The sequence below is a fragment of the uncultured Sphingomonas sp. genome, from assembly GCF_964243315.1.
In the GTDB taxonomy this organism is placed as follows: Bacteria; Pseudomonadota; Alphaproteobacteria; order Sphingomonadales; family Sphingomonadaceae; genus Sphingomonas.
In genome coordinates this window covers 57,672-113,554 of record NZ_CAXTEM010000005.1, presented here as the reverse complement: position 1 = coordinate 113,554, position 55,883 = coordinate 57,672, and the positions used below count along the sequence as shown (strand labels likewise).

The following is a 55,883-nucleotide window of genomic DNA, read 5'->3' as shown; positions in this document are numbered from 1 at the left end:
ACCACGAGAAATACGGCCGCGTGTTCAAGCCGACCGAGATCAAGATGATGCTGACTGCGTTCAGCAACATGGAGACGGTGCACATTGCCGCCTACAGCCATCTGCTCGACACCATCGGCATGCCCGAGAGCGAATATGGCGCCTTCCTCGAATATGCCGAGATGAAGGAGAAGCATGACTACATGCAGAACTTCGGCGTCGACAATGACGAGGATATCGCGCGCACGCTCGCGATGTTCGGCGGCTTCACCGAAGGCGTCCAGCTGTTCGCCAGCTTTGCGATGCTGATGAACTTCCCGCGCTTCAACAAGATGAAGGGCATGGGCCAGATCGTCACCTGGTCGATCCGCGACGAAAGCCTGCATTGCGAGGGCATCATCAAGATGTTCCACACCTTCTGCGCGGAACGCCAGTGCCTGACCAAGGCGGTGAAGGACGACATCGCCGATGTCTGCCAGACGACGATCCGGCTCGAGGACAATTTCATCGACCTCGCGTTCGAGATGGGCCCGGTCAACGGCATGACGCCGAAGGAGATCAAGAAGTACATCCGCTTCATCGCGGACTGGCGGCTCAACCAGCTCGGGCTGAAGCCGATCTACATGATCGACGAACACCCCCTGCCCTGGCTAGCGCCGATGCTGAACGGCGTCGAGCACGCCAACTTCTTCGAACAGCGCGCCACCGAATATTCGAAGGCCGCGACCAAGGGCCAGTGGAACGACGTCTGGGATTCGTTCGACAAGCGCCAGAAGGCCAAGGTCGGCCGCCCCGCGGCGAACGAGGATGCGGGCCAGGAGAGCGGGGACATGTTCTCGGCTGCGGGTGTGGCGGCGGAGTGATGTGATGACCAGTATTGAATTGCCACTAAATCAGGTATTCACACCAACGGGATTCCTGTCCACACCTACGTTGACAGAGACGACGCAGGTGTCGAACGCTCTATTCAAAATGCCTTTGAAACGCCCGGCACGGTAATATCAATATCTGGTCCCTCAAAATCAGGCAAAACTGTTTTAGTAAAAAAGATTGTTGGTGACGAGAACCTAATACAGATCTCAGGTGGCGCGATTGAGTCGTCAGATCAACTATGGGATGCAATCCTTTCTCGCTTGCTTGTTCCAAGCGAATTGACAACTACCCACTCGCTAGCAAATAATAACGATAAGAAGGGTGGAGTCACAATTGGCATGAAAGGTGTGGCGTCGATCGATCTTTCACTCGGACAGGGTCGAGGCGCCACGAAGAGTGTTTCGCAGAAGTTTTTGACCAGCAAGTTTGACGCAGTTGTCAGTGCCTTGTCTGAGAGTGACAAAGTCATATTCATTGATGACTTTCATTATATGAACAGGACACTCCAAAATCGAATAGCTAGGCAGATCAAATCTGCTGCTGAGAGCAGCGTGCATTTCTGCATCGCTTCGGTACCCCATCGCTCAGACGATGTTGTGAGAAGTAATCCTGAACTGCGAGGTCGTACAGTAAACATTGATACGGAATTCTGGGACGCCGATGAGCTTAAGCGAATTGGAGGGATAGGTTTTCCTAAAGCAGGTATTGTTGTCGGGGAGGAACAAATTGGAAGACTGTCGGCTGAATCCTGCAAAAGCCCGCAACTTATGCAAGCGATCTGTCTTGAGTTTGGCAGGTCGATAAATGGAGGCGACGTTGTCGACGACGCATTGTATCAAAAGGTCCTAGGTGAAACAGCAAAGCGGACTGATTACACATCGCTGGTAAAGGCGATGCACCAGGGTCCTCGCTTGCGACGTGAGCGAAATCAATTTGACTTTATAGACGGCACGTCGGGTGACGTATATCGAGCTGTGCTGCTAGCGATAAGCAAGGGAGAGCCCAATTTAACTTGGAGCTATGTTGATCTTCGACAAGCCATATTGAATGTTTGCGTATCTCAGCGGCCAACGGGAAGTAGCTTTGTGGATGCATGCAAAGCCGTCTCCAGCATCGCGAGAGAGAATGCGCCACAGCAGCGGATTATAGAGTGGGACTCCACTAATAACGGAACTCTTTCCATAGTTGATCCCTATTTTCTGTTTTTCCTACGGCAAAGTAGCCTAATCGGTAAAATCGGACGCAAGACGTTCGCCGGCGCCAAATAGTTAACCAGTGCCCTACCTGCGTTCTGCGCTGAACAAGGGCAAACGATCGCATGACAAACCCACCTGCTGTCCTACACGAACCAACGTGGTTACCTACTCCCGCTCCAACCAACCAAGGAGCCGGACCATGCCCAACCCCGCCACCGATCCCGCTGCGACGACCGATCCGCTCGCAGACTATGTCCCCGCCCAGCTTGCGCATCGGCGCAATGGCTGGACCGCGGATCGGCAGCGGCGGTTCCTCGCCATCCTTGCGGAGACCGGGTCGGTCTCGCTCGCCGCTAACGACACCGGGATCGCACCCCGATCGGCGTACCGGCTGCGCGCGCATCCCGCGGGCAAGACCTTTTCGGAAGCCTGGGATGCCGCCCTGCTCTCCTCCACCGATCGGCTGCTGACGCTCGCCTTCGAACGCGCGACGCAGGGCATTCCGCGCGACGTGTGGCGTGACGACAAGTTGATCTCGTCGACGCGACAGCCTTCCGACAAGCTGATGATGTTCCTGCTGACGCATCTGCTGCCGTCGCGGTTCGGGCCGGTGGCGCCCGACTTGCGCGGGCTCCGCAACCCGGTCGGCACCGCGACCTACAATCTGCCGATCCATCTTCGCAATCTGGCCGATATCGATGCGCCCTGCGAGCTGCTGGGCGCGAGCGACCACTATCCCGAACGGCCAATGCTGGACCCGGCCTGACTCGCGCGCGTGCGTGTAGGGTGTGACTCTTGTGACTTTTCGCGGCCCCGATCGCCGTTCCGTACGCGTCCCGTGTTCCTGCGCACGCAGGAACCCAGGGCCGCGAAGGGCAGCGCCTGCAACCCTGGGCTCCTGCCTGCGCAGGAGCACGGCGCGCACCGACGCCGCCAACGAAAAAGGGGCGAGACCCTGCGGTCCCGCCCCCTTGTCGCTCCAAATCCGAACGGACTTAGAAGTGCGTGATCACACCCAGCATCGGGCGGAAGCTGTGCGCGTCGCCGAAGGTGTTGACCTCGGCGCGCAGGCGGAAGCCCGCATTGCCGGTGATCCCGCCGAGACCGATGTCCTTCGGGCCGACTTCGGCGCCGATGCCGTAGGTCATCGCGTGATAGTCACGACCGGTGTCGCCGCCGTTGGTCGAGCGTGCCGAGAAATGGTCGAAATTGACCCACTGGTAGCCGACCTTGCCGTAGAACAGGCCGCTGTCGCCGGCGCGGAAGCCGAAGCGGCCCGCGGCGCCATATTCCCAATCGATGTTGCCATCGATGCCCTTGGCGACGTTGCCCTCGGCGCCGACGAACACCGGTCCGAGGGGGACGTTGATGCCGAGCACGCCCTGGACCAGCGAACCCTCGGGCTTGTAGCCGCGACGGACGCTGCCGTCGGCGTTCAGCGCCTGCGGGATGCCGGCGTTGCGCTCGTTGTCGAACTTTTCCCAGCCGCCCATGATGCCGAAATAGGGCTCGATGCCGAACGCCGGGCTGCCGTCGGGCGCGGTCGCGCCGGATTCCGCAGGTGCGCTGGTGGTCTGCATCGACGCGTCGCTGGGGGCGGTGGTGTCCTGCGCGAAGGCGGGGGTGGCGAGAGCGACGGCTGCAACCGCCGCAAACAGATTAAGCTTACGCATTGTTTTTGATCCTTTTTAACAACCGGGAAGCAGCGATGTACGCGCGCTCACTTGTCCGAGGCCGGTTGAACAGAAGGCGCGGCGCTTTGTTGCACCGCGGTGACAAAAGATCGCAAGGCCCGCAAAACCGTGGCTTTGGAGCAACGGTTTCTTGCGCTCAGATGAACCAATCGTGGTTAGTTGGACTTGATGGCCGGCGTCGCCCTAACCGGCCCGCCGCTGGCGGGCGACGGGTTCGGCTCCGTGACAATCGCGGCGCGAGGCGTCGGCTGCGGGCGGCGCCCGCCGCGGCGCTCGGCCGCATAATTGGCGATATCACGCTCGGCGCGGCTTGCCGCCGCGGACACGTCGACGCTGTTGGTGGTGTCCCCATCGGCGGAACAGGCCGGCAGCAACAGCAGTACGCAAAGGCCCGTCGCGCGCATTCGATCGATCCGTTCACCATCATCCGGACCGACCCAACGATCGCCCGACGGGCGATGTTCCTTGATGTGGATCAAGTTGTCTATAAGGCGGCAACCATCTTCTCGTTGCCGACGAAACCCAGCCGCGTGATCCCGGCGGTCTTGATCGTCGCCAGCGTGCGCGCGAACACGTCGTACCGCGACGTCGCGTCGGCCGCGATCTCCAGCGCCGAAACGGGATCCTTCGCTACGGTCGCCAGCCGCGCGGGCAATTGCTCGGCGCCGATCGGCACGCCATCCCAACTCAGCGCGCCCGACGGGGCGATCGCAATACGGTGGACCGAAACGGGCGGGACTCCGCTCGGACCCGGCGCGGGCAGGTCGATCGGGATCTTGTGGGTCATGATCGGGATCGTCAGGATCAACATGACGATCAACACGAGCAGCACGTCGATCAGCGGCGTGACGTTCAACGCCGGCGCGGGATCTTCGAAGACGGCGGCGCTAGAGCGGATGCTTCTCGACATGACGACCTCCTGACGATGTTACAACGTAACATGATGCTAGGAGGGTGGTTGAGGATGTGCAAGGGGCTACCTATTCCTCCCCCGCCAGGGGGGAGGAACTCAGCAGCTCCGAAGAATTACGGCTTCAGCGCCTCGTCATCGGCGTCGTCGATCTCGTCGTCATCGGTGGTGCCAGCGTCGAAATCGTCCTGAGCATCGTCCTCGTCGATATCGTCCTCGGTCATCCCGACCGACGCGTTCGTCTCGCCGATCTCTTCCGAATCCATCGTCAGCGCGTCTTCGTCGTCATCCTCGTCGTCGCCCAGATCGGGCTCGAGGTCGGTCAGGACGAGGCCGTCGCTCGGGCCCGATCGCGTCGCTTCGAGGATCTCGGCGCGCTGGCTCTCGTCATAGCCTTCCTCGTCATATCCGTCGTCGCCCGATCCCTGTCCTGGCACCTGATGTCCGCCCATACACGCCTCCTGAATGTTACGGCCGGGAAACGGGCGGACGGCGGCGTCGGTTCCGCCCCTGCCCCGCACCCGGGCACCGCTTGCGACGAAGCACCGGCGACGCGCGAGGTGACGCCCGCATCGTCACGACCTATATCATGCGCTCAACAACCGGACTTGCCGCTCATGCTCGATACTCCCGCCACCGCCGCCCAGGTTCCGACGCTCAGCCTGGCGGACCAGGCGACCGACGCCGACGCGTTCGCCGCAGCCTTCGGCACATCGTTCGAACGCTACGGCTTCGCGATCGTCGCCGATCACGGCGTGCCGCATGAGCTGATCGAGCGCGCCTGGGCGCAGACCGCGGCACTGTTCGCGCTGCCCGAGGACGAGAAGCGCGCCTACCACGTCGCAGGCGGTGGCGGCGCACGCGGCTACACCCCGTTCAAGACCGAGATCGCCAAGGGCGCCAGCGCGGTCGACCTGAAGGAGTTCTGGCACGTCGGCCGCGAACTCGCCGCCGGGCACCGCTATGCCGAACAGATGGCGCCGAACATCTGGCCCGATCGGCCGGAGGGGTTCCGCGACACCTTCATCGAACTCTTCGCCGCCTTCGACCGCGCCGGCGACAAGCTGCTCTCCGCGATCGCGCGCCATCTGGGGCTCGCGCCCGACTGGTTCGATCCCGCGGTGAAGGACGGCAATTCGGTCCTCCGCCTGCTCCATTACCCGCCGATCCCCGCCGATGCGGAGGGCGTCCGCGCCGGCGCGCACGAGGACATCAACCTCATCACCCTGCTGCTCGGCGCCGAGGAGGCCGGGCTCGAACTGCTCGACCGCGACACCGGGCGGTGGCTCTCGATCAAGCCGCCGGAGGGCGCGATGGTCGTCAACGTCGGCGACATGCTCCAGCGGCTGACCAACCACGTCATGCCCTCGACCACCCACCGCGTCGTCAATCCGCCGCCCGAACGTCGCGGCCATTCGCGCTATTCGATGCCCTTCTTCCTCCACCCCGCGCCCGATTTCCTGATCGAGACCCTCCCGGCGACGATCACGTCCGACAACCCCAACCGCTACCCGACCCCGATCACCGCGCATGATTACCTGCACGAACGGCTGGTCGAGATCGGCTTGGTGAAGAAGTGAGGGCGCGGACCGATGTTGCCCCCTAACCGTTCGTCCCGCCCCTCCCCCGTTCGTCCTGAGTAGGGATTGAGTAGCCGCGAAGCGGCGTATCGAGAGCCCGTATCGAAGGACAGGTTGGTGCGCGGAGCCTAACCCGGCGTCAACTCGATCAACTTGCCCCCGCCGCCATCCTGCAGCACCCAGATCGACCCGTCCGGCGCCTCCTCCACTTCCCGGATCCGCGCGCCGAGCCCGATCCGCCCCGCCTCGGCAGCGGCGCTGCCGGTGACACGGACGCGAACGATGCCCTGCTGCACCAACCCGGCAAGGATGAAGTCGCCGGTCCACCCGACGAAGCGGCTGCCGCGATACTGGATCATCCCACCCGGCGCGATCACCGGCGTCCAGCTCACCAGCGGCGCCACGAAGCTCGGGTTGGTCGCGTGCCGCGGGATCCTGCTGCCGTCGTAATTGTCGCCCTCGGACACTGCGGGCCAGCCATAGTTGCTCCCCGCGGTGATCAGGTTGAACTCATCGCCGCCCGCCGGCCCCATCTCCGTCTCGAACAGCCGCCCGTCGCTCGCGAACACCAGGCCATACGGATTGCGGTTCCCGAGCGTCCATATCTCCGGCCGCGTGGTCGCCGAACCGATGAACGGATTGTCCGGCGCCGCGCTCCCGTCGAGCGAGATCCGCACGATCTTGCCGAGCGTCCCCGCCGGATCCTGCGCCGGGGTGCCCTGCTGCCGCTCGCCGCTGCTGATGACCAGCGAATTGCCGTCCGGCGCGAACGCCAGCCGCCCGCCGAGCTGCCCGCCCGTCGTCGTCGGCGTCGCCCGCCAGATCACCGTCACCTCGTCGAGCCGCGGCGCGGCCCCCGCGACCAGCACCGCGCGCGCCACCGCCAGCCGCTGCCCGCCACCCGCAGCCTCCGCATAACTCAGCCAGATCCGATTGTTGGTCGCGACGCCGGGATCGAGCACGACGTCCTGCAACCCGATTTGCCCCGATGCCACCACCGCCGGCACACCGGTAACCGCGGTCTTGGCCCCGTTGGCAGCGACCAGATAGAGCCGCCCCGGCTTCTCGGTCACCAGCAACCCACCACTGGGGAGGAAGGTCATCGCCCAGGGATTGTCGAACGTCGCGATCGTCCGCTGCGACACCGCGGTCGTGGTCGGTGCAGGCGTCGGCGATGCAGTTGGGGTCGGCGCGGGTGACGGCGCAGGCGTCGGCGCGCTAACCACCGGTCCCGCTCCACCACCGCCGCCAGATCCGTCGTCACCGCCGCATGCAGTGAGCCCGATCAGCGCGACACCTGCCAGCGCGGCCGCTGCTATCCTCGATTGCCGTCTACTCGCTTCGATCATACGACCTCCGATCTCGGAGATACAATGCTCGGCGACGCTCGCCGGTTCGCCAATGCAGTCGACCGTCTCAGCAAACTTTCGAACTCAGTCGAACCCCCGATCGAGATACCGCGCCGCCACCGCGCAATGCATCGCCACGCCGCGCGCCATCACACTCTCGTCGATCGTCATCCTGGTATTGTGCAGCGGCGGGTTGGTCCGCGGATCGCTGCCCGGCGCAGCCACCCCGATGAACGCCATCGCGCCCGGCAGCTTCTGCAACACGTAGGAGAAGTCCTCCGCGCCCATCATCGGCGGCATCACCTGCCAAGCAGCCTCGCCGCCAAGCTCGACCGCGACGGTTCGCATCAGATCGGTCGCGCGCGGATCGTTGACCGTGACCGGATAGCCAGGCTCGATCGTCGCCATCGCGGTCGCGCCGTGCGCCGCGGCGATCCCCTCGACGATCCGCACGAACGCAGCGCGCAGATCCTCGCGGGTCCGCTCCGACAGCGTCCGCATCGTGCCGAGCAGTTCCACCTGCCCCGGCACGATGTTGTGCGCGGTACCGGCATTGAACTTGGTGATGGTCAGCACCGCGGGATCGGTGACCGGCACGCGCCGTGCGACATGCGTCTGGAGCGCGGTGACGATCTCGCACGCGATCGGGATCGGATCGATACAGTCGTGCGGCATCGCTGCGTGCCCGCCGCGCCCGACGATCGTCGCCGACACGGTATCAGTCGACGCCATCAGCGTCCCCGGCCGGCTGACGACCATCGCCGCCGGGATGTTCGGCGAGATGTGCAGCGCGAAGGCGGCGTCGGGCGCAGGCTCGTCGAGCAACCCGTCCTCGATCATGAAGCGCGCGCCGTGATGCCCCTCCTCGCCGGGCTGGAACATGAACACCACCGTCCCCGGCAGCTCGTCCTTGCGCGCGCACAGCGCCTTGGCCGCACCGACCAACATGGCGCTGTGGGCATCGTGCCCGCAGGCGTGCATCCGACCCTCGACCTGCGAGGCGAAGGGCAGCCCAGTCTCCTCCTGCATCGGCAGCGCGTCCATGTCGCCGCGCAGCAGCACGGTGCGGCCGTTGCCGCGTCCGTTGCCGGCGCGCCCGCCGCGCAAGATCGCGATGAACCCCGTCGTCGAGCTACCCTCGCGGATCTCCAGCGGAAGGCCGACAAGTGCTGCCTTCAGCTTGTCGGTGGTGCGCGGGCAGTGCAGCCCGATCTCGGGATCGGCGTGTATCGAGCGGCGCAGCGTCACGACCTCGTCGAGCGCCTCCTCGCCGACCGCGCCCCAATCGGTGTCGTTCACGAAATCGAGGCTCATCGCGCCACTCCTCATCGTCCGCGGAACAGCCCGCCTAGCACACCGCGCACCAGTCCGCCCACCAAGCCGCCGCCGGCGGATGTCCTGCGACCGCCGCCGAATACCTGCTTGCCGATCTCGTTTGCCACTTGCCGCCCGATCGACGAACTCGCCGCGCGGGTGGCTGACGTCGCCATCTTCGACCAGGGCGAGTCCGCCGCTTCGCGGTCCGCTGCGCGTTGTTCGGCCGCCGCGGCGCGATCCGCCTCACGTTGCCGCACCGCCGCCGCCTTCGCCGCCTGCGCATCGACCTTCGCCTGCGCCGCGGCTGCCTTGGCGCTGTCGGTCGAGGCCTTGGTCGCCGCTGCCGCCGCGGCAGCTTCCTGCGCCTTGGCACCGAGCAGCTCTTCCGCCGACACCCGGTCGATCGCCACGTCGTACTTCGCGCCGATCGCATCGGTCTGGATCAGCACGCCGCGTTCGACCGGCGTCACCGGGCCGACCCGCGATGCGGGTGGCTTGATCAGCGTTCGCTCCACCGGTGTCGGCGCACCGTCGGCCTGCAACAGCGACACCAGTGCCTCGCCGACCTTCAGTTCGGTGATCGCGGTCGCGACATCGACGCCGGGATTGGCGCGGAACGTCTCCGCGGCCGATCGCACCGCCGCCTGATCGCGCGGGGTGAACGCGCGGAGCGCATGCTGCACGCGATTGCCGAGCTGCCCGGCGACGGTATCGGGGATGTCGATCGGGTTCTGCGTGATGAAATACACGCCCACGCCCTTCGACCGGATCAGCCGCACGACCTGCTCGATCTTCTCCAGCAACGCCTTGGGCGCGGCCTCGAACAGCAGATGCGCCTCGTCGAAGAAGAAGCAGAGCTTGGGTTTGTCGGGATCGCCGATCTCGGGCAGCTGTTCGAACAGCTCGCTCATCAGCCACAACAAGAAGGTGGAGTAAAGCTTTGGCGATGCCATCAATTTGTCCGCCGCGAGGATGTTGACCACCCCGCGCCCGCGGTCGTCGGTGACGATCAGATCCTCGATCTCCAGCGCGGGTTCGCCGAAGAAATGCTCGCCGCCCTGGCTGCGCAACTGGAGCAGCGCGCGCTGGATCGCGCCGATCGACTGTTTCGACACATTGCCATAGGTCGTCGTCAACTCGTCCGCCCGCTCGGCGCATTCGGACAGCATCGCCTGCAGATCGTCGAGATCGAGCAGCAGCAGGCCTTCCTTGTCGGCGACGTGGAACGCGATCGTCAGCACGCCTTCCTGAACCTCGTTCAGGTCCATCAGCCGGGCGAGCAACAGCGGTCCCATCTCGCTCGCGGTGGTGCGGATCGGGTGGCCCTGTTCGCCGAACAGGTCCCAGAACTGCACCGGGGTATCGGCATAAGCCCAGTCGGTCATCCCGATCTCGGCCGCGCGCGCGGCGAAGGTCGCGTGCAACTTCGACTGCGGCGATCCCGCCATCGCCAGCCCCGACAGGTCGCCCTTCACGTCGGCGACGAAGCACGGCACCCCCGCCTTCGAAAAGCCCTCGACGATGCCCTGCAGCGTCACGGTCTTGCCGGTGCCGGTCGCCCCCGCGATCAGGCCGTGGCGATTGGCGCGCTTCAGGTCGAGTATCTGCGGCTTGCCGCCGCCCGTGCCGATGAAGATCCCGTCGTCCATGCCGCCTCCGCGTTATCGATCGCCAGTGTACCGCCCCGCCCCGCCAAAAGGAAAGGGCCGCACCCCCTTCGGAGCGCGACCCTCATCCACCCACCGACCGGCGAGGATCAGCCCTTCAGCTTCACCGCCAGGAAGCCCGGGGCATTGCGCCCGCGCTGGACCAGCAGCAGGACCTGCGGCCGTCCGGCGCTCTTCGCCTGCGCGACGACCCGCCCGACATCCGCGGAAGTGCGAACCGGCGTGCCGTTGATCGCCTGGATCACGTCGCCGCGCTTCAGCTTGCCGTTGGCGTCGCTCGCCGGGTCGACCGTGGCGATGACCACGCCCTGCACCGCCGCATCTACCCCGACCGCGCGCGCGATGCCGGGAGTGAGCGGCTGTACGTTCAGGCCGAGCGCGTTGCCGCTGGTCGGCACGACGGCGCCGTCGCTGCCGCCGGTCGCATCGTCGTCGTCGCCACCGAATCCGCCGGCATCGTCACCGCCGTTGACGGTAGCCGCGAGCTGCTCCTCGGACGGCCGCGTCGCCACGGTGATGTTGAGCACCTGCGACTGGTTGTTGCGGATCACGTCGAGGCGCGCGGTGGACCCCGGCTTCACGTTCGACACCAGATAAGACAGCGTCTGATCCGGCGTGACCGCCTGGCCGTTGACCTTCGTTACCACGTCGCCGGCGCGCAACCCGGCCTTGGCCGCCGGGCCCGCGGGCTCGACCCGCGAGATCAGCTCGCCCTGGTTCTTGGGGATGCCGAGCGCCGCCGCCGCATCGTCGTCGACCGGACCACCGATGCCGACGCCGATATAGCCGCGCGCGATCTTGCCGCCCTTCATGAAGGTATCGATGATCGGCTTGGCCTGCTCCGCGGGGATCGCGAAGCCGATGCCGATATTGCCGCCCGACTGGCTGAAGATCTGCGAATTGATGCCGATCACGTTGCCGTTCAGGTCGAACATCGGCCCGCCCGAATTGCCCTGGTTGATCGACGCGTCGGTCTGGATGAACCGGTCATAGGCGCCGCCCTGCCCGGTCACGCGGTTGATCGCGGAGATGATGCCGGCGGTCACGGTGCCGCCGAGCCCGAAAGGCTCGCCGATCGCGACGACCCAGTCGCCCACCCGTGCCCGCGACGAATCGCCAAAGCGCACGAACGGCAGGTTGGTCGCGTCGATCTTCAGAAGCGCGAGGTCGGACGCCTGATCCTGCCCGATCACGCGGGCGATATATTCCTTCTTGTCGGTCAGCGTCACCGTGATGGAATTGACCGTGGCGCCGCGCGCGCCGGGACGGATCACGTGCGCGTTGGTGACGACATAGCCGTCGGGCGAGATCAGGAAGCCCGAGCCCAGCGACGCGCCTTCGCGCTTTACCGGCGCACCGTTCTGGCCTTGACCGCCGCCGAACAGGTCGCCGAACGGCGTGCCTGCGAACGGATTGGCCTGCTGCTGCTGGACGATGGTCTGCTTGGTCGAAATGTTGACGACCGCGGGCTGGAGCTTCGCGACCATATCGGCGAAGCTCATCGGCGCGCCGGCCTTGGGGGCGGCGGCCTGGATCGCGCCGGGTTCGTTCTGCGCGACCTGCGCGGTGCCGGGCTGCAAAGCGAGCGTCGCGGTGGCACCGCCGAGGAGAAGCGCACTGGTAATGGCGTAGGCGTAGCGCACTAGGATGATATCCTCTCTGGAGACGATCGAGATCAGGAGCGCATTCGCAAATCCTGGCTGAACGACCGTTGAATATGAACGCCCGGAAACGCCCGCGGTTGCGCGACCCCAAGGCCCCGCAACCACGTCACATCAGCGGCCCCGGCCCTCGAACTCGCGGAGATAGCTGTTGTTCGGCGACAGGATGATCGACGTCGAGCCGGTCGGCGCATCCGCCCCGTCCGCCCCGAAGGTGTGCCGGTACGACTGCATCGCGCGGTAGAAGTCGTAGAAGTCCGCATCCTTGGTGAAGCTCTCGGCATAGACCTTCGCCGCATCGGCGTCGGCCTGGGCGCGGATGATCTGCGCTTCCTTCTGGCCCTGCGCGCGGATCGTCACCGCCTGTTGCTGGCGCGCCGACTGCATCGACTTCAACGCGCTGTCGAGCGGGCTGCCTTCGGGCAGGTCGGCATGCTTGATCCGCACGTCGACGATCTGCACGCCGTACTGGCTGGCGTTACGCTGCAGCCGTGTCTGGATCGCGTCCATCACCTCGTCGCGCTCGGCGGTCAGAAGCACCGCAAAGCGCCGCTTGCCGAGTTCGCTGCGGATCGCCGAGCCGAGCAGCGGCCGCAGTGCTTCGGCGACGCGGAGCTCGCTGCCCGCACGCGTCACCATCCGCAGCGGATCGATGATCCGGAAGCGCGCGAAGGCGTCGACCTCGAGCCGCAGCTGATCCGCCGACAGCACCTGCTGGTTGTCGTAGTCGACGTCGAGCACGCGCTTGTTGACCCACACCAGCCGGTCGACGAACGGGATCCGCGCGATCAAGCCCGCCCCCGACCGTCCGAAAATCTCGTTCGGCTTCCACGCATTGACCGTGCGCACCGGGTTCTCGAAGCGCAGCACCACGACCTGCTGGGTTTCGGGCACGATCGCGAAGGTCGACGCGCCGATGATCGCGAGCACCAGCGCTGCAATGCCGAGCGCGACCGGGTGACGCCACAGGTTGGCGGTCATTGCGCCTCTCCCCGTGCCGGCTGGGGCACCGCGTCGGGCACCCGCCGTCCGCCACCCAGCGGCAGATAGGGCACCACGCCGCCCGGCGTTTCCACGATCGTCTTGTCGGACTTCGCCAGCACCGCTTCCATGGTCTCGTAATACATCCGTCGACGGGTAACCTCGGGCGCGAGCCGGTACTGCTCGTACACCTTGTCGAATTGCGCGGCCTCGCCCTGCGCGCGTGCCAGCACCTGCTGGACATAGGACCGCGCCTGGTTGCGCGCGGCGACAGCGTCCTGCTGCGCCGCGGTCACGTCCTTGAACGCGTCGTTGACCCGTGCAGGCGGATCCGCCTGCTTGATCGCGACGCCCTGGATGCGAACGCCCGAATTATATTCGTCGAGAATTTGCTGCATGCGATCCTGCACGTTCTGCTCGATCGCGGTCCGCCCCGGCCCGAGCGCCTCGTCGAGCGTTCGGTTGGCGACCGCCTCGCGCATCGCGCTCTCGGCGATCGCGCGCACGGTCTCCTTCGGCTGCGCGATCTGGAAGACGTAATCCTCCGGGCTCGCGATGTTCCAGCGCACCGAATAGGCGAGATCGATGATGTTCTGGTCGCGGGTCAGCACCAGGTTCTCGCCGCTCGATTCGGGGAAATTCTCTTCCCGGATCTGCTGCACGTCGACCTTCTGCACCGCCGCGATCGGCGCCGGCAGGGTCAAGCCGATGCCCGGCTCCAGCGTGCCCGTGTAGCGACCGAAATAGGTCACGACCCCGCGCTGCTGCGGCCCAATGGGATGGATGGAGGTGTAGAGGATCCATACCGCCAGGATGATCCCCGCGCCGATCGCCCACAACAGCCGCGCATTGGGCCCGGTAGGCATGCCCGAAAAGCTGCCCCCGCCATTGCCACCGCCGCCAGGGCCGCGCGCTTTTTTCAAAAACTCGTCGAGCGCCGAAGGCTTCGCCGTGGTCTTGCGACCGCCCGGCGGCAACGCCCATGGATTGCGGGGACCGCCCGAACCGGGCGTGTCGTCACCCGAGCCCCAAGGGCCCTTCGGCGTTTCGGATGCGAGAATGGGAGGGCGCTTCATCCAGCCCGGCAGGGTCATCATACACCCTGTATAGGAAGGCCACAGCTTAAAAAACAGTGGCAAGGCACCGCTGCGGGCCTATCTGCCCGACCATGATAGATTCCGATGCAGTGACGAAGGCGGTACGTGCCGTCGCGGGTGACCGCGCGACGGTCCGGATGGAGGGCGCGCGCGCCGGCGTAGTGATCGATGCGACCGGCCTGTCCTCGATCGATCGCGACGCGCTGGAGGCGCAGGTGCGCGAGGCCGCGGCGCTGCCCGGCGTCGCCGAGGTCCGCGTCGTGATGACGGCGGAGCGCGTCGCGCGGCAACTCGTCGCGGTCGCCAGCGGCAAGGGCGGGGTCGGCAAATCCACCCTCGCCGCCAATCTCGCGATCGCGCTGTCGCGCGCCGGGCGCCGGGTCGGGCTGGTCGACGCCGACATCTACGGCCCCTCGCAGCCACGGCTGATGAAGGTCGAGGGCACCCGCCCGACCGCGAAGGACAAGGTGCTCGATCCGGTTCCCACCCCTTATGGCGTCCCGCTGCTTTCGATGGGGCAGCTGGTCGATCCCGGCCGCGCACTCGCATGGCGCGGGCCTATGGCGGCGGGCGCGCTCGGCCAGCTGGTCGAAGCGGATTGGGGAGCGGTCGACACGCTGGTGCTCGATCTGCCTCCCGGCACCGGCGACGTCCAGCTGACCATGGTCCAGAAATATCGCCCCGCGGGCGCGGTGATCGTCTCGACCCCGCAGGATCTGGCGCTGATCGACGCCACCCGCGCGATCGACCTGTTCGAAAAGGCCGGCGTGCCGATCATCGGGCTGGTCGAGAACATGGCGGGCTACATCTGCCCGCATTGCGGCGAGGCGTCAGACCCGTTCGGCAATGGCGGCGCAGAGGCCGCGGCGGCGCGGCTCGGCATCCCGTTCCTCGGTCGCATCCCGCTGACCATCGCGATCCGCACCGCGTCCGACGCGGGCGAGCCGCCCGCTGCGGGGAACGGCGCCGATGCGACCGCGTTTCATTCGATCGCCGGGCACGTCGATGCCTGGCTGAAAGGACGATGACCGATGCCGTTGACCGCAGACGAGGACATCCGGGCGCTGCTCGAAGGCGCGCGCACCATCGCGCTGGTCGGCGCCTCCGACCGCCCCGATCGGCCCTCCTACGGCGTCATGGCGAAGCTCCAGGCGCACGGCTACCGCGTGATCCCGGTCAACCCGCAGATCACCGGCGAGCATATCCACGGTGAATTCGTCTTCCGCGACCTCGCCCAGCTAGGCGACCAGATCGACATCGTCGACATCTTTCGCCGCTCGTCGGACGCCGGCCAGGCCGTCGACGACGCGATCGCGATCGGCGCCAAGGCGGTGTGGATGCAACTCGGCGTCACCGACGACGCCGCCGCCGCCCGCGCCGAAGCCGCCGGCATGAAGGTGGTGATGAACCGCTGCCCCGCGATCGAAATCCCGCGGCTGGGTGTGGCGCGGATCGAAGGGTAAATTTCCTTCCGTTCGTTTCGAGCGAAGTCGAGAAACCCTTACCCCCAAATGCGTGGCCGGTTTCTCGACTACGCTCGAAACGAAGGAAGGAGGGTAGCTCGCCCTTGCCCGCCAGCCCGCACTGCCGCATCATCCCGCGACCGCAGGCAAGGGAACACCGCTCATGATCGCGCCACTGCTCCTCCTGCTGCTCCAGGCCGCCCCAGCCACCTCGGCTCCCAAGACCGAAAGCTGGTCGATCCTCGCCCCCAGGGACGAGTTTTGCGAAACTCGCACCACCCCCGATGGCGACATCGTCGTCTGCGACCGCGGCAGCAACGGCCAGCGCCTGCCCCTCTTCGAAAAAGAACCCGGCGCGACCCCCAACGGCGTCAACCCGAACAAGACCGGCATCGGCGCACTGGCCGCCGAGGGCACCCCCTGCGCCGCCATCCAGCGCGGCTGCACGGTCGGCTTCGGCCCACCCATCGTCCCGATCATCAAGGGCGCGGTCTCGGCGCTGAAGTCGGCGCTGGCCGCCAAGCCCGACAAACGCGGCCGCGTCGCGATCCCGCTGGATTGAGGGCAAACGGCGAGAGAGCAACCGAACCGCCAAACCGCCACACCTTTGCACCACCCCGGCGAAGGCCGGGGCCCAGTCGGGAAGGCGGATGTAACAAAGGACGGCGCCAACCCTGAGGCGTCTCCCGCCTGGGCCCCGGCCTCCGCCGGGGTGGTGAGGAAGGGTAGCTCACCTCGCCCCAACCCGTGCTCCCGCGAAGGCGGGAGCCCAATACTGGGTCCCCGCCTTCGCGGGGACACAAGGAACCGGGCACGCGCCCGCTGTCCTACACTCTCCGCCCCGGCTACCACCCCGCACCGCACCAACGGCCCGCTCTTTCACATGACCGCTCACAGCCCCGCGCACGCGTACAGGTGCGACTCTTGTGACTCTTCGCGCCCGCCCCAACTACTCCAGGATGTGCATCCACAACGGCGCGCCCGCGAGGCTCGGCGACCCGCGGAGCTTCTCCAGCGCCTGCGCCACGCTCCGCTCCGGCCCCTCATGCGTCACAATCGCGACCAGCACGCCGCCGCCGCTCACCGCGCCGCGCTGGATCAGGCTCTCGATCGAGACACCCGCGTCGCGCATCGCCGCCGCGATCTCCGCCAACACGCCGACCTTGTCCTGCACCGTGAAACGCAGATACGCCCGCCCGCGCCGCTCACCGCTGTCCGCCTTGGCGCCGTCGGTCAGCGCCGCGACCGGCATAGCGTAGGGCGGCCCGAATTCCCCGCGCGCGATGTCGATCAGGTCGGCGACCACCGCGCTCGCGGTCGGCCCCTCACCCGCGCCGGCGCCCTGGAAGAACAGCCGCCCGACGAAATTGCCCTCCGCAACGACCGCGTTCAGCGATCCGGTGACATGCGCCAGCGGATGATCGAGCGGCACCAGATGCGGATGCACCCGCTGGAACAGCCCGTACGGCCCCGCCTCCGCCACGCCGACCAGCCTCACCCGGTAGCCGAGCGCCGCCGCCTCCGCGATATCGGCGGCGATCACCTGCCGGATCCCTTGCGCGGCGACGTCCGCGAACGCCGGTCGCGTGCCGAACGCGACGCTCGCCAGGATCGACAGCTTGTGCGCCGCGTCGATGCCGTCGATGTCGAACGTCGGGTCGCTCTCCGCAAAGCCCAGCGCCTGCGCCTCCGCGAGCACGTCCGCGAAGTCGCGGGCTTCGCTCTCCATCTTCGACAGGATGAAATTACAGGTGCCGTTGAGGATGCCGTAGACCCGTGTGATCTCGTTCGCCGCCGCGCCTTCGCGCAGCCCCTTGATCACCGGGATGCCGCCCGCGACCGCCGCCTCGAACTTCAGCGGCACCCCCGCCGCCTCCGCCGCGCTCGCCAGTTCCAGCCCGTGATGCGCCAGCATCGCCTTGTTGGCGGTCACGAACCCGCGTCGGTTGCCGAGCGTCGCGCGCGCCAGCGTCAGCGCCGGCCCGTCCGATCCGCCGACCAGCTCGACCACCACGTCGACGCCCTCATGCGTGGCGAGCGCGGTGGTGTCGTCGACCCACGCGAACCCCGACAGGTCGACCCCGCGGTCCTTGCTGCGGTCGCGCGCCGACACCGCCACGACCTCGATCCCGCGTCCCGCCCGGCGTTCGATCAACGCGCGGTTCGCCTCGAGCAACTTGATCACGCCGCCGCCGACGGTTCCCAGTCCGGCCAACGCCACCCGCAACGGCTCGCTCATCTCGATTCCCCTTCGTTCGGCGCCGCGTAAAGCATGCCGCGCCGGCCCGATCCACCCCGCCGTCGCGGCATCTTGCCGCGCAGGTGCGATCGGCTACACCGGCGCGGCCACCACCGAAAGATACCGCGTGACCGAAGCAGACCGCCGCCCGATCGCCGAACTCACCGTCCGCGGCATCCTGCTCGGCGGGCTGATCACGCTGCTGTTCACCGCCGCCAACGTCTATCTGGGGCTGAAGGTCGGGCTGACCTTCGCGACTTCGATCCCCGCCGCGGTGATCTCGATGGCGATCCTGCGCTATCTCCCCGGCGCGACGATCCTCGAAAACAACATCGTCCAGACCGTCGCCTCCGCCGCGGGTACGCTCGCCGCGATCATCTTCGTCCTGCCCGGCCTCGTGATGATCGGCTGGTGGCAGGGCTTTCCCTATCTGCTGACCGCGGGGATCACGATGACCGGCGGCATCCTCGGCGTGATGTTCTCGGTGCCGCTACGCCGTGCGCTGGTGGTCGACACCGACCTGCCCTTTCCCGAGGGCCGCGCCGCCGCAGAGGTGCTGAAGGTCGGCGCCGGCAGTCGCGCCGGCGAGGCGGAGAGCGGCCGCGGCCTGCGCCTGATCGTCGTCAACGCACTCGTCTCGGCGGGCTTCGCGATCGTCACCCAGACCAAGGTCGCCGCCGCCGAGGCCGCCTTGTTCTTCCGTGCCGGCGCGGGCGCCACCGGGATCACGGGCGGGCTCTCCTTCGCGCTGATCGGCGCCGGTCACCTCGTCGGCCTGTCGGTCGGGCTCGCGATGTTCGTCGGGGTGATCATCGGCTGGTGGATTGCGCTGCCGATCCTCACCGCACTCACCCCCGCCGCGGTCGGCACCAGTGTCGAAGCCTGGGCCGGGGGCGTGTTCCGCACCGATGTCCGCTTCCTCGGCGCGGGGGTGATCGGCGTCGCCGCGATCTGGACGCTGGTGAAGATCATCGGTCCGGTGATCGGCGGCATCCGCTCGTCGATGGCCGCGAGCGCCGCCAAGCGCGGCGGCACGATCGTCGCGCTCGGCGAGCGCGACCTGCCGTTCGGTGTCGTCGTCGGGGTCAGCCTGGCGATGCTGGTGCCGATCGCGGGCCTGCTCTGGTCGGTGATCGCGGGCGGGCCGCTGCAGGGATCGGCACTCCCGCTGATCGCCGGCGCGCTGCTCTTCATCCTCGTCCTCGGCCTCGTGATCGCCGCGGTGTGCGGCTATATGGCCGGCCTGATCGGCGCCTCGAACAGCCCGGTATCGGGGATCGGCATTCTCGCGGTCCTCGCCTCCTCGTTGATGCTGGTCGGCCTGTTCGGCCGCGGCGCCGAACCCGCAACCACCCAGGCGCTGGTCGCCTATGCGCTGATCGTCACCGGCATCGTGTTCGGCGTGGCGACCATCTCCAACGACAATCTCCAGGACCTCAAGACCGGCCAGCTGGTCGGCGCGACCCCGTGGAAGCAGCAGGTCGCGCTGATCTTCGGCGTCATCTTCGGCTCGCTGGTGGTGCCGCCGGTCCTTCAGCTGCTGTCGACCACGCTCGGCTTCCAGGGCGCACCCGGCGCCGGGCCAAACGCGCTCGCCGCACCGCAGGCCGCGCTGATCTCCGCGCTCGCGAAGGGCGTGCTCGGCGGCGACCTCAACTGGGCGATGATCGGGGTCGGCGCGCTGATCGGCGTCGGCGTCATCTTCATCGACGAGATCCTCGGCCGGCTCGGCAAGCTCCGCCTCCCGCCACTCGGCATCGGCCTCGGCGTCTACCTGCCGATGTCGGTGACCCTGCCGGTGGTGATCGGCGCAGTGATCGGCGCGCTCTACGACCGCTGGGCGGACCGCCGCCCCGACCCGGAATACGCCCGCCGCATGGGCGTCCTCACCGCGACCGGCATGATCGTCGGCGAAAGCCTGTGGGGCGTCGCCTTCGCGATCATCGTCTACGCCACCAACAGCGACGCTCCCCTCGCGCTGGTCGGCGAGGGCTTCGCCTCTCAGGCGCTGGTCGGCGGCACCGTGGCGTTCCTGGCGCTGATCTGGGCGCTCTACCGATATACGCGGCGGATGGCGGCTACATCGCCGCCAGCAACTCCTTGATCGGCACGAACGCGAACCCCACCGAGCTGTCCGCGATCCCGTACGGCAGGAACAGCGTATCCCCATGCCGGATCGCCCCGCAGGAATAGACCACGTTGGGCACATAGCCCTCGCGGTCCTGGTCCTTCGCCGACAGCAGCGGCTCGCGCGTCCGTCCGATCACCTTCGACGGATCGTCCTTGTCGAGCAGCACCGCGCCGATCGAATATTTTCGCATCGCCCCCACCCCGTGGGTGAGCAGCAGCCAGCCCTCGTCGAGCTCGATCGGCGGCCCGCAATTGCCGATCTGCACCAGCTCCCAGGGGTAGGTCGGCGTCAGAATCTTCTCGCCGTCCTCCCAATGCTCGAGCTTGTCCGATTTCAGCAGGAACAGGTTCTCGCCATCCGACCGTCCGATCATCATATACTGCCCGCCGACCTTGCGTGGGAACAGCGCCATGCCCTTGTTGCGTGCCGCCGGGCCGGTCATCGGCACCAGATCGAACGCGCGGAAATCCTTGGTGCGGAGCAGCTCCGACTGGATCTGCGAGCCGTTATACGCGGTATAGGTCCCGATCCATTCCTCACTGCCGTCGTCATGACGGAAATGGACGATGCGCAGGTCCTCCAGTCCCTTGGACTGCGCCTGGGTGATCGGGAAGATCACCGTGCCCGACAGCGTGCTGTCGCGGTGGCGATAGACCGTCACCGGGCCCGCCGGCATCTCCTCCTCGCCCCGCCCGATCGCGTCGGTCGCGGTCGCGAACGGCGGCTCGGGCGCGAGCTTCAGCTGGTTGCGATCGGTGATGATCCCCTCGCGGAACGCCACCGAGGAGATATGCCCCTCGCCCACCGCGCGCAGCGACATCAGGATCCGCATCGATCCCTCGGGCATGCCCGACTGGTCGAAATGCGGGACCGCGCTCGGGTTCATCAGCGCCGCGGCGGCATAACTGTATTCGTGACAGAAATAGGCGCCGATCAGCTGTCGCTTGACGTCGCCGATGTCCGCTCCGTCGAGATCGAGCAGCCCTTCGATCTCGTCATAGCGGGTCATGAACACCCGCCGCGTCTGCCAATGCCGCGCCTCGAAGTCCTTCAGGACCTCCTCGAGCTCGTTACGGGCGTCCTCCGGTCCCATCTCCAGCACTTCGGCGACAAGCCGCTCGGTGCGGCTAGGGCCGCCGCCGTTCCCCGCCCAAGCGATATGGAATGGCCTCACGACCACGCGGGAAGGATCGGCATGAAGCCGCAGGCGGTGGGTGAACAGTTCCATCGCGAAACAGCCTCGTCCAGGTCGTCAGGTCCCGACGCCCCGGACGATTGTCCTAGGCGACGACGCGATCCGCTCCTGCCACGCCTTGTGCCGACTTTGATAGCCCCGAAATCGCGCAAGTCGCCAGTTGCAGCGCCAAAATCGATTCGGCACCCTGGTTGCGGTTGAGGCCGTTGGGCATCAGACCGTCGAAACAGCCGCCATCGGCGACCGTCGCCAGCGGCAGATCGAGGTCGTTGACCCCCAGATACCAGCCATAGGCGCGCTCGGCTTCCTTCACCCAGCGCTGGTCGCCCGTGGCATCGAACGCCGCGATGCACGCCTCGACTGTCGCCTGCGCCTCCAGCGGCTGCTGGTCGAACTGCAGCGGCTCGGCATAGGGCTTGTGGAAGCTCTCGGTCCCGACAGCGCGGAAGCGCCCCTCGGGCGAGGTCTGCTTGTCGACGATCCAGCCGAGCGTCTCGATGCCGCACTCGATCAGATCGCGCCGACCGAGCGCTTGACCGACCCGCAGCAACGCCTCGGGCAGCCGCGCATTGTCGTACGCCAGGACAATCTCGAACCACTTCCATTCCGGCCGCCGCGCCGACGCGAGCAGCGCGAGATGATCGTCGGGAAAGCGTTGCAGGATCGACCGAGCGAGTTCGTGGCCGGGCTTGACCTCGAGCATCGCCGCCGCGCCCAGCATCGCAAATGCCTGCGCCCGGAGCGATCCAAGTTCCAGCCCCATCGACGCGGTGCTGTCGAACAGCGCCACCGCCCAGTCGCGATGCTTCTGGTCCGCCGCGTCGCGCGCGGTGATCCCCAACGCCCACAGCGTGCGGCCGTTAGAATCCTCCGACCCCGCGTCCTCGCACCAGGTACGATCGAAGTTCATGAAGTTGCGGAAACGGCGCGTGTCCGGGTTCCACGCATATTGGATGAACGACGCGTAGATCGTCGTCCACTTATCGCGCTGCACCGGATCGAGATCGGGCATCGCGCTCATCAGCATCAGCGCACGCGCATTATCGTCGATGCAGTAGCCGTGGCGACGATCCGGGATCGAAAAAATCGAATGCTGGAGCATGCCGGTCGCATCGCTCATTCGTTCGACCGCAGAGAGGTCCGGCGAGAGCGGCTTGACCGAACGCGCCTTGGCCAGCCGTCGCGGCTTGGACTGCAGCGCCAACAGCGTCTCCGCCACCGTCGCCTCGGCAAGGCGCGACCAGATCATCGTCCGACCACGGGCATAGGCGCGTGCGGACAGCGACTTGCGGTCGCGCTCGTTCGACAGCAACCGGTTGATCTCACGCGCGAACGCCGCACTATCGCGGAAGTCGACGAGCACGCCGTGGCCATCGGCTAGGATCTCGGTCGCGTGGACGTAGGGCGTCGACACCACCGCCTTGCCGACCCCGATCGCGTAGGACAGCGTGCCAGAGGTGATCTGCGCCGGGTTGAGATACGGCGTCGCGTAAATGTCCGCCGCCTGCAGATACTCGATCAGCTCGTCATGCTCGACGAAGCCGTCGATGAACGCGACGTTGTCCGCGACGCCGTGCTCGACCGCCAGCGCCTTCAGGCTGTCGCGATACCGCTCGCCCTGCTGAGCAACCAGGTTCGGATGCGTCGCCCCAAGCACGACATACAGCGCCCGGGGGTGGTTCGCGATCACCGCCGGCATCGCCTCGATGATCGTCTCGATGCCCTTGTTCGGCGCGAGCAGGCCGAAGGTCAGCACGACCTCGCGCTCCTGCCAGCCGAACCGCGGCTTGAGCAGTTCGGGCTCGATCAACTCGCGATCAGGCACGCCGTGCGGGATCATTACAATCTGGCGCGGGCTGGCGCCGTAGACCCGTTGCAATATCTCGCGGCCACGCTCGGCCATGACGATGATCCGCGCTGACCGGCGCAGCAGCCCTTCCAGCACCCGCCGCTCGTCGGCGCTCGGCTTTTCGAGAACCGTGTGCAGCGTGACGATCACCGGGAGCGTCGTGCGGTCGAGCAGCGCGAGCAAATGCTCGCCCGCCGGCCCGCCATAGATGCCATATTCATGCTGCACCCAGATCGCCTGCGCCCCGCTGGCGTCAATGCGGCGCGCGGTATCGATGTAGCTCGACAGATCGTCCTGCGGGATCGCCGCGGTCACCGCGGCGGGATAGTCGTAGCGGCCGGGATGATCGTCCATCGCATAGACGTCGACCTGAATATCGGGATAGCGATCGCGCAGCGCGTCGTAGACGTCGGTGGTGAAGGTCGCCAGACCACACTGCCGGGGCAGGAAATTGCCGATCAGTGCGAGTTTCGTGAGGGTATCCCCCGACGACGCCTTACCCATGCCGTGTCCTCTGCTGATGCAAAAAGCGAAACGATCCGCCAGCTTGCTCCCGATTAACTCTCGTGGAGCAAAATGGTTGCTGTTTCGCCGCACTGCAACACAACATGCATCTATTTCGTACGTTAGTAGATCAGCCCCTACCGCGGTAGGGCGCAACTCCCTGGTCGGGCAGCCAAAGATCCGCAGGCGGCGCCCCGCTCTGCCAGAACACGTCGATCGGTATGCCGCCGCGCGGATACCAATAGCCGCCGATCCGCAGCCATTGCGGCCGCATCTCGGCGACCAGCCGCTCGCCGATGCCGACGGTGCAATCCTCGTGGAACGCCGCGTGATTGCGGAACGAACCGAGGAACAGCTTCAGCGACTTGGACTCGACGATCGTCTCGCCGGGGACATAGTCGATCACCAGATGCGCGAAATCGGGCTGGCCGGTGACGGGGCAGAGCGAAGTGAATTCGGGCACCGCAAACCGCACCAGATACGTTCGTCCCAACCGTGGGTTCGGAACATAATTGAGGATCGCCGCTTCTGGAGAGGCGGGAAGCGTGCTGGACTGGCCTAGATGTGTCGGGGTCATGGCGCGCATGTAGGATGCGATGGCTCAGAATAAAACGCGCGTTCTCGTCCCCGTGCTGGGCGACCAGCTGACGATCGGCCTGGCATCGCTCGCCGCTGCGGATCCCGTCGCTACGGTCGTGCTGATGATGGAGGTCGCCGACGAGACGACCTATGTCCGCCACCACAAGAAGAAGATCGCGTTCCTCTTCGCGGCGATGCGGCACCATGCGATCGCGTTGCGCACACTCGGCTGGACGGTCGACTATGTCGCCTTCGACGATCCCGACAACAGCGGCAGCTTCACCGGCGAGATCGCACGCGCGGTGTCGCGCCACGCGCCTGATCGCATCATCGTCACCGAAGCGGGCGAGTGGCGGGTGCGCGCGATGCTCGACAGCTGGGAAACCTTGTTCGGCATCCCCGTCGACATCCTGCGTGACGACCGCTTCCTCGCCAGTCACGCGGACTTCGAAGCCTGGGCCGGCGGCCGCAAACAACTGACGATGGAGTATTTCTACCGCGCGATGCGCCAGCGTACCGGTCTGCTGATGGACGCGAAGGGCAAGCCTGTCGGCGGCCAGTGGAACTACGACCAGGACAATCGCAAGCCCGCGCAGGCCGATCTGCTGATGCCGCGCCCGCTGTCATTCGCGTCCGACGAGGTCACCCGCGACGTGCTCGCCCTCGTCGCCGATCGTTTCGCCGATCATCCCGGCGATCTCGAGCCGTTCGACTTTGCGGCCACCCGCGACGACGCGCTACGCCAGCAGAAGCAGTTTCTCGACCACGCGCTGCCACGCTTCGGCGACTATCAGGACGCGATGGTGACGGGCGAGCCGTGGCTGTACCACTCGATCCTGTCGCCCTACATCAATTGCGGGCTGCTCGATCCGATCGCGCTCTGTCACGAAGTCGCCGCGCGATACGAGGTGGGCAAGGTGCCGCTGAACTGCGCCGAGGGCTATATCCGCCAGATCATCGGCTGGCGCGAATATATGCGCGGGATCTACTGGCGCGAAGGTCCCGATTACGTCGAACGCAACTTCCTCGATCATCACCGCAACCTGCCGGGCTGGTACTGGACCGGCGAGACCGACATGCACTGCCTCGCCGACACCATCGGCGGCACGCTCCGCCACGCCTATGCGCATCATATCCAGCGGCTGATGATCACAGGCAATTTCGCGCTGCTGATCGGGGCCGACCCGCGCCAGGTGCACATCTGGTATCTGGAGGTCTACACCGACGCGTATGAATGGGTGGAGCTGCCCAACACGCTCGGCATGAGCCAGTTCGCCGACGGCGGGCTGCTCGGCTCGAAACCCTATGTCTCGTCGGGCGCGTACATCAACAAGATGTCGGATTATTGCGGCTCGTGCCGCTATGACGTCAAGCAACGCACCGGACCCGATGCCTGCCCGTTCAACTCGCTCTACTGGGATTTCCTGGCGCGCCACGAGGACAAGCTCGGCAACAACCGTCGCCTTGCGATGCCCTACCGTACCTGGGCGAAGACCGATCCCGACGAGCGCGGCCGCATCCGCGCGCAAGCCGCAACCTTCCTCGCCTCCCTCGACGCCAGCGGCGACGCTGGCTACTGATCGGGAAAGTCGAAGGAGAAGACCATGGAAGCGCTCGTGACGACCGAATGGCTGGCCAGCGAATTGGGGGCAAGCGACCTCCGCATCGTCGATGCGACCTATCTCGCTGCCGATGCGGGGCGCGATGCGGCCGCCGAGTATGAGGCGGCGCACATCCCCGGCGCGGTGTTCATGAACCTCGCCGAGCTGCGCGACACCGATACCGACCTGCCGATGATGCTGCCGTCAGCGGAGAAGTTCGCGAGCCGTATGCAGTCGCTCGGGCTCGGAGATGGCAGCCGCATCGTGCTCTACGACAGCTCACCCTGGCACACATCGGCGCGCGCGTGGTGGATGCTCCGCACCTTCGGCGCGCACGACGTCGCGATACTCGACGGCGGGCTCGCCAAATGGCAGGCCGAGGGCCGCGAGACCGCGAGCGGCAAGGAACAGCTTCGCCACCGCCACTTCACCGTCTGGGCCGACGACAAGGGCGTCCGCACGCTCGAGCAGATGAAGGCCAACATCGACACCGGCGCCGAACAGGTGCTCGATGCCCGCTCCAAAGCGCGCTTCACCGGCGAGGAACCCGATCCGCGCCCCGCGACTCATGCCGGCCACATCCCCGGCTCGCGCAACCTGCCCTATGATCGCATCTTCAACGAAGACGGTACGTGGAAACAGGGCGACGCGCTGCGCACGGCCTTCGAAGGCACGGGCATCGACGTCGACAAGCCGATCGCGCTGACCTGCGGCTCGGGCATCACCGCCTCGACCCTCGCTTTCGGCCTGCACCTGCTCGGCAAGGACGCCGCGCTGTACGACGGCAGCTGGTCCGAATGGGGCGCCGATCGCTCGACGCCCAAGGCGATGGGCGCCGCATGAGCGACCCGACCGACCGGCCGATGGCCGACGCCACCCGCGTCGTCACCGCCGGTCGGCGCTCGGAATGGACCCAGGGGATCGTCAGTGCACCGGTCTGGCGCGCTTCGACGATCCTCTACGACTCGGTCGCGGATCTTCGCGCTGGATCGAAGCGCGATCCGCACCACCGGCTGTTCTACGGTCGCAAGGGCACCCCGACCCAGTGGTCGCTCGCGGATGCGCTGACCAGCCTCGAGCCGGGCGCCGAGGGGACGTTCCTCTACCCCTCGGGCGTCGCCGCGATCGCCGCGGCGTTGCTGTCGGTGTTGTCACCCGGGGATGAGCTGCTGCTGGTCGACAGCGCCTATGACCCGACCCGGTCGATGGCGACCGGCCTGCTCGCGCGGCTCGGGATCGTCACGCGCTATTACGACCCGATGATCGGCGCCGGCATTGCCGAGCTGATCGGCGAGAACACCCGCGCGATCTTCATGGAAAGCCCCGGCAGCCTCACCTTCGAGGTTCAGGACGTTCCCGCGATCGTCGTCGCGGCAAAGGCACGCGGCGTCGTCACGCTGCTCGACAACACCTGGGCGACCCCGCTCTGCTTCCCCGCGATCGCGCACGGCGTCGACCTGTCGATCCTCGCCTGCACGAAATACATCGTCGGCCATTCCGACGTAATGCTCGGATCGGTGACCGCGGCTCCTGGCCACTTTGCGCGCCTGCGCGATACCAGCTTCCAGCTAGGGCAGGTCACCAGCCCCGACGACGCCTGGCTCGGTAGCCGTGGCCTGCGGACGATGGCAGTCCGTCTCGCCCATCACCGCACCAGCGCGCTGACGATCGCCCAATGGCTCGCCGACCGGCCGGAGATCGCCAGCGTCCTCCACCCGGCGCTGCCGTCCTGCCCCGGCCACGACATCTTCCTGCGCGACTTCAAGGGCGCGACCGGCCTGTTCTCGTTCGCCTTCGCCGGCGGCGACGAAGCCGCTCGCGCCGCCTTCATCGACACGCTCGATCTGTTCGGCATCGGCTATAGCTGGGGCGGCTTCGAAAGCCTCGCCATCCCGGTAGACCCCCAACGTCACCGCACCGCCACCCGCCGCGACGACCCCGGCCCGATGGTGAGACTGCAGATCGGCTTGGAGGACGTCGACGACCTGATCGCCGACCTCGACCGCGGCCTGGCCGCGTTCCGCGAGGTGCGGGGGTAGCTAATCCCCCCTCCCCTTCAGGGGAGGGGCCGGGGGTGGGGCCTCTCCACGAGCGGTGGGGTCCGGGAAGAGCCCCCACCTTCAACCCCTCCCCTGAAGGGGAGGGGCTTGCATCAGTTCTTACGGCGCAGTCGCACTCGCCCGTGCGTCCTGGCCGTCACCCTCCGGCGCCGCGACGATGTCGCGCGTGGTCGACCCCTTGTCGACTACCGTCGTCTGCGGATCGGCCACCGACGAGCGGATCCCCGGATCGGCCGAGCTTCCCCCCGCCTGCGCGACCGCTGCCGACTCGGCGGCGCTGCGTGGCGCCGGCCCACCGAACAGCGCGTCGAGCGTCTGCTGCTGGGTCGCACTGTCCTGCGGCCGCGCCGCGCCGGGCTGCGGCGGCACCAGCGAGAAATCGGGCGGGATCACCAACGGCGCCTGGCGCGCAACCGCGAATTCGTCGGGGCGGGCGCGGTCGTAGCCGCTCTTGCCGCAGCCCGCGAGCAGCACCGCACAGGCGAGCCCCGCGGCGATCGGAACATAGTTACGCATGGGAATTCTCCGAAACTTCATCGCGCTTGTCGCGCATCAGCAGCGCGCGGACAAGCAGCACCAGCACGCCGATCGTAATCGCGGCGTCCGCGACGTTGAACACCAGGAACGGCCGCCAGTCACCGAAGTGCAGGTCCGCGAAATCGACCACATAGCCGAACCGCACCCGGTCGAGGATGTTGCCGATCGCCCCGCCCAGGATCAGGCCCAGCGCGATCCGGTCCTGCCGGTTGCGCTCGCGGGTCATCCACACCGCCACCAACGTCGCGATCACCGCGGTCATCGCCACCAGCCCCCACCGCATCATATCGGTATCGGCGTGCAGCAGCCCCAGCGACACGCCGCGATTGGCGACGAAGCGCAACGCAAAGATCGGCGCAATCACCCGCTCGGCGCTCAGTTCGTTGAGCCCGAGCACGTCGGTGATCGCATATTTGCTCGCCTGATCGGCGACGAACACCGTGACGGCAGCGATCACGCCGCTGCGGGGGAGCTTAGCCATTCGACACCACCCCCGTGCACCGGTCGCACAGCGCGCCGTCGCTTGCGACCTCGGGCAGATGCCGCCAGCACCGCCCGCACTTCAGGTAAGCGGTGCGCGTCACTGCGACCCCGTCCGATCCTTCGCCAACGCGCGCGACGATGAATGCCTCCGCCAGCGCATCCGCATCGAGCGGCAGCGTCGGCACCGACACCTCGGCCTCCAGGCTCGACCGCACCGTCTTCTCGCGACGCAGCGGCTCGATAGCCTCGGTCACCTGTTCGCGCAGCCGGCGCACGTCCGCCCAGTTGCTGCCGACCGCCTCGTCGCCCGGCAACGCCGGCAGCTCCGGCCATTCGAGGTAATGTACCGATCCGTCCTCGCTCGGGAAGCGCGATTGCCACACCTCCTCGGCGGTGAAGCACAGGATCGGCGCCGCATACCGCACCAGCGCGTGGAACAGCAGGTCGAGCACCGTCCGATACGCGCGCCGCTTCAGGTCGGTCGGCGCATCGCAATAGAGGCAGTCCTTGCGGACATCGAAGAAGAACGCCGACAGGTCCTCGTTCGCGAAATCGGTCAGCAGCCGCAGATAGCGGTTGAACTCATACCCGGTCGCCGCCTCGCGCAGGTCCACATCCAGCGTGCCGAGCAGATGCAGCACGTACCGCTCCAGCTCGGGCATGTCCGCCACCGCGACCCGCTCGTCCTCGGTGTACCCGTCAAGCGCGCCGAGCAGGTAGCGGAACGTGTTGCGCAGCTTGCGATAGGCGTCCGACGCGGTGCCGAGCACCTCCTTGCCGATCTTCACGTCGTCGAAATAATCGGTCGACGCCACCCACATGCGCAGGATGTCGGCACCCGATTCCTGGATGATCTTGAGCGGATCGACGACGTTGCCAAGGCTCTTCGACATCTTGCGCCCCTGCCCGTCGAGCGCGAAGCCGTGGGTCAGCACCGCGTCGTACGGCGCGCGCCCGCGCGTTCCGCTCGCCTCGAGCAGCGACGACTGGAACCAGCCGCGATGTTGGTCGGAGCCTTCGAGATACAGGTTCGCGCGGACCCCGTCGCCATAGCGCGCCTCGACCGTGAACACATGCGTGCACCCCGAATCGAACCACACGTCGAGGATGTCCTGCACCACCTCGTAATCCTCGGCGCGATAGCGGTCGCCGAGCAGCGCCTGGTGATCCGCGCCGAACCACGCGTCCGCGCCGCCCGCGCGAAACGCCGCGACGATGCGGTCGTTCACCGATCCGTCGTTCAGATACTGCCCGGTCTTGCGATCGACATAGAGCGCGATCGGCACGCCCCAGGCGCGCTGCCGGCTGATCACCCAGTCGGGCCGCCCCTCGACCATCGACCGGATCCTGTTCTGCGACCGCGCCGGGATCCACTTGGTCCGCTCGATCGCGTCGAGCGCGGTCTCGCGCAACGTCGGCCCGTTGCCGAGCTCCATCGCCGGGGTCACCCCGTTGCCGAACAGCGCCATCCCCGCATCGGGCACCGCGTCGCCGATCGGGGTACGATCGGGCTGGTCCATCGGGATGAACCACTGCGGCGTCGCGCGGAAGATCACCTTGGCCTTCGACCGCCAGCTGTGCGGATAGCTATGCTTGAAATCGTCCGACGCGGCCAGCAACGCGCCCGCCGCGCGCAGATCGGTGCAGATCGGGCCGTCCGCGCTCACGAACTTCTTGTTGATCACGCTGCCCTGCCCGCCGAGCCACGCCCAGTCCGCGCGGTACATGCCCGCGCCATCGACCGCGAACACCGGCTCCAGCCCATGCGCCTTGCACAGCAGGAAATCGTCCTCGCCGTGGTCGGGCGCCATGTGGACGAGTCCCGTACCCGCATCGGTCGTGACGAAATCGCCCGCCAGGAAAGGTCGCGGCTTGGCGAAGAAGCCGCCGAGCGCATGCATCGGGTGGCGCGCGGTGGCATCGCGGAGCTTCGAACCAAGCACCGCCTGCATCGGCACATATTCGGATCCAACCCGTCCGCCTGCAGAACCAAGCAACTCTAGCGCAATAAGGTACTGGCGACCGTCATCATCCCGCTTGCGGCAAAGCCGATACTCGATCTCCGGCCCATAGGCCAAAGCCTGGTTCACCGGTATCGTCCACGGCGTCGTCGTCCAGATCACCGCATGCGCGCCGACCAGTTCGGGCGCGTGAGGCGCCTCCACGATCTCGAACGCGACGTCGATCTGGGTCGAGACGATGTCCTCATACTCGACCTCCGCCTCGGCCAGCGCGGTCTTCTCGACCGGCGACCACATCACCGGCTTGGCGCCGCGATAGAGCTGCCCGGTCTCAGCGAACTTTAACAGCTCGCCGACGATCGTCGCCTCGGCGTCGTAGTTCATCGTCAGGTACGGGTCGGCCCAGTCGCCCATCACGCCCAGCCGCTCGAACTGCACGCGCTGTACCCCGACCCATTTCTCGGCATAGGCGCGGCATTCGGCGCGGAACTGCGGAACCGGCACCTCGTCCTTGTTGAGCTTCTTGGCTCGGTACGCTTCCTCGACCTTCCACTCGATCGGCAGGCCATGGCAGTCCCAGCCGGGTACGTAGGGCGCGTCCTTGCCCATCAGCGATTGGCTGCGGACGATGATGTCCTTCAGCACCTTGTTCATCGCATGGCCCATATGGATGTCGCCATTGGCATAGGGCGGGCCGTCGTGGAGGATGAAGCGCTCGCGCCCCGCGCGCCGTTCGCGCAACCGGTCGTAGACGCCGAGCCGCGCCCACCGCTCCAGGATCGCCGGCTCCTTGGCGGCGAGCCCGGCCTTCATGGGAAACTCGGTCTTCGGCAGGAAGACGGTGTCGCGATAATCTGGTGCTTCGGTCATGCGTTCCGCGCGCTTAGAACCGCCTTGGCCTTCGCGCAATCGATGTCCATCTGGCGGATCAGGTCATCGAGCGACTCGAACTTGGCCTCGGGCCGCAGATACTCGATCAGCGCGACCTCGATGTCGCGGCCGTAGAGATCGCCCGAGAAGTCGAAGAAATAGGGTTCGAGCAGTTCCTTGGGCGGATTGAAGCTCGGCCGGATGCCGAGGTTCGCTGCACCCTGCAGCACCGTCCCGTCATCGAGCCGCCCGGTCACCGCATAGATGCCGTAGGCCGGTCGCAGATAGCTGCCGAGATCGATATTGGCGGTCGGATAGCCGATCGTCCGCCCGACCTTATCGCCATGCTGGACCGTGCCCCGGATCGCGAACGGCCGCGTCAGCAGCGTCGTCGCAGTGGCGAGATCGCCGCGGCGCAGCGCATCGCGGATCCGGCTCGACGATACCGGCTCACCGTCGAGCGACACCGCGCCGACGGTTTCCGCGGCGAACCCCAGCGCCTCGCCGCGCGCGGCCAGCATCGCCGCGTTGCCCGCCTTGCCCTTGCCGAAGGTGAAGTCCTCGCCGGTCACCACCCCACCGACACGCAGCGCGCCGACCAGCCGTTCGTCGACGAACGCCTCCGCGGTCAGCGCCGCCAACGCCGCGTCGAACCCGAACACCACCATCGCGTCCGCGCCCGCCGCCGCGAACAGCCGCTCCCGCTGATCGAGCGTCGTCAGCCTGAACGGCGGCGTCTCCGGCCTGAACAGCCGCACCGGATGCGGATCGAACGTCGCGACCAGCGCCGGACGCCCCTCCGCCTTCGCACGCGCCACCGCACGGCCGACCACCGCCTGATGACCGAGGTGAAATCCATCGAAATTGCCGAGCGCGACGATCCCCCCCGCCAGCCGCGACGGCACCGCCGAGCTGCCGTCTAGCCGCTCCATGCGCTGCGCCTATACGGGCCCACCCGCCGCGGCGCCAGCGGTGAGAGGGGTCGCGTCGGATAGTGGCGGACGAGGTTCCGCTCCCTAATCTTCGTCATCCCCGCGCAGGCGGGGATCCATACTGGCAAGCCTCTGCGACTCAGCCACGAACCTTCGCCAGTCTGGATTCCCGCCTTCGCGGGAATGACGGAGTTAGGTAAATGACGAAGTTAGGTGGACGCGCGCCCTACCGCTCCAACCGCACGAAACTATACCCCGGCCGCTCCCCCTCCGCGGCATGATCCTCACGCGCCACCTCGCGCCAACCCGCGAACCCCGGCACCACCGCATCCCCCGCGGGCGACGCATGCACTTCGGTCAGTTCGATCCGGTCCGCGGACTCGAGAAACAGCGCAAACACCTCCGCTCCCCCGATCACCGCCACCTCGTCGCCGGCGCTCGCCAGCGCCTCCTCTGGCGAATGCACCACCTCCGCGCCGGGCGCCGACCAGCCGCGATCGCGCGTCAGCACGATGTGGCGCCGCCCTGGCAACGGGCTCGGGAAACTCTCAAAGGTCTTGCGGCCCATCACCATCGGCGTGCCCATCGTCATCGCCTTGAACCGCTTCAGATCGGCAGGAAGGTGCCACGGCAGCCGGCCGTCACGCCCGATCACCCCATTGTCCGCGCGTGCGAGGTAGAAGACGATCATCGCCTAGACCGCCACCGGAGCCGAGATCGCCGGATGAGGATCATAATCCTCGACCGTGAAATCATCGATCCGGTAATCGAACATCGATTCCGGACGCCGCCCGATCCGCAGCTTCGGCGCGCCGCGCGGTGTCCGCGCCAACTGCTCGGTCACGAGGTGCGCGTGGTTCAGGTAGATGTGCGCGTCGCCGCCGCTCCACACCAGATCGCCCGGCTCGAGATCGCATTGCTGCGCCAGCATCCGCACCAGCAGCGCCGCCGAAAATGCGTTGAACGCGAAGCCCAGCCCGAGATCGCACGACCGCTGCCACAGCATCCCCGACAGCTTCCCGCCCGCGACATGAAACTGATAGGTCATGTGACACGGCGGCAGCGCCATCCCGTCGAGTTCGGCGACGTTCCACCCGGTGAACAGATGCCGGCGCGATCCCGGATTGGTTCGCAGCCCGTGAACCAGCGCGCTGATCTGGTCGATCCCGCGCTCGGCCTTGCGGTATAGCCCGTCGCTGCCCTCGACCGGCACGTAGCGCGGCCAATCGACCCATTGCTTGCCATAGACCGGGCCGAGATCGCCCCAGCGCGCCGCGAAAGCCGCGTCCTCGATCACCCGCTGCTCGAACGCATCGCGCTCGATCGCATCCCCGGTCTCGGCGCGATAGCGGGCGAGCGGCCAGTCGGTCCAGATATGCACCTTCTGCTCGACGAGCGCGCGGATGTTGGTGTCGCCGGTCAGGAACCACAGCATCTCGCGCGCCGCGGTTTTCCATGCAACGCGCTTGGTGGTGAGCAGCGGGATCGCATCGTCCGCCAGCGAAAAGCGCAACGTCGGCCCGAACAGCGACCGCGTGCCGACGCCGGTGCGATCGACCCGCTCGTCGCCATGACCCCAGACGTCGCGCAGCAGGTCCAGATATTGCTGCTCGTAATGCGGCTCGGCGGCCATGCGCGACTCCCCCGTAGCGCCCCGGCGCTCTGGCGACGCTCTGCCGCGACCGCGGGGCAAAGACAACGCCGGTCACGATCCCGCAGGAACGGACCGGCTTGATGAAGCGCGATCCGCCACGCCCATGCAAACGATCTCATGCAATCACCGAAGCATCCGATCGTGCTGCGCGACGCCGACGCGGTCGCGCGCCACTTCGCGTCGATCGCCGACAGTGCGGTAGAGCTGGCGGTGGTCGGCTATCTTGATCCGGAATGGAGGCTTCTCGGCGCGACTCATTTTACCGGCCGCACGCGATACGTGGCCCCGTCGATCCGTCACATCGTCCGCGATGCGCTCGCCTTCGACGCGGTCGCGGCGGTGCTGGTGCATGGTCACCCGGGCGGCGACGCCTCCCCCAGCCCCGCCGACCTCGCCTTCACTCGCCGCCTCGCCACGACACTAGGCGCGATCGACGTGGTGCTGGTGGATCACCTCATCCTCGGCGGCGACACGACCGTCAGCCTGCGCGAGCGGGGGCTGTTGTGAGGGGAATACCCACCCCTCCTACGTCATCCCCGCGCAGGCGGGGACCCATACTGGCTGGCCGCAGTATGTCAGCCGATACGCTCGCCAGTCTGGATCCCCGCCTTCGCGAGGATGACGGAGCAAGCTAGGCCGGCACCGACCTCTACCGCCCCGGCGTCCCCACCCGACACGGCTTGATCGCCTGCGGCTCCGGTCGCGGGCCGACCGCCTTGAAGGTCGCAAGGTATCCGCCGGCCGACGGCATGTCGGTGATCGACTCCTGCCGATACCCGACCGCTGCGAATTCGCATTTTAGCAGCGCGGGCGGCGTCCCGTGGTTGCGAGTCATGCGGTTGGCGTCGACCACCACCACCAGCCCGTCGGGCTTCAGCGACGGGCGCATCCGCCACAGGAACTCGTAAGGCTGCTCGATCTCGTGGTACATGTGGACCATCAGGATGCGATCGAAGCTAGCCGGCGGCAGCCGCGGGTCGGACGGTTGACCCAGCCGTACGCTGACATTCTCCAGCCGCTCGCGTGCGACCCGGTCCGCCAGCGTGTCGCGGACCTGCGCGACGATGTCCTCGGCGAGCACCCGGCCTTCCTTGCCGACCCGCGCCGCCGCGCGGATCGTGTAATAGCCCTCGCCCGCCCCGATATCGGCGACAGTCATGCCCGAAGTGATCCCGGCCTTGTCCATCACCTCGTCCGCCTCGTTGAGGCGGTCGCGTGCCTCCTCGTTCGACCAGCGCGACGAGACGATATGCGCGACCGGCCGATCGGGCACCGGGAACGGGCCCGGCCGCTCGGGCTCGCGCTTGATCAGCGGCTTGGACCCGTCGCACGCCGCCGCCATCAGCACGCCCGCGATCAGCAGCCCGCGCATACTCCCCCGGGCCAGCGCACGGCCACGATCCGCCCGCCGCGGTGCGGGGTCGGTCGCCGCCGGGCCGCCGGTCACGATCAATCCACGTCCTCCACATCGACCGCCTCGCCCGTCACCCGCTGCGACAGCGCCGCCGCCATGAATGGGTCGAGATCGCCGTCCAGCACGTCGCTCGGCGCGGTGGAGGTCACGCCGGTGCGGAGGTCCTTCACCATCTGGTACGGCTGCAGGACATAGCTGCGGATCTGGTGCCCCCAGCCGATGTCGGTCTTCGCCGCATTCTCGGCGTTAGCGGCCTGCTCGCGGATCTGCAGCTCGCGTTCGTAGAGCCGCGCGCGGAGCTGGTTGTACGCTTCCGCCTTGTTCTTGTGCTGCGATCGCTGGTTTTGGCACTGCACCACGATACCCGTCGGGATATGGGTGATCCGCACCGCCGAATCGGTGGTGTTGATGTGCTGCCCGCCCGCGCCGGAGGCACGGTAGGTATCGATCCGCAGGTCGCTCTCGTTATACTGGACGTCGATATTGTCGTCGACGACCGGATACACCCACACGCTCGCGAACGAGGTGTGGCGCCGCGCCGCGCTGTCGTACGGGCTGATCCGGACCAGCCGGTGAACCCCGCTCTCGGTCTTGGCGAACCCGTACGCGTTCTCGCCCTTCAGCAGCAGCGTCGCCGATTTGATCCCGGCCTGCTCGCCCGAATGCTGGTCGATCAGCTCGACCTTCATGCCGCGACGCTCCGCCCAGCGCGTGTACATGCGCTGTAGCATCCCTGCCCAATCCTGGCTCTCGGTCCCGCCTGCGCCCGCATTGACCTCGACATAGGTGTCGTTGCCGTCCGCCTCGCCCGCGAGCAATGCCTGGACCTTGTCGTGGTCGGCCCGCTTGGCGAGCGCGGCGAGGCTCTCCACCCCGTCCGCCTCCATCTGCGTGTCGCCTTCCGCCTCGGCCATCTCGATCAGCTCGACCGTGTCGTCGAGCTCGGCCTGGATCGCGCGGGTCGCGCCGATCGCCTCGTCGAGGCGACGGCGTTCGCGCATCACCTCCTGCGCGGCCTTGGGGTCGTTCCACAACGCCTGGTCCTCGACCCGCGCGTTGAGTTCGTCGAGACGGCGAAGCGCACGATCCCAGTCGAGGAAGCGACGCAGCAACGCCAGCGCCTCGTTGATCGTGTCGACATGAGCCTGCGCTTCGGCGCGCATGATATTTCTCCAGGGTCCGGACAAAAGCCGGCGATATAGGAACGCGGCTAGTAGATTCCGCCTTGTTGTTGCAAGAACTCGCTGTCGCGCGGTGCTTCCGCCTTGCGCGCTGCGGCGGCAGTCGGTGTCGCGGTCGGCGCCGGATCCGACCGGCGCGATCGCCGCCGCGGTTCGCTCTCGGGCTTGAACGCTTCCCAGATCACGCCCGCCTTCGGATCGCCCCCGGTCGGCCAGGCGCCGTACACCGGACGCCCGCTGCCGCGATCGATCCGTACCATGCGGATGCCCGGCGGCGCACGGAACGGGATCTTCTCCAGCCCCTCATACGCCTTTAGCGCAAATTCCTTGAAGATCGGCGCCGCGAACGTGCCGCCCTGCGCATAGCCGCCAAGATTGGTCGGCGAATCATAGCCGACATACAGCCCGCCGATGAACTGCGGCGTGCCCCCGATGAACCACACGTCGGTCGGTCCCGAGGTCGTCCCGGTCTTGCCGAACATCGGCCGGTCGAGATCGCGCAGAACGGTCGCGGTGCCGCGCTGGATCACGCCTTCGGTGATGTGGACCATCTGGAACGCGGTCTGCGCGTCGATCACCTGCTTGCCGCGCACCGGCGGGCGCGGCATCGCCTGCCCGTTCCAGTCGCGCGCGTTGCAGCCGTCGCAGCTGCGCCAGTTCTCGGGCCAGATCACCTTGCCGTGGCGGTCCTGAACGAAGTCGATCAGCGACGGATCGTGCGCGCGCCCCTGGTTGGCGAGCGTCGCATAGGCGTTGACCATCTTGCTGACCGTGGTCTCACCCGCGCCCAGCGCGAAGGCGAGATAGGGCGGATAGGTGCCGACGCCCATCCGCTTCATCGTGTCGACCACCCGCGGCATGCCGGTCTGCGCCGCAGCGCGCACCGTCATCAGGTTGCGCGATTGTTCGATCCCCCAGCGCATCGTGTGCGGCCCCGCCGCGCGCATGTTGGCGAAGTTGCGGAAGCATTTCTGCCCCAGCCGCGCGCCCTGATAGACGCAGAACGGCCCGTCGACGATGATCGACGCTGGGGTCATCCCGTTCTCCAGCGCCGCTGAATAGACGATCGGCTTGATCGTCGATCCCGGCTGGCGCTGCGCCTGGGTGGCGCGGTTGAACGACGCGATGCGGCTGTCGAAGCCGCCCTGCATCGCCAGCACCCGCCCGGTCGCGGGCTCTTCCACCACGAACCCGCCCGAGATCCGCGGCACCGACCGCAACGCGAAGTCGCCGCCCGACGGTGCCACCGCGATGATGTCGCCCGGCTCGATTGCCGCGAATGCGGTGCCGCCCTTGCCGCGCACCGGCATCTGCGCGGCGTCGCGCGGCAGCGTCGCGGTCTGCCCGGTCGCGAACCCGATCGTCCACGCAGCACCGTCGCGCGCGATCGCGATCGCCGCGCGCCAGTCCGCATAGTCGAGCGCGATGTTGGTGTTGAGCAGCGCTTGCTGCCACCTTTCGCCATCGATCTCGACGTGTCGGATCGGCCCCGACCAGCCCCGCCCGCGATCGTAGCGCAGCAAACCGTTGCGCAGCGCCAGCGCCGCCAGATCCTGCAAACGACGGTCGAGCGAGGTCCGCACCCACAGCCCGCCCTCGTAAACGCTCGAGGGCCCGTCGCGCGCGGTCTCGCCGAACTTGCGGATCAGCTGCCGGCGCACCTCCTCGACGAAATAGCCGCCGACCGACTCGTACTTGGGCGTCCGCCGCAGCACCGTGCCGAGCGGCTCTGCGACCGCCGCGCTACGTTGCGCCGGGGTGATGAAGCCGTTGCGCAGCATTTCGGACAGCACGTAGTTGCGCCGCTGCAACGCGCGCTCGGGATGCCGCACCGGATCGTAGTTCGACGGCCCCTTGGGCAGGATCGCGAGATAGGCGAGCTGCTCCAGCGTCAGTTCGGTCAGTTCCTTGTCGAAATAGGCATGGCTCGCCGCCTCGACCCCGAAGGCGTTGCGGCCGAGCGCGATCTGGTTGAGGTACAGCTCCAGGATCTGCGGCTTGGTCAGCGTATCCTCGATCCTGTAGGCGAGGATCGCTTCCTTCAGCTTGCGCGTCGGCGAATATTCGCTGCCGATCAGCAGGTTCTTGGCGACCTGCTGCGTGATCGTCGACCCGCCCTTGGCACGCCGGCCGCTGCCGATCTTGGCGGCATAATCGATCACCGCGCCCGCGAGCCCCGGGTAGTCGACACCGTGATGCTCGAAGAAGGTCTTGTCCTCCGCCGCCAGGAACGCCTTCACCAGCAGCGGCGGGTATTCGGCATAGGACAGCTCGACCCGCCGCTCGCGGGCGTAGGACTGGATCGGCGTGCCGTCGATCCCGCGGACGTTGGTCGGGAGCGGCGGTTCGTACGCGCGCAGCTTGTCCACCGACGGCAGGTCGCGGACGATCAACAGCCACAACAACGCGAACGCGATCGCCGCGACCAGCGCCGCCACCGCGAGCACCTTCACCCACCACCGCGCCCATAGTCGCACGGCCACGTCACGCACGCCCCCCGCATCGCGGGACAGCCTGAAGCGGGTGGAGCTGGGAGGATCGGACGCCATATACTTGTCGGGCACCGTTTAGCAGATCGAACACCGCGCGCCAGCGGGTCGTTGCGGGGGGTCGGGCAGGTCTCAAAATCCGATCACCGCGACTATTCCCACGACCTGTACGGTTCCCCGGCGAAGGCCGGGGCCCAGGTGCGAAGGTCGAGCGGTGAAAGGGTCAGCCGCCGATTCAAAGGGCTCCCACCTGGGCCCCGGCCTTCGCCGGGGAACAGCTACCTGCATGCTTTCTCGGCATCAACAACGAACGGGGCACCGATGCCCCTACCGAGCCACCATCCGCCGCGCGAAATACACCTCCACCGCCCGCCGCACGCTCTCCGAAATCCGCTTCCGCCCCTCCGGGCTGTCGATGAACGCCGCATCGACAGGATTGGAGATATACCCCGTCTCGAACAGGATCGACGGCATGTCCGGCGCCTTTAGCACCATCAGCGACGCCATCCGGTGGAACTTCGCCTTGGTCGGAATCAGCGGCTTGGCCTCCCGTGCCAGCAGGCGCGCGAAGCCCGCCGATGCGTTCATCGTCTCGCGCTGCGCCAAGTCGATCAGGATCGACGACACGTCTGCCCCGGCATCGCCCAGGTTGACGCCCGCGATCACGTCGGCCTTGTTCTCGCGCGCCGCCAGCCGCGCGGCTTCCTTGTCCGATGCGACCTCCGACAGCGTATAGACCGACGCGCCCGACGCATCGCCGCTGCCGACGCTGTCGCAGTGCACCGAAATGAACAGGTCCGCCTTCAGCCGCCGCGCGACGCCATAACGTTCGCGCAGGATCAGATAACGATCCTTGTCCCGCGTCAGCGCCACCCGCACCCGTCCGCTCGCGAGCAGTTCGTCCCGCATCGCGCGCGCGATCCGCAACGTGACGTCCTTCTCCCGCAGCCCGGTGAGCGGGTTGATCGCGCCGGGATCCACCCCGCCATGCCCGGCGTCGATCACCACCAGCGGGCGATCGTCCTCGCCCGAAACCTTGGGCAGCCCGGCGGTTTTGGCGCGCGGCGGCACCAATCGCGACACCTTGTATTTGGGCTTGCCCGACAGCGCATCGCGGACCCGATCCTCCGCGCCCGCGACACCCGGCATCGGGGTCTCGGCGCGAGCAGGCATCGCCCCGACGGCAAGGGCGACCACGGCCCATCCCGGCACGACCCGGGTCCAGTTAATGGTCATCGAAATCCCTCTCGCCGATCGTCTCGTGTCGCCGCTGACCGCAGCGTAGCAGATCGTAGTTAACGAGTCGTTTACATCCTTTCTCTAGGGGCGACGGAGGGTGGTGGTACCGCGCATGTGCGCCAGTTGCGGTGCGAACGGCGCGATGCTACCACTCGTTACGTACCCGTGCGTCGTGCCGTTTTTTGAACGCGACGTACCGGTCCCCGCCCCTCTCTGGGGACGGCCTCAACAGGTTGACGTTCGCAATGATGCATTTGCCCCACGCCCGTACCCGCCCGGCTTTCGCCGGCGGATGCGCGAGCGTGCCGGCGCCGCAGGGCCCTGCCCCCCGGCGTGCATCGCGAACAGACGCATCTTCGCCTTCCATCCGCGCGCCGCAACGGCGCGCACCCATCCGCGCGCCGCAATGGCGCGCACATCGTCGCGCGCCGACCGTAGTCACGGGGCGCGCGTGGAGACCATTCAATGACGACGCGTATGCTGATCGACGCACGCCACCGGGAAGAGACCCGGGTGGCCGTGGTCAAGGGAAACCGGATCGAGGAATTTGATTTCGAATCCGCCGAGCGCAAGCAGCTCAAGGGCAATATCTATCTAGCCAAGGTCACGCGGGTCGAACCGTCGCTCCAGGCGGCGTTCATCGATTACGGCGGCAACCGCCACGGCTTCCTCGCCTTCAGCGAGATTCATCCCGATTACTATCAGATTCCCAAAGAGGATCGCGACGCGTTGTTGCGCGAAGAGGCCGAGCACGCCGCCGAAGAGGCTGCGCTGCGCGCCGAGCATGACGACGACGACGATCTCGACGACGGCATCGAAGAGGTCGAACGCGGCGACGACGAAGGTACCTCGTCGGGCGACGATCTCGATGACGACGATCATGATGACGACATCGACGGCGACGTCGAGGGCGCCGCACCGCGCGCGCCCAAGCGCGGCCGCAGCGCCAACGAGGATCAGGTCGAGGCGCTCCGTCAGCGCCGCATGAACCTGCGCCGCCGGTACAAGATCCAGGACGTGATCCACCGCCGTCAGGTGCTGCTCGTCCAGGTCGTGAAGGAAGAGCGCGGCAACAAGGGCGCGGCGCTGACGACCTATCTGTCGCTCGCCGGCCGCTACTGCGTGCTGATGCCCAACACGTCGCATGGCGGCGGGATTAGCCGCAAGATCAGCAATGCGGGCGACCGCAAGCGGCTGAAGTCGATCATGGCGGACATGAAGCTGCCGCCCTCGATGGGCTGTATCGTCCGCACCGCGGGCCTTCAGCGCACCAAGGTCGAGATCAAGCGCGACTTCGATTACCTCGCCCGGCTGTGGGACGGCATTCGCGAGACCACGCTCGGCTCGTCCGCGCCGGCGCTCGTCTATGGCGACAGCGACCTGATCAAGCGCGCGATCCGCGACATCTACAACAAGGACATCGACGAGGTGATCGTCGAGGGTGACGACGGCTACCGCCAGGCCAAGGAGTTCATGAAGCTCCTGATGCCGAGCCACGCGCGCCGCGTGAAGCAATATGCTGATGCGGTGCCGCTCTACCAGCGCGCCGGCGTCGAGGATCAGCTCGCCGCGATGTACCATCCGGTCGTGCAGCTGAAGTCTGGTGGCTATCTGGTCATCAATCCGACCGAGGCGCTGGTGTCGATCGACATCAACTCCGGCCGCTCAACGCGCGAGCATAATATCGAGCAGACCGCGACCGCGACCAATCTCGAAGCCGCCCAGGAAATCGCGCGCCAGCTGCGGCTGCGCGACATGGCCGGGCTGGTCGTGATCGACTTCATCGACATGGATAACGGCTCGAACGTCCGCAAGGTCGAGAAGGCCATGAAGGACGCGCTCAAGAACGATCGCGCCCGCATCCAGGTCGGCCGCATCTCGTCGTTCGGCCTGATGGAAATGAGCCGCCAGCGCCTGCGCACCGGCGTGCTTGAGGCGTCGACCCGCGCCTGCCCGCATTGCGAGGGCACCGGGCTCGTCCGTACCGCGTCGTCCGCGGGCCTCAGCGCGCTGCGCCTGATCGAGGACGAGGCCGCGCGCGGCCGCGGCTCGATCCTGACGCTCCGCGCCAGCCAGGAAGCCGCCTTCTACGTGCTCAACCAGAAGCGCGCCGACATCGCCGAGATCGAGGATCGCTACGGCGTCCATGTCGAGATCCTCGCCGGCAACGACGAGGAAGGCGCCCGCATGTCGGTCGAGGCCGCGGGCCCACCGCCCGCGCACGCACCGAAGTTCGAGCTCCTCGTCGAGGAAGAAGAGGACGATTACGTCGAGGAGATCGACGCCGAGGAGGAAGAGGAGGAGATCGCCGAAGACGAGATCGAGCAGCCTCGCGCCCCCCGCGCTGCGCGCGAGGAACGCAGCGCCGACGAGGGCGAGGGCCGTGGCAAGCGCCGTCGCCGCCGTCGTGGTCGTGGTCGCGGCCGTCGCGACGAGGCCGGCGAGGGTAATGGCGAGGCCGGCGAACAGGGCGGCGCACCGCTTGCCGCCGATGCCGAGTATGAGGGCGATGCCGAATACGAAGGCGAAGTCCCCGGCGACCTCGACGCGGATACCGCTTCGGACGTCGATGCCGATGCCGCACCCGAATTCGTCGGCGAACAGCCGGTCGGCGAGGATGGCGAAGGTCGTCGTCGGCGTGGACGTCGCGGTCGTCGCGGCGGCCGTGGCGGTCGCGGTGGCCAGAACGAGGCAGCCGCCGACCCCGTCGCCGAGGCACGCGAGATCGAGCCGGTCGCCGATGTCGAGCCCGCCGCCGATGTCGTTGCCCAGCCCGAGGCTGAGCCGGAAACGGCGGTCGAGGAGGCTCCCGCAGCAGACGCGCCGAAAACCCGTCGCCGCCCGCGCGCTCGCGCCAAGGCTCCGACCGGCGACGCTGCTGTCGAGGCTCCGGTCGAGGCTCCCGCTGCCGAGGCCCCTGCTGCGGAGGTGGTGACCGAAGCACCCGCTGAGGAAGCCGCGCCGAAGCCACGGCGTTCGCGACGCAAGGCGGCACCCGCGGCCGAGGCCGCGCCCGCCGAGGCACCCGAGCCCGAAGCCGCTGCCGAACCGGCCGAGAAGCCCAAGCGCCGCCCGGCGCGCAAGCGTCCCGCCGCCGGCACCGACGCACCCGGCTCGACCCCCGAGGCCGACGCCGCGGACGTTGCCGGCTCCCCGGTCTCGCCCGCACCCGAAGCCGCCGCCCCCGCCAACGACACGGCCGGCGACGACGACGCAGCCGAGTCGGAAGGCGGCCCGCCCCGCCGCGGCTGGTGGCAGCGCACTTTCGGCGCCTGACCCGAAACGATCGGCAGAACGGGGCGATCATCGATCCCCCGTTCTGCCGGTGTCGATACCAAACCAACCACCCGTCACCCCGGACTCGATCGGTATTTGTACCGTCCCCCGTATTGTGTCCCCGCGAAGGCGGGGACCCAGTACTGGGCTCCCGCCTTCGCGGGAGCACGAACCGGTCGCGTAACGGCGACCGCAGAAGAGGCGAGATCTGCCTGGCGCCGTTGCGGTGCCCCCTCGCTCACCCACGCTCACCCCACACGCACAAGCGATTGTCCCGCCGCCCGAAATCGAGGATAAGCGGCGCCATGAAGCGTATAGTCGCCGCCTTCGCCGCCTCGATCCTGCTCTTCGCCCAGCCCGCCGCCGCCCAGTCTATCCTGCGCGATGCCGAGACCGAGGCGATGTTCAAGGACATGTCGGCGTCGATCATCAAGGCGTCCGGGCTGTCGACCCGCGACGTTCAGGTCGTGCTGATCAACGACGATTCGATCAACGCCTTCGTCGTCGGCGGGCAGACCGTCTATATCCATTCGGGCCTGATCCAGGCCGCCGACAACGCCAACCAGGTTCAGGGCGTGATCGCGCACGAGATCGGCCACATCGCCGACGGCCATGTCGCGCTCGCCGATGCCGGCGCCAAGCCCGCGATGGGCATCACCCTGTTGTCGATGGTGCTCGGCGTCGCCGCGATCGCCGCGGGCAGCGGCGCCGCGGGCGCGGGGATCATGGCTGCGGGGCAGCAGGCGGGCCTCGGCAAATATCTGTCCTTCACCCGCACGCAGGAGGCCAGCGCCGACGCCGCGGGTGCGCGCTACCTCAACACCGCCGGGGTCAGCGGCAAGGGCATGATCGACTTCTTCAAGAAGCTCCAGCAGCAGGAATATGGCTACGGTCTCGCCAACATCGACCCGTTCATGCAGAGCCATCCGCTGTCGGGCGAGCGCATTGCGAACCTCACCAACGACCTCCAGACCGCGCCCGCATGGAATGCCAAGCCCGACGCCGCGCTGGAGGAACGCTTCAAGCGCGTAAAGGCCAAGCTCCTGGGCTATGTCGCGGCGCCCGATCGCACCCTCGCCACCTACCCGGCCAGCAACAATACGGTCTATGCGCATTACGCCCGCGCCTATGCCTATCACAAGGCGGGCTACCCCGACAAAGCCGATGCAGAGGCTGCGGCGCTGATCGCGATCAAGCCAGACGACCCCTATTTCCAGGAGATCCAGGGCCAGATCCTGCTCGAGGCCGGCCGTCCCCGCGACGCGCTCGTCCCGTTACGCGCCGCCACCGCGGGCACCGGCAACAACCCGCTGATCGCGACCACCTTCGGCCACGCGCTGATCGCGACCGAGGACAAGGCCAATTACGCCGAGGCGGTGAAGGTGCTGCGCGTCGCGGTCAAGCGCGACGACGACAATCCGTTCGCCTGGTATCAGCTCGGCACCGTCTACGAACTGACCGGCGACACCGCCCGCGCCGCGCTCGCCACCGCGGAACAGGCGAGCATGAACGGCGATCACCGCACCGCCGCGCAATCCGCCTCCTACGCCCTCGCCAACATCCCGCCCAACACCACCGACTGGATCCGAGCGCAGGATATCGCGATGGCCGCGCAGAACGACATGGAAGACAATCCCAAGAAGTATAAGCGCCGATGAGGCCCCTGATTGCGTCAAGGACCCAGCGCCGATGAGGCGCTGGATGATGCCGCTCGTAGCGGCGCTCGGCGCGGCGATCGGCGGCGGCGCGATCTGGAGCTACGATCGCCTCGCCTCCCCCAGCGGGCGGGATCAGGCGCGGATCGAACGCGTGGTGCACGACTATGTCCTCGCCAATCCGGAGATCATCCCGCAGGCGATGCAGCGCCTCCAGGATCGTGAATCGGGCAAGCTCGTCGCCGCCAACCGCGCCGCGATCACCACGCCGTTCGGCAGCGCGTGGAGCGGCAATCCCAAGGGCGACGTCACCGTCGTCGAATATTTCGATTATAATTGCGGCTACTGCCGCGCGAGCCTGCCGATGATCGCCGACCTGCTCGCGCGCGATCGCGGCATTCGCATCGTCTATCGCGACATGCCGATCCTCACCGAAACCAGCCGAGACGCCGCGCGCGCCAGCCTCGCCGCCGCGCAGCAGGGCAAGTTCCAGGCGTTCCACGACGCGCTCTACGCCGCCGGCCCGGTCAGCGCCGCAACGATCGCCGCCGCCGGCGCCCGCGCCGGGGTCGCCCCCGCGCCCGACGCTGCCGCGATCGACACCGAGATCGCGCGCAACCTCGAAACCGCGTCGAAGCTCGGCATGACCGGCACGCCCAGCTGGGTGATCGGCGATCGCGTCCTGTCCGGCGCGCTGCCGGTCGAGGAACTCGAACGCGCGGTCGCCGCCGCACGGGGCAGATAGCGCCCCTTCCCTTGCCCTGGGCGCGACCCTATTTGGGCGCCAAAGGGGCATCATGACCGCAAGCATCCTCACCGTCTCCGGCGTGTCCAAGACCTACGCCGGCGGCACCACCGCGCTGTCGCCGGTCGATCTGTCGATCGCCAAGGGCGAGATCTTCGCGCTGCTCGGCCCCAACGGCGCGGGCAAGACGACGCTGATCAGCATCATCTGCGGCATCGTCACGCCGAGTTCGGGAACCGTTACCGTCGGGGGCCACGACGTCGTCGCCGATCCGAAGGCGGCACGCCGGATGATCGGGCTGGTGCCGCAGGAATTGTCGGTCGACATGTTCGAAACCGTGCTCGCCACCGTCACCTTCAGCCGCCGGCTGTTCGGGCGATCGGGCCACAGCGCCTATATCGAGGAGGTGCTGCGCGACCTGTCGCTCTGGGACAAGCGCAACGCCAAGATCATGGAATTGTCGGGCGGCATGAAACGCCGCGTTCTGATCGCGAAGGCGCTGAGCCACGAACCCGACATCCTTTTTCTGGACGAACCCACCGCCGGAGTCGACGTGGCGCTGCGCCGCGACATGTGGAAGCTCGTCCACCGCCTGCGCGCCAAGGGCACCACGATCATCCTCACCACCCACTATATCGAGGAGGCCGAGGAGATGGCCGATCGCGTCGGCGTGATCGACAAGGGCAAGCTGTTGCTGGTCGAGGAAAAGGCCGCGCTGATGAAGAAGCTCGGCAAGCGCACCCTCGACCTCGCGCTGGTCGATCCGCTCTCCGCGGTGCCGGCCGATCTCGACCAATGGCACCTCACGCTCGAAAACGACGGCAGCACCCTGCGCTACATCTTCGACGCCACCGAAGAACGCACCGGCATCCCCTCGCTCCTGACCCGCCTCGCCGAACGCGGCATCGCCTTCAAGGACCTCGAAACGTCCAAGTCGAGCCTCGAAGACATCTTCGTCGACCTGGTCGGCCACCGGTGACGGGGCTGCCCTGCATCCGTTCGTTTCGAGCGAAGCCGAGAAACCCGCCGCGCCATTCAGTCCCAGGAACCCCCGCATGAACTACCACGGCATCTGGGCGATCTACCGCTTCGAAATGGCGCGCGCGCTGCGCACCTTGTGGCAGAGCCTGGTCACCCCCGTGCTCACCACGTCGCTCTACTTCATCGTCTTCGGCGGCGCGATCGGCAGCCGGATGCAGGAGGTCGGTGGCGTCGGTTACGGCAGCTTCATCGTTCCCGGGCTGATCATGCTTTCGCTGCTGACGCAGAGCATCTCGAACGCCTCGATCGGGATCTACTTTCCCAAATTCACCGGCACGATCTACGAGCTGCTGTCCGCGCCCGTATCGGCGATGGAGATGGTGATCGGCTATGTCGGCGCGGCGACGACCAAGTCGGTGATCCTGGGGCTGATCATCCTCGCCACCGCCGCCTTCTTCGTGCCGTTGCGGATCGAACACCCGCTCGCGATGATCGCGTTCCTGATCCTGACGTCGGTCGCGTTCAGCCTGTTCGGCTTCATCATCGGCATCTGGGCGAAAGGCTTCGAACAGCTCTCCTTCGTCCCCGCGCTGCTGATCACGCCGCTGACCTTCCTCGGCGGCGCATTCTACTCGATCGACATGCTGCCCCAGCCATGGCGTACGGTCAGCCTGTTCAATCCGGTGGTCTATCTGGTCAGCGGCTTCCGCTGGAGCTTCTTCGGCACCGGCGACGTCGCGGTCGGTATCAGCCTCGCGGTGACCGGGCTGTTCCTGGCCTTGTGCCTGGTCGCAATCGCCTGGATCTTCCGCTCCGGCTGGCGCCTGAAGAACTGACGCGCACCTCTCATCCAACCACCCCGGCGAAGGCCGGGGCCCAGTCGGGAAGGCCGATGTGACTTCGCGCGGCATCTGCCAAATGGCGTCTCCCGACTGAGCCCCGGCCTTCGCCGGGGTGGTGAGAAGTGCCGGGGTGGCGAGCAGTGCCGACGTATTCGGTTACCGTAAAGCTACCGCGTCACCGGCAGCGTCACCCGCGACCCCGCGCAAACCTTCTGCGTCGCCGCGACATAATCCCGCGGCTTCGCCCGCCCGATATTCGGCACGAAAGTCTGCGGATTGCGGTCGATCATCGGAAACCAGGTCGACTGCACCTGCACCATCACCCGGTGCCCCTTGCGGAACACGTGATCGTGGTCGCGCAGCCCGATGTCCCACGCCACCACCTTCCCCGGCACCAGCGCGCTCGGCGTGGTGTCGCTCGCCAGATAGCGCCCGCGCCGCACCTCCATCGCGATCGGCAGCTGATAGCCGTTGAGCTGCGTCGTATAGTCGCCGAGCTTCGCCGATGCCGGATCATAGGGCTGGGTATCGTCGGGCAGCACGTCGATCAGCTTGACCACGAAGTCGCTGTCGGTCCCGCTGGTCGATGCCATCAGCGTCGCCGCGATCGCGCCGGTCACCGTCAAATCCTCGGTCAGCGGCGCCGACACATAGCCGAGCACGTCGGGCCGATGATCGACGAAGCGCTGGTCGTCCGATTCCCAGTTCCGCCATTCGGGCGCGGGGTAGGTCGGCGAGATCGGCCGCACGCGGAACGGCACCGGGTTGGCGGGATCGGACACATAGCTGCGGCACGCCTCCCCTGCCGCCGGCGCGGTGAACGAAAGCGTCCCGTCGGCGTGGAGGAACAGGTCGGTCGCGCGCGCACCCGCGGGCGGCCACGCCTTGTAGGTCTTCCAGACGTTCGACCCCGACTGGAACATCTTCGCCCCGAAATCAGGCCGCGCGCCCTTGCCGTGCAGCCAATAGCGGAAGAACGGCGCCTGGATCTCGTCCTTGAACTGGTCGCCGCTCGGCTGCCCCAGCGAAATCCGGCCGAGCTTGTCGCCCTTGCCCTGCCAGCCGCCATGGTTCCACGGGCCCGCGACGATCTGCGCCAATCCATTCGGATCGTTGCGCTTCTGCCGCGCATAGATCTGCCACGATCCCCACGGATCCTCCTGATCCCAAAATCCCGCGACGTTCAGCGTCGGCACCACCGTCTTGCCGAGGCTGTCGGACCAGCGCTGCGCGGTGTAGAACGCATCGTGATCCGGGTGATCGAGCAACCCGGTGAACATCGGCACCGCGCCCTTGAAGTAATTGCGATCGATCGCCTCGGCCGATCCCTGCGCCAGGAAGAAGTCGTAGGTGTCGACCGTCGGATAGACGAAAGCCTTGTTCTCCATCTTGTCGAGCTGGAGCGACGACACCCAGTCGGTCGCATAGGACAGCCGCAGCGCGCCGTTGCGGTGGAGATCGTCCGACTGCCAGTAATCGATCCACGCCGCCTGCGGGCTCACCGCCTTCAACGCCGGGTGCGGCTTCGCCAGCGCGATCGCCGCTGCGAACCCGGGATAGGACACGCCCCACATCCCGACCTTGCCGTTATTGGCCGCGACGTTCTTCACCAGCCAATCGACCGTGTCGTACGCGTCGGTCGCCTCGTCGATCGCCTTAGGATCGTTCGGGTGGACCGCGGTCGACAGCGTGAACACCCCGTCCGACTTGAACCGGCCGCGCATCGATTGGAAGACGAGGATATAGCCATCGTCGACCATCGACTTGTACCGCACTGCGAAGCTGGCGGGCAGCGCCGCGTCCGGCACCCCATAGGGCGTGCGCTGGAGCAGGATCGGCAGCTTGGCGCCGTTCCCGCGCGGCCGCATGATCACCGTCTGCATCTTCGCGCCGTCACGCATCGGCACCATCACCTCCTCGAAGGTGAACGGCGACGCCGCCTCCGTGCTGGGCGGGGTCTGCGCGTTGGCCGCCGCTACGGTGCTGGCGGCCAGCGCAACCCCGGCCAACCAATGAAGACGCTTCCATCGCATGCACGCACTCCCCGATTTGGGAGAAGCTAACGCCGTTCGCTTCGGATGAGTAGGCACGAAACGCACCCGCCAAGCACCACCCCGGCGAAGGCCGGGGCCCAGTTACGCAGGTCGAGGTAACGGAGGAATGCGCGCAGTTACTGCGGTCCCCCGACTGGGCGCCGGCCTTCGCCGGGGTGGTGAAAGGATACGGCGCCCCCGACCACCGGCCGCACCACCAGCGCGTTCAGGTTGATCGCCACGTGCACCGCCACCGCGAGCCACAAACACCCGCTCCCGAGATAGACCGCCGCGAGCACGAGCCCGACCGCCCCCGTCGCCGCCATCCCGCGCCAGCCCTGATACCGATGTACCGCTGCGAACGCCGCCGCCGCCACGCCCAGCCCCACCACCGCGTACCCGATGACCATCGCCATCACCAACGGCAGGAACAACCGGAAGAACAGCTCCTCTACCACCCCGGACGTGACCGCCAACAACGCAGCCCATCGCAGCTCGCCGACATCGCGCGGCATCAGCCCGGCCCCGCCGATCGGCATCCCCGCCCCCTTGCCCCGCGCCCGCTGCACCAGCAGCAACGCCATCAGCACGATCTCGCCCGCCGCGATCCCGATCGCCGCAGCATCGACATAGCTGGCTGGCTCTGCGACCGCGAGCAGCGGTGCCCTGAGCGGCACCAGTTCCACCGGCACGCGCAAGAGCGCTCCCAGCCTCCCGATCAGCGCCAGTCCCACGATCGACGACGCCCCGAACGCCACAACGCCCCGCGCGATCGTCCGCCGATAGCGCCGCCGCGCCTGCCCGCGGTCGAGCGTCGCCAGCGCGCGCATGCCGCCTCGCCCGCCGCGCACGAACCACGCGACGATGGCGAGTCCCGCGACCGCCAGCAGCGCGGCCAGCATTAGAGGCGGTGTTCGCCCTTCACCCAGCGCACCGTGCCAGACGAGGCGCGCATCACCACGCTCTCGGTGGTCATGATCTTCGCCTTGCGCTTGACGCCCTGGAGCAGCGAGCCGTCGGTGACCCCGGTCGCTGCGAAGATGCAGTCGCCGCGCGCCAGTTCGGTGAGGTCATACTGCTTGTCGAGGTCGGTCACGCCCCACTTCGCGGCGCGCGCGCGCTCGTCGTCGTTGCGGAACAGCAGCCGGCCCTTGAACTGCCCGCCGACGCAGCGCAGCGCCGCCGCGGCGAGCACGCCCTCCGGCGCGCCACCCGATCCCATATAGATGTCGATCGTGGTGTCGGGGTTGGTCGTCGCGATCACCCCCGCGACGTCGCCGTCGCCGATCAGCATGATCCCGCAGCCGAGCGCGCGCAGTTCCGCGATCAGCGCTTGGTGCCGCGGCCGATCGAGCACGCAGGCGATGATGTCGCGCGGGCTGACGCCCTTAGCCGCGGCGACCGCGGTGACGTTCTCGGTAGGCGTGCGGTCCAGATCGATGATCCCGTCGGGATAGCCCGGGCCGACCGCGATCTTGTCCATGTACACGTCGGGCGCGTTGAGCAGCCCGCCCTCCTCCGCGATCGCTAGCACCGCGAGCGAGTTCGGTCCCGCGGTCGCGCAGATCGTGGTGCCCTCCAGCGGATCGAGCGCGATGTCGATCTTGGGGCCGGAGCCGATCGCCGATCCGACCTTCTCGCCGATGAACAGCATCGGCGCCTCGTCGCGCTCGCCCTCGCCGATCACCACGGTGCCGTCCATGTACAGGGAGTTCAGCGCCTCGCGCATCGCCTCGACCGCCGCAGCGTCCGCCGCCTTTTCGTCACCGCGCCCGACCAGCGTCGACGCCGCGATCGCCGCCGCCTCGGTGACGCGGACCATCTCCAGCACGAGGACGCGGTCGAGAACCTGGCTGGCGGTGGCGGTCATGATAATCCCCTCTATGTCGTTGTCTCGGTAGGCAGCCGCGATGACGCTGTCGAGACGATCAGTCGCGCAGCAGTTCGTTGATGCTGGTCTTGGACCGGGTCTGCGCGTCGACCCGCTTGACGATCACCGCGCAATACAGCCCCAGATCGCCGCCGGTCGATCCCGGCACCACCACCGCATAAGGCGGCACCTCGCCCTTGAAGACCTCGCCGGTCGCACGGTCGATGATCTTGGTCGACGCGCCGAGATACACGCCCATCGACAGCACCGCCCCCTCGCCGACGCGGACGCCCTCCGCGACCTCCGACCGTGCGCCGATGAAGGCGCCGTCGCCGATGATCACCGGATCGGCCTGGAGCGGCTCGAGCACTCCGCCGATCCCCGCGCCGCCCGACAGGTGCACGTTCTTGCCGATCTGCGCGCACGATCCGACCGTCGCCCAGGTGTCGACCATCGTTCCCGCGCCGACATGCGCGCCGATGTTGACGAAGCTCGGCATCAGGATCGCACCTGGCGCGACATACGCGCCGCGCCGCACGACGCTGCCCGGCACCGCGCGAAAGCCCGCGGCGCGGAACTCCGCCTCGGACCAGCCGGAGAATTTCGACGGCACCTTGTCGAACCAGTGCCCAGCGCCGGGCGCGTTATCGATCAGCTGGTTGTCGTTCAGCCGGAACGACAACAGCACCGCCTTCTTCAGCCACTGGTTGACCCGCCAGCCACCCGCGCCGTCGGGCTCCGCGACGCGCGCCTCGCCGGCATCGAGCAGCGCCAGCGCCTGCTCCACCACCTCGCGGGTCGCGCCGGCGGTATCGAAACCGATCGCCGCGCGATCTTCCCAAGCCGCGTCGATCGTCGCCTGCAAATGCTGGGTCATGCTGTCTCCAAGATGGTCTCGAGCCACGGCGCGAGCGCGTGGACGGTGAAATCGATGTAGCTGCGATCGGCGTCGCTCGCCTGTTCGGATCCGTTGTCGACCCACACCGTGGTCATCCCGATCGCTTTCGCCGGCGCAAGGTTGCGCGCCATATCCTCGACGAACACCGCGGTAGTCGGGTCGATGTCGAACGCCGCGCACAGCCCGGCATAGGCCGACGGATGCGGCTTCGGCACCAGCCCCATCGCGTGGATGTCGTGCACCGCCTCGAAACTGCCGCCCAGCCCGATCCGCTCGAGCACCTTCAGCGCATAGGGCGTGTCGCCATTGGTGAAGACCAGCTTGCGCCCCGGCAGCCGCGCGATCGCCGCGACCAGCGGCGCGTCGTGCTCGAGCACGTCCATCTCGACATCATGAACATAGTCCAGGAAGCGCTGCGGCTCGACGCCATGTTCCGCCATCAGCCCGGCTAGCGTAGTGCCATGGCCAAGGAAATATTGCTTCTGGATGCGGTGTGCCTCCGCTGCATCGACCCGGAGGAATTCGCCGATGAACGCGGTCATCTTGACGTCGATCTGCGCGAATAGGTTCGCGCTCGCCGGATAGAGCGTATTATCGAGATCGAATATCCAGGTGCGGACATGGGCGAGGCGCGGATGCATCGCGCGGGTCCTACGGTTCGTACCTCGATATCGCAACGCCTCCGCGGCGGCGTTAGCCTGACGTAAAGCGAAAGTGTCGCAATGGATCGTTCTTCCGATCGAGGCTGCGGGAACATGACGACGTCGAAATACTGGTTGTTGCGCACCACTGCGCTGCTCGGCGTCGCGCTCGTTGCCGCGTGCGGCGGCGGTGGCGCTGGCGTCGGCAGCACCCCCGCGCCGCCGATCGCCACACCCGCGCCCGCTCCGGCGCCGACCCCTGCGCCAACACCTGCGCCGACGCCTGCGCCTACACCCGCACCGACGCCTGCACCGACCCAGACGCCGCCGGTCACGCCCACCCCGACCCCCGCACCCGCGCCGGCTCCTGCGCCCGCCCCCACCAGTGGTTCGGTCGACACGCCCGAATATCGCGCCACCGTCGGCGCGGTGTCGATGAACGCGCTCGCCGCCTATCAGCGCGGCGCCACCGGCGCCGGCATCAACGTTGCGGTCATCGATACCGGCATCGATCTCGAAAGCCCCGAATTCGGCAACCGCATCTCGTCGGCGTCCCAGAGTGTCGCCGGCAACAGCTCGATCGACGACGAAGGCGGGCACGGCACCGCGGTCGCCTTCACGATCGGCGGGCGCCGCAACGGATCGGGCACCCACGGGATTGCCTATGAATCGACGCTGATCGTGCTGCGCGGCGACTCGCCCGGCACCTGTGCGACGGAAACCACCAACGCGAGCGGCTGTTCGTTCAACGACGACAATATTGCCCGCGGTATCGACATCGCGCGCACCAGTGGCGCTAAGGTCGTCAACATCTCGCTCGGCGGCGATGACGGCGCCTCGCCATCCCTGCTCGCCGCCGTCAACCGCGCGACCGCCGCGGGCATCGTCATCGTCGTCGCGGCCGGCAATGACGGCACCGCCAATCCCTCCGCCTCGACCGCCTTCGCCAATCAGACCAGCATAGCCCGCAACCTCGTCATCATCGCCGGATCGGTCGGCAGCAACGACGCCCGCACCAGGGGGGCCGACGCAATTTCGAGCTTCAGCGACCGGGCGGGCGATTCAGCGACGCACTTCCTGGCCGCGGTCGGCGAGCGCGTCCGCGCGCCCGACGAGACCAACACGCCCTATCTTTGGTCGGGCACGTCGTTCGCGACGCCGCAGATCACCGCTGCGGTGGCGCTGCTCGCCCAGGCATTTCCAAACCTCACCGGCGCGCAGATCGTCGACCTGCTGTACCGCACCGCGCGCGATGCAGGCGCGCCCGGCGTCGATCCGGTCTACGGCCAGGGGGTGCTCGATCTCACCGCCGCGTTCCAGCCGGTCGGCGCGACCAGCGTCGCGGGATCGACCTTGCCGGTGTCGCTGACCAGCAACGCCACGCTCTCCGCGCCGATGGGCGATTCGGGGCGGGGCACGCTCGGCACGATTATCCTCGACAGCTACAACCGCGCCTTCGCGATCGATCTCGGCACCACCATCCGCCCCGGCGCCCAGAGCCGGACACTCGGCGGCGTGCTGCTGTCTCGCCAGCGCAGCGTCGCGGTCGCCAATGCCGGCATGACGGTGTCGATGACGATCACGCCGCGCGCAAACGGCGACGTCGTGCTGTCGCGCTCCACCCTGACCCGCGCCGACGCCGACGCCGGTCGCGCGATCGCGGGCACGGTGATGCAGCGCATCGCCCGGGACACCGCCTTCGGCTTCGCCTTCTCGCAAGGCAGCGCCAATCTCACCGCCCAGCTCGGCGGCCTCACGCAACCCGCCTTCATGCTCGCCGGGATCGCCGGCATGGGGTTCGAGAACGTCGCCGGATCCGCCAGCGCGCTCCGTCAACAGCTCTGGGGCGTCGGCATCACCGCCGCCGCGGAGACCGGCAACGTGCTAGCCCGCCGCGATCCCACGCTGGCCGCGCTCGGCAGCTACCGCCGTTTCGGTTACGACCGCTTCACCCTCGCTCTCGACAAGACCCTCGGCGGGGCCTCCGCGCTGGTCACCGCCACCCGCCTTGATGAGCATGACACGCTGCTCGGCGCCCGGTTCGACGGCGGCCTCGGCGCGCCGCGCGCGGTCAGCTGGTTCGTCGATGCGACAGCGAGGATGCGCTTCGACAATGGCTGGTCGGTCGGCGGTTCGTTGCGCCGCGGCTGGAGCCAGGCACGACTGAGCGGCGCGATCGGCGGCACCGGCCTGCTCCGCACCGGCGCCTTCGACGCCGACATCGGCAAGGACGGCGTGTTCGGCGGCGACAGCATCG

At 67.3% G+C, this 55,883-nt stretch carries 47 protein-coding genes (1 of these 47 only partly in view); 18 read left to right on the top strand and 29 right to left on the bottom strand.

The genetic code is table 11. From position 1 onward, the window contains the following. The 3 genes from ACFE77_RS03180 to ACFE77_RS03170 all read left to right on the top strand — a co-directional run. The coding region (locus ACFE77_RS03180; RefSeq protein WP_375420179.1) for a ribonucleotide-diphosphate reductase subunit beta at positions 1-842 on the top strand (842 nt) is incomplete at its 5' end. Positions 843-1,190: 348 nt separating this feature from the next. Next, the gene (locus tag ACFE77_RS03175) at positions 1,191-2,120 is read left to right on the top strand and encodes a hypothetical protein (RefSeq protein WP_375420178.1); all 930 of its coding nucleotides are present in this window, start codon (positions 1,191-1,193) and stop codon (positions 2,118-2,120) included. A gap of 127 nt (positions 2,121-2,247) precedes the next feature. Continuing rightward, positions 2,248-2,814: a hypothetical protein gene (locus ACFE77_RS03170; protein WP_375420177.1), complete on the top strand. Its 567-nt coding sequence runs from the start codon at positions 2,248-2,250 to the stop codon at positions 2,812-2,814. A gap of 229 nt (positions 2,815-3,043) precedes the next feature. Here ACFE77_RS03170 and ACFE77_RS03165 read toward each other — a convergent pair whose 3' ends face one another. From ACFE77_RS03165 to ACFE77_RS03150, 4 genes are all read right to left on the bottom strand, one after another. Next, positions 3,044-3,721 carry an outer membrane protein gene (locus ACFE77_RS03165; protein ID WP_375420176.1) on the bottom strand — a complete coding sequence of 226 codons (678 nt, stop codon included), beginning with the start codon at positions 3,719-3,721 and terminating at the stop codon, positions 3,044-3,046. A 176-nt stretch (positions 3,722-3,897) separates the two neighbouring features. Next, positions 3,898-4,221 (bottom strand): hypothetical protein, encoded by a 324-nt coding sequence (locus tag ACFE77_RS03160; RefSeq protein WP_375420175.1) that lies wholly within the window; start codon positions 4,219-4,221, stop codon positions 3,898-3,900. Between the two features lie 5 nt (positions 4,222-4,226). Further along, positions 4,227-4,652 (bottom strand): ExbD/TolR family protein, encoded by a 426-nt coding sequence (locus tag ACFE77_RS03155; protein ID WP_375420174.1) that lies wholly within the window; start codon positions 4,650-4,652, stop codon positions 4,227-4,229. 116 nt (positions 4,653-4,768) lie between these two features. Beyond that, a complete protein-coding gene (locus ACFE77_RS03150; protein ID WP_375420173.1) occupies positions 4,769-5,104 on the bottom strand; it encodes a DNA primase in 336 nt (111 codons plus the stop codon). 165 nt (positions 5,105-5,269) lie between these two features. Between ACFE77_RS03150 and ACFE77_RS03145 the strand changes: the two genes are divergently transcribed. After that, positions 5,270-6,232 (top strand): isopenicillin N synthase family dioxygenase, encoded by a 963-nt coding sequence (locus ACFE77_RS03145; protein WP_375420172.1) that lies wholly within the window; start codon positions 5,270-5,272, stop codon positions 6,230-6,232. Positions 6,233-6,360: 128 nt separating this feature from the next. Here ACFE77_RS03145 and ACFE77_RS03140 read toward each other — a convergent pair whose 3' ends face one another. From ACFE77_RS03140 to hflK, 6 genes are all read right to left on the bottom strand, one after another. Further along, the gene (locus tag ACFE77_RS03140) at positions 6,361-7,458 is read right to left on the bottom strand and encodes a PQQ-dependent sugar dehydrogenase (protein ID WP_375420171.1); all 1,098 of its coding nucleotides are present in this window, start codon (positions 7,456-7,458) and stop codon (positions 6,361-6,363) included. 207 nt (positions 7,459-7,665) lie between these two features. Further along, positions 7,666-8,895, bottom strand: coding sequence for a M20 family metallopeptidase (locus ACFE77_RS03135; RefSeq protein WP_375420170.1), 1,230 nt, complete (start codon positions 8,893-8,895; stop codon positions 7,666-7,668). Between the two features lie 11 nt (positions 8,896-8,906). Then, positions 8,907-10,547: a helicase HerA-like domain-containing protein gene (locus ACFE77_RS03130; protein WP_375420169.1), complete on the bottom strand. Its 1,641-nt coding sequence runs from the start codon at positions 10,545-10,547 to the stop codon at positions 8,907-8,909. Positions 10,548-10,654: 107 nt separating this feature from the next. Continuing rightward, positions 10,655-12,208: a Do family serine endopeptidase gene (locus ACFE77_RS03125; RefSeq protein WP_375420168.1), complete on the bottom strand. Its 1,554-nt coding sequence runs from the start codon at positions 12,206-12,208 to the stop codon at positions 10,655-10,657. Between the two features lie 132 nt (positions 12,209-12,340). Further along, complete coding sequence (gene hflC / locus ACFE77_RS03120) at positions 12,341-13,207, bottom strand: protease modulator HflC (protein WP_375420167.1); 867 nt, start codon at positions 13,205-13,207, stop codon at positions 12,341-12,343. Continuing rightward, a complete protein-coding gene (hflK, locus tag ACFE77_RS03115) occupies positions 13,204-14,304 on the bottom strand; it encodes an FtsH protease activity modulator HflK (protein ID WP_375420166.1) in 1,101 nt (366 codons plus the stop codon). Before hflK ends, hflC begins: the two co-directional genes overlap by 4 nt. A 71-nt stretch (positions 14,305-14,375) precedes the next feature. Here hflK and ACFE77_RS03110 point away from each other — a divergent pair, with 71 nt between their 5' ends. From ACFE77_RS03110 to ACFE77_RS03100, 3 genes are all read left to right on the top strand, one after another. Next, positions 14,376-15,332: a P-loop NTPase gene (locus ACFE77_RS03110; RefSeq protein ID WP_375420165.1), complete on the top strand. Its 957-nt coding sequence runs from the start codon at positions 14,376-14,378 to the stop codon at positions 15,330-15,332. A 3-nt stretch (positions 15,333-15,335) separates the two neighbouring features. Further along, the gene (locus ACFE77_RS03105; RefSeq protein WP_375420164.1) at positions 15,336-15,767 is read left to right on the top strand and encodes a CoA-binding protein; all 432 of its coding nucleotides are present in this window, start codon (positions 15,336-15,338) and stop codon (positions 15,765-15,767) included. 163 nt (positions 15,768-15,930) lie between these two features. Further along, positions 15,931-16,329, top strand: a complete 399-nt coding sequence (locus ACFE77_RS03100; RefSeq protein ID WP_375420163.1) for a hypothetical protein — start codon at positions 15,931-15,933, stop codon at positions 16,327-16,329. A gap of 387 nt (positions 16,330-16,716) precedes the next feature. On the opposite strand, the gene ACFE77_RS03095 is transcribed toward ACFE77_RS03100, so the two are convergent. After that, positions 16,717-18,006, bottom strand: a complete 1,290-nt coding sequence (locus ACFE77_RS03095; protein WP_375420162.1) for a homoserine dehydrogenase — start codon at positions 18,004-18,006, stop codon at positions 16,717-16,719. Positions 18,007-18,133: 127 nt separating this feature from the next. Between ACFE77_RS03095 and ACFE77_RS03090 the strand changes: the two genes are divergently transcribed. Then, complete coding sequence (locus ACFE77_RS03090) at positions 18,134-20,110, top strand: OPT family oligopeptide transporter (protein WP_375420161.1); 1,977 nt, start codon at positions 18,134-18,136, stop codon at positions 20,108-20,110. Here the strand turns inward: ACFE77_RS03090 and ACFE77_RS03085 are convergent. The 3 genes from ACFE77_RS03085 to queF all read right to left on the bottom strand — a co-directional run bounded on the left by ACFE77_RS03085 (position 20,085) and on the right by queF (position 24,262). Next, positions 20,085-21,365, bottom strand: a complete 1,281-nt coding sequence (locus ACFE77_RS03085) for a glycoside hydrolase family 130 protein (protein ID WP_375420160.1) — start codon at positions 21,363-21,365, stop codon at positions 20,085-20,087. The genes ACFE77_RS03090 and ACFE77_RS03085 overlap by 26 nt on opposite strands. Before the next feature lie 52 nt (positions 21,366-21,417). After that, positions 21,418-23,685 carry a glycosyltransferase gene (locus ACFE77_RS03080; protein ID WP_375420159.1) on the bottom strand — a complete coding sequence of 756 codons (2,268 nt, stop codon included), beginning with the start codon at positions 23,683-23,685 and terminating at the stop codon, positions 21,418-21,420. Positions 23,686-23,815: 130 nt separating this feature from the next. Next, entirely contained in the window at positions 23,816-24,262 is a 447-nt protein-coding gene (gene queF, locus ACFE77_RS03075; RefSeq protein WP_375420158.1) for a preQ(1) synthase, read from the bottom strand. Positions 24,263-24,281: 19 nt separating this feature from the next. Between queF and ACFE77_RS03070 the strand changes: the two genes are divergently transcribed. The 3 genes from ACFE77_RS03070 to metC are packed head-to-tail and all read left to right on the top strand — an operon-like array spanning position 24,282 to position 27,904. After that, positions 24,282-25,844 (top strand): cryptochrome/photolyase family protein, encoded by a 1,563-nt coding sequence (locus ACFE77_RS03070; protein ID WP_375420157.1) that lies wholly within the window; start codon positions 24,282-24,284, stop codon positions 25,842-25,844. 24 nt (positions 25,845-25,868) lie between these two features. Beyond that, complete coding sequence (sseA, locus tag ACFE77_RS03065; RefSeq protein ID WP_375420156.1) at positions 25,869-26,708, top strand: 3-mercaptopyruvate sulfurtransferase; 840 nt, start codon at positions 25,869-25,871, stop codon at positions 26,706-26,708. Further along, the gene (metC, locus tag ACFE77_RS03060) at positions 26,705-27,904 is read left to right on the top strand and encodes a cystathionine beta-lyase (protein ID WP_375420155.1); all 1,200 of its coding nucleotides are present in this window, start codon (positions 26,705-26,707) and stop codon (positions 27,902-27,904) included. The genes sseA and metC overlap by 4 nt, the downstream gene beginning before the upstream one ends. Positions 27,905-28,024: 120 nt before the next feature. Here the strand turns inward: metC and ACFE77_RS03055 are convergent, their stop codons facing one another. The 6 genes from ACFE77_RS03055 to thyA all read right to left on the bottom strand — a co-directional run bounded on the left by ACFE77_RS03055 (position 28,025) and on the right by thyA (position 34,341). Next, a complete protein-coding gene (locus ACFE77_RS03055) occupies positions 28,025-28,441 on the bottom strand; it encodes a DUF3035 domain-containing protein (protein WP_375420154.1) in 417 nt (138 codons plus the stop codon). Beyond that, complete coding sequence (lspA, locus tag ACFE77_RS03050) at positions 28,434-28,943, bottom strand: signal peptidase II (protein ID WP_375420153.1); 510 nt, start codon at positions 28,941-28,943, stop codon at positions 28,434-28,436. Before lspA ends, ACFE77_RS03055 begins: the two co-directional genes overlap by 8 nt. Then, entirely contained in the window at positions 28,936-31,776 is a 2,841-nt protein-coding gene (gene ileS / locus ACFE77_RS03045) for an isoleucine--tRNA ligase (protein ID WP_375420152.1), read from the bottom strand. The genes lspA and ileS overlap by 8 nt, the downstream gene beginning before the upstream one ends. Then, positions 31,773-32,708 carry a bifunctional riboflavin kinase/FAD synthetase gene (locus tag ACFE77_RS03040; protein WP_375420151.1) on the bottom strand — a complete coding sequence of 312 codons (936 nt, stop codon included), beginning with the start codon at positions 32,706-32,708 and terminating at the stop codon, positions 31,773-31,775. The genes ileS and ACFE77_RS03040 overlap by 4 nt, the downstream gene beginning before the upstream one ends. A gap of 226 nt (positions 32,709-32,934) precedes the next feature. Further along, positions 32,935-33,399: a dihydrofolate reductase gene (locus ACFE77_RS03035; protein WP_375420150.1), complete on the bottom strand. Its 465-nt coding sequence runs from the start codon at positions 33,397-33,399 to the stop codon at positions 32,935-32,937. Positions 33,400-33,402: 3 nt separating this feature from the next. Continuing rightward, positions 33,403-34,341, bottom strand: a complete 939-nt coding sequence (gene thyA, locus ACFE77_RS03030) for a thymidylate synthase (RefSeq protein WP_375420149.1) — start codon at positions 34,339-34,341, stop codon at positions 33,403-33,405. A gap of 138 nt (positions 34,342-34,479) precedes the next feature. Here thyA and ACFE77_RS03025 point away from each other — a divergent pair, with 138 nt between their 5' ends. After that, positions 34,480-34,869, top strand: coding sequence for a JAB domain-containing protein (locus tag ACFE77_RS03025; RefSeq protein WP_375420148.1), 390 nt, complete (start codon positions 34,480-34,482; stop codon positions 34,867-34,869). 142 nt (positions 34,870-35,011) lie between these two features. On the opposite strand, the gene ACFE77_RS03020 is transcribed toward ACFE77_RS03025, so the two are convergent. The 4 genes from ACFE77_RS03020 to ACFE77_RS03005 all read right to left on the bottom strand — a co-directional run bounded on the left by ACFE77_RS03020 (position 35,012) and on the right by ACFE77_RS03005 (position 40,736). Beyond that, the gene (locus tag ACFE77_RS03020) at positions 35,012-35,734 is read right to left on the bottom strand and encodes a class I SAM-dependent methyltransferase (protein WP_375420181.1); all 723 of its coding nucleotides are present in this window, start codon (positions 35,732-35,734) and stop codon (positions 35,012-35,014) included. Positions 35,735-35,811: 77 nt separating this feature from the next. Beyond that, positions 35,812-36,939, bottom strand: coding sequence for a peptide chain release factor 2 (gene prfB, locus ACFE77_RS03015; RefSeq protein ID WP_375420147.1), 1,128 nt, complete (start codon positions 36,937-36,939; stop codon positions 35,812-35,814). 47 nt (positions 36,940-36,986) lie between these two features. Next, positions 36,987-39,506 (bottom strand): penicillin-binding protein 1A, encoded by a 2,520-nt coding sequence (locus tag ACFE77_RS03010; RefSeq protein WP_375420146.1) that lies wholly within the window; start codon positions 39,504-39,506, stop codon positions 36,987-36,989. 267 nt (positions 39,507-39,773) lie between these two features. Next, complete coding sequence (locus tag ACFE77_RS03005; RefSeq protein ID WP_375420180.1) at positions 39,774-40,736, bottom strand: N-acetylmuramoyl-L-alanine amidase; 963 nt, start codon at positions 40,734-40,736, stop codon at positions 39,774-39,776. A 414-nt stretch (positions 40,737-41,150) separates the two neighbouring features. Between ACFE77_RS03005 and ACFE77_RS03000 the strand changes: the two genes are divergently transcribed. The 5 genes from ACFE77_RS03000 to ACFE77_RS02980 all read left to right on the top strand — a co-directional run bounded on the left by ACFE77_RS03000 (position 41,151) and on the right by ACFE77_RS02980 (position 48,178). Beyond that, positions 41,151-43,961 (top strand): Rne/Rng family ribonuclease, encoded by a 2,811-nt coding sequence (locus tag ACFE77_RS03000; protein ID WP_375420145.1) that lies wholly within the window; start codon positions 41,151-41,153, stop codon positions 43,959-43,961. Between the two features lie 305 nt (positions 43,962-44,266). Further along, complete coding sequence (locus ACFE77_RS02995) at positions 44,267-45,619, top strand: M48 family metalloprotease (protein ID WP_375420144.1); 1,353 nt, start codon at positions 44,267-44,269, stop codon at positions 45,617-45,619. A gap of 31 nt (positions 45,620-45,650) precedes the next feature. Beyond that, a complete protein-coding gene (locus ACFE77_RS02990; protein WP_375420143.1) occupies positions 45,651-46,361 on the top strand; it encodes a DsbA family protein in 711 nt (236 codons plus the stop codon). A gap of 52 nt (positions 46,362-46,413) precedes the next feature. After that, a complete protein-coding gene (locus tag ACFE77_RS02985) occupies positions 46,414-47,340 on the top strand; it encodes an ABC transporter ATP-binding protein (RefSeq protein ID WP_375420142.1) in 927 nt (308 codons plus the stop codon). A gap of 76 nt (positions 47,341-47,416) precedes the next feature. Continuing rightward, the gene (locus tag ACFE77_RS02980) at positions 47,417-48,178 is read left to right on the top strand and encodes an ABC transporter permease (RefSeq protein WP_375420141.1); all 762 of its coding nucleotides are present in this window, start codon (positions 47,417-47,419) and stop codon (positions 48,176-48,178) included. A 173-nt stretch (positions 48,179-48,351) separates the two neighbouring features. Here ACFE77_RS02980 and ACFE77_RS02975 read toward each other — a convergent pair whose 3' ends face one another. The 5 genes from ACFE77_RS02975 to ACFE77_RS02955 all read right to left on the bottom strand — a co-directional run bounded on the left by ACFE77_RS02975 (position 48,352) and on the right by ACFE77_RS02955 (position 53,626). Further along, on the bottom strand, positions 48,352-50,217 hold the full coding sequence (locus ACFE77_RS02975) for a CocE/NonD family hydrolase (protein ID WP_375420140.1): 1,866 nt from the start codon (positions 50,215-50,217) through the stop codon (positions 48,352-48,354). 137 nt (positions 50,218-50,354) lie between these two features. Continuing rightward, entirely contained in the window at positions 50,355-51,119 is a 765-nt protein-coding gene (locus tag ACFE77_RS02970) for a CPBP family intramembrane glutamic endopeptidase (protein WP_375420139.1), read from the bottom strand. Continuing rightward, a complete protein-coding gene (gene glpX / locus ACFE77_RS02965) occupies positions 51,119-52,087 on the bottom strand; it encodes a class II fructose-bisphosphatase (protein ID WP_375420138.1) in 969 nt (322 codons plus the stop codon). The genes ACFE77_RS02970 and glpX overlap by 1 nt, the downstream gene beginning before the upstream one ends. A 58-nt stretch (positions 52,088-52,145) precedes the next feature. Beyond that, a complete protein-coding gene (gene dapD / locus ACFE77_RS02960; RefSeq protein WP_375420137.1) occupies positions 52,146-52,964 on the bottom strand; it encodes a 2,3,4,5-tetrahydropyridine-2,6-dicarboxylate N-succinyltransferase in 819 nt (272 codons plus the stop codon). Next, a complete protein-coding gene (locus tag ACFE77_RS02955; RefSeq protein WP_375420136.1) occupies positions 52,961-53,626 on the bottom strand; it encodes a pyrimidine 5'-nucleotidase in 666 nt (221 codons plus the stop codon). Before ACFE77_RS02955 ends, dapD begins: the two co-directional genes overlap by 4 nt. 114 nt (positions 53,627-53,740) lie before the next feature. On the opposite strand from ACFE77_RS02955, the gene ACFE77_RS02950 reads away from it, so the two are divergent. Continuing rightward, positions 53,741-55,883: the 5' portion of a S8 family serine peptidase gene (locus ACFE77_RS02950; RefSeq protein WP_375420135.1), read on the top strand. 278 nt of this gene lie beyond the right edge of the window; the window shows 2,143 of its 2,421 coding nt (coding positions 1-2,143); it begins with the start codon at positions 53,741-53,743; its stop codon lies off the right edge, out of view.

What these genes read in the sequence shown, in the direction of transcription:
- ACFE77_RS03175 (WP_375420178.1), top strand. Translation starts at nt 1,191, where the DNA reads ATGAAAGGTGTGGCGTCGATCGATCTTTCACTCGGACAGGGTCGAGGC.
- ACFE77_RS03170 (WP_375420177.1), top strand. Translation starts at nt 2,248, where the DNA reads ATGCCCAACCCCGCCACCGATCCCGCTGCGACGACCGATCCGCTCGCA.
- ACFE77_RS03165 (WP_375420176.1), bottom strand. Translation starts at nt 3,721, where the DNA reads ATGCGTAAGCTTAATCTGTTTGCGGCGGTTGCAGCCGTCGCTCTCGCC.
- ACFE77_RS03155 (WP_375420174.1), bottom strand. Translation starts at nt 4,652, where the DNA reads ATGTCGAGAAGCATCCGCTCTAGCGCCGCCGTCTTCGAAGATCCCGCG.
- ACFE77_RS03150 (WP_375420173.1), bottom strand. Translation starts at nt 5,104, where the DNA reads ATGGGCGGACATCAGGTGCCAGGACAGGGATCGGGCGACGACGGATAT.
- ACFE77_RS03145 (WP_375420172.1), top strand. Translation starts at nt 5,270, where the DNA reads ATGCTCGATACTCCCGCCACCGCCGCCCAGGTTCCGACGCTCAGCCTG.
- ACFE77_RS03135 (WP_375420170.1), bottom strand. Translation starts at nt 8,895, where the DNA reads ATGAGCCTCGATTTCGTGAACGACACCGATTGGGGCGCGGTCGGCGAG.
- ACFE77_RS03130 (WP_375420169.1), bottom strand. Translation starts at nt 10,547, where the DNA reads ATGGACGACGGGATCTTCATCGGCACGGGCGGCGGCAAGCCGCAGATA.
- hflC (WP_375420167.1), bottom strand. Translation starts at nt 13,207, where the DNA reads ATGACCGCCAACCTGTGGCGTCACCCGGTCGCGCTCGGCATTGCAGCG.
- hflK (WP_375420166.1), bottom strand. Translation starts at nt 14,304, where the DNA reads ATGATGACCCTGCCGGGCTGGATGAAGCGCCCTCCCATTCTCGCATCC.
- ACFE77_RS03110 (WP_375420165.1), top strand. Translation starts at nt 14,376, where the DNA reads ATGATAGATTCCGATGCAGTGACGAAGGCGGTACGTGCCGTCGCGGGT.
- ACFE77_RS03105 (WP_375420164.1), top strand. Translation starts at nt 15,336, where the DNA reads ATGCCGTTGACCGCAGACGAGGACATCCGGGCGCTGCTCGAAGGCGCG.
- ACFE77_RS03100 (WP_375420163.1), top strand. Translation starts at nt 15,931, where the DNA reads ATGATCGCGCCACTGCTCCTCCTGCTGCTCCAGGCCGCCCCAGCCACC.
- ACFE77_RS03095 (WP_375420162.1), bottom strand. Translation starts at nt 18,006, where the DNA reads ATGAGCGAGCCGTTGCGGGTGGCGTTGGCCGGACTGGGAACCGTCGGC.
- ACFE77_RS03085 (WP_375420160.1), bottom strand. Translation starts at nt 21,365, where the DNA reads ATGGAACTGTTCACCCACCGCCTGCGGCTTCATGCCGATCCTTCCCGC.
- ACFE77_RS03080 (WP_375420159.1), bottom strand. Translation starts at nt 23,685, where the DNA reads ATGGGTAAGGCGTCGTCGGGGGATACCCTCACGAAACTCGCACTGATC.
- queF (WP_375420158.1), bottom strand. Translation starts at nt 24,262, where the DNA reads ATGACCCCGACACATCTAGGCCAGTCCAGCACGCTTCCCGCCTCTCCA.
- ACFE77_RS03070 (WP_375420157.1), top strand. Translation starts at nt 24,282, where the DNA reads ATGGCTCAGAATAAAACGCGCGTTCTCGTCCCCGTGCTGGGCGACCAG.
- sseA (WP_375420156.1), top strand. Translation starts at nt 25,869, where the DNA reads ATGGAAGCGCTCGTGACGACCGAATGGCTGGCCAGCGAATTGGGGGCA.
- metC (WP_375420155.1), top strand. Translation starts at nt 26,705, where the DNA reads ATGAGCGACCCGACCGACCGGCCGATGGCCGACGCCACCCGCGTCGTC.
- ACFE77_RS03055 (WP_375420154.1), bottom strand. Translation starts at nt 28,441, where the DNA reads ATGCGTAACTATGTTCCGATCGCCGCGGGGCTCGCCTGTGCGGTGCTG.
- lspA (WP_375420153.1), bottom strand. Translation starts at nt 28,943, where the DNA reads ATGGCTAAGCTCCCCCGCAGCGGCGTGATCGCTGCCGTCACGGTGTTC.
- ileS (WP_375420152.1), bottom strand. Translation starts at nt 31,776, where the DNA reads ATGACCGAAGCACCAGATTATCGCGACACCGTCTTCCTGCCGAAGACC.
- ACFE77_RS03040 (WP_375420151.1), bottom strand. Translation starts at nt 32,708, where the DNA reads ATGGAGCGGCTAGACGGCAGCTCGGCGGTGCCGTCGCGGCTGGCGGGG.
- ACFE77_RS03035 (WP_375420150.1), bottom strand. Translation starts at nt 33,399, where the DNA reads ATGATCGTCTTCTACCTCGCACGCGCGGACAATGGGGTGATCGGGCGT.
- thyA (WP_375420149.1), bottom strand. Translation starts at nt 34,341, where the DNA reads ATGGCCGCCGAGCCGCATTACGAGCAGCAATATCTGGACCTGCTGCGC.
- ACFE77_RS03025 (WP_375420148.1), top strand. Translation starts at nt 34,480, where the DNA reads ATGCAATCACCGAAGCATCCGATCGTGCTGCGCGACGCCGACGCGGTC.
- ACFE77_RS03020 (WP_375420181.1), bottom strand. Translation starts at nt 35,734, where the DNA reads ATGCGCGGGCTGCTGATCGCGGGCGTGCTGATGGCGGCGGCGTGCGAC.
- prfB (WP_375420147.1), bottom strand. Translation starts at nt 36,939, where the DNA reads ATGCGCGCCGAAGCGCAGGCTCATGTCGACACGATCAACGAGGCGCTG.
- ACFE77_RS03010 (WP_375420146.1), bottom strand. Translation starts at nt 39,506, where the DNA reads ATGGCGTCCGATCCTCCCAGCTCCACCCGCTTCAGGCTGTCCCGCGAT.
- ACFE77_RS03000 (WP_375420145.1), top strand. Translation starts at nt 41,151, where the DNA reads ATGACGACGCGTATGCTGATCGACGCACGCCACCGGGAAGAGACCCGG.
- ACFE77_RS02995 (WP_375420144.1), top strand. Translation starts at nt 44,267, where the DNA reads ATGAAGCGTATAGTCGCCGCCTTCGCCGCCTCGATCCTGCTCTTCGCC.
- ACFE77_RS02990 (WP_375420143.1), top strand. Translation starts at nt 45,651, where the DNA reads ATGAGGCGCTGGATGATGCCGCTCGTAGCGGCGCTCGGCGCGGCGATC.
- ACFE77_RS02985 (WP_375420142.1), top strand. Translation starts at nt 46,414, where the DNA reads ATGACCGCAAGCATCCTCACCGTCTCCGGCGTGTCCAAGACCTACGCC.
- ACFE77_RS02980 (WP_375420141.1), top strand. Translation starts at nt 47,417, where the DNA reads ATGAACTACCACGGCATCTGGGCGATCTACCGCTTCGAAATGGCGCGC.
- ACFE77_RS02975 (WP_375420140.1), bottom strand. Translation starts at nt 50,217, where the DNA reads ATGCGATGGAAGCGTCTTCATTGGTTGGCCGGGGTTGCGCTGGCCGCC.
- ACFE77_RS02970 (WP_375420139.1), bottom strand. Translation starts at nt 51,119, where the DNA reads ATGCTGGCCGCGCTGCTGGCGGTCGCGGGACTCGCCATCGTCGCGTGG.
- glpX (WP_375420138.1), bottom strand. Translation starts at nt 52,087, where the DNA reads ATGACCGCCACCGCCAGCCAGGTTCTCGACCGCGTCCTCGTGCTGGAG.
- dapD (WP_375420137.1), bottom strand. Translation starts at nt 52,964, where the DNA reads ATGACCCAGCATTTGCAGGCGACGATCGACGCGGCTTGGGAAGATCGC.
- ACFE77_RS02955 (WP_375420136.1), bottom strand. Translation starts at nt 53,626, where the DNA reads ATGCATCCGCGCCTCGCCCATGTCCGCACCTGGATATTCGATCTCGAT.